This is a genomic window from Microbacterium sp. Au-Mic1, assembly GCF_021341785.1.
Taxonomy (GTDB): Bacteria; Actinomycetota; Actinomycetes; order Actinomycetales; family Microbacteriaceae; genus Microbacterium.
Genome location: NZ_JAJTTF010000017.1, coordinates 1 through 55,845 on the forward strand (window position 1 = coordinate 1; position 55,845 = coordinate 55,845).

56 protein-coding genes, 1 tRNA gene, 1 pseudogene and 1 riboswitch (1 of these 59 only partly in view) are annotated in these 55,845 nt (G+C 70.7%); of the genes and pseudogenes, 47 read left to right on the forward strand and 11 right to left on the reverse strand.

Annotated features, from left to right (window positions below):
* Positions 1-250 precede the first annotated feature (250 nt).
* From LXM50_RS17785 to LXM50_RS17795, 3 genes are all read left to right on the forward strand, one after another.
* Positions 251-1,405, forward strand: coding sequence for an ABC transporter ATP-binding protein (locus LXM50_RS17785; RefSeq protein WP_233312870.1), 1,155 nt, complete (start codon positions 251-253; stop codon positions 1,403-1,405).
* The gene (locus LXM50_RS17790; RefSeq protein ID WP_233312818.1) at positions 1,381-2,949 is read left to right on the forward strand and encodes a hypothetical protein; all 1,569 of its coding nucleotides are present in this window, start codon (positions 1,381-1,383) and stop codon (positions 2,947-2,949) included. Before LXM50_RS17785 ends, LXM50_RS17790 begins: the two co-directional genes overlap by 25 nt.
* Before the next feature lie 80 nt (positions 2,950-3,029).
* Positions 3,030-3,296 carry a DUF3039 domain-containing protein gene (locus tag LXM50_RS17795; RefSeq protein WP_045272272.1) on the forward strand — a complete coding sequence of 89 codons (267 nt, stop codon included), beginning with the start codon at positions 3,030-3,032 and terminating at the stop codon, positions 3,294-3,296.
* A gap of 19 nt (positions 3,297-3,315) precedes the next feature.
* Here the strand turns inward: LXM50_RS17795 and LXM50_RS17800 are convergent, their stop codons facing one another.
* Positions 3,316-4,638 (reverse strand): nicotinate phosphoribosyltransferase, encoded by a 1,323-nt coding sequence (locus LXM50_RS17800; RefSeq protein ID WP_233312819.1) that lies wholly within the window; start codon positions 4,636-4,638, stop codon positions 3,316-3,318.
* 65 nt (positions 4,639-4,703) lie between these two features.
* Between LXM50_RS17800 and murI the strand changes: the two genes are divergently transcribed.
* The 4 genes from murI to LXM50_RS17820 all read left to right on the forward strand — a co-directional run bounded on the left by murI (position 4,704) and on the right by LXM50_RS17820 (position 7,912).
* Positions 4,704-5,537 (forward strand): glutamate racemase, encoded by an 834-nt coding sequence (murI, locus tag LXM50_RS17805; RefSeq protein ID WP_233312820.1) that lies wholly within the window; start codon positions 4,704-4,706, stop codon positions 5,535-5,537.
* A complete protein-coding gene (gene rph / locus LXM50_RS17810) occupies positions 5,534-6,280 on the forward strand; it encodes a ribonuclease PH (RefSeq protein ID WP_233312821.1) in 747 nt (248 codons plus the stop codon). The genes murI and rph overlap by 4 nt, the downstream gene beginning before the upstream one ends.
* Positions 6,277-6,867, forward strand: a complete 591-nt coding sequence (rdgB, locus tag LXM50_RS17815) for an RdgB/HAM1 family non-canonical purine NTP pyrophosphatase (protein ID WP_233312822.1) — start codon at positions 6,277-6,279, stop codon at positions 6,865-6,867. The genes rph and rdgB overlap by 4 nt, the downstream gene beginning before the upstream one ends.
* A gap of 112 nt (positions 6,868-6,979) precedes the next feature.
* Positions 6,980-7,912 carry a cation diffusion facilitator family transporter gene (locus LXM50_RS17820; protein WP_233312823.1) on the forward strand — a complete coding sequence of 311 codons (933 nt, stop codon included), beginning with the start codon at positions 6,980-6,982 and terminating at the stop codon, positions 7,910-7,912.
* A gap of 19 nt (positions 7,913-7,931) precedes the next feature.
* On the opposite strand, the gene ligD is transcribed toward LXM50_RS17820, so the two are convergent.
* Positions 7,932-9,980 carry a non-homologous end-joining DNA ligase gene (gene ligD, locus LXM50_RS17825; RefSeq protein WP_233312824.1) on the reverse strand — a complete coding sequence of 683 codons (2,049 nt, stop codon included), beginning with the start codon at positions 9,978-9,980 and terminating at the stop codon, positions 7,932-7,934.
* A 46-nt stretch (positions 9,981-10,026) separates the two neighbouring features.
* Between ligD and LXM50_RS17830 the strand changes: the two genes are divergently transcribed.
* Positions 10,027-10,863, forward strand: coding sequence for a Ku protein (locus tag LXM50_RS17830; RefSeq protein WP_233312825.1), 837 nt, complete (start codon positions 10,027-10,029; stop codon positions 10,861-10,863).
* Positions 10,864-10,870: 7 nt separating this feature from the next.
* On the opposite strand, the gene LXM50_RS17835 is transcribed toward LXM50_RS17830, so the two are convergent.
* From LXM50_RS17835 to LXM50_RS17850, 4 genes are all read right to left on the reverse strand, one after another.
* A complete protein-coding gene (locus tag LXM50_RS17835) occupies positions 10,871-11,557 on the reverse strand; it encodes a DedA family protein (RefSeq protein ID WP_233312826.1) in 687 nt (228 codons plus the stop codon).
* 313 nt (positions 11,558-11,870) lie between these two features.
* Positions 11,871-11,952: transfer RNA gene (locus LXM50_RS17840), tRNA-Leu, on the reverse strand.
* Positions 11,953-12,000: 48 nt separating this feature from the next.
* Positions 12,001-12,843: an aldo/keto reductase gene (locus LXM50_RS17845; RefSeq protein WP_233312827.1), complete on the reverse strand. Its 843-nt coding sequence runs from the start codon at positions 12,841-12,843 to the stop codon at positions 12,001-12,003.
* A gap of 56 nt (positions 12,844-12,899) precedes the next feature.
* Positions 12,900-14,111, reverse strand: a complete 1,212-nt coding sequence (locus LXM50_RS17850; RefSeq protein WP_233312828.1) for an MFS transporter — start codon at positions 14,109-14,111, stop codon at positions 12,900-12,902.
* Positions 14,112-14,222: 111 nt separating this feature from the next.
* On the opposite strand from LXM50_RS17850, the gene LXM50_RS17855 reads away from it, so the two are divergent.
* From LXM50_RS17855 to LXM50_RS17890, 8 genes are all read left to right on the forward strand, one after another.
* Complete coding sequence (locus LXM50_RS17855; RefSeq protein WP_233312829.1) at positions 14,223-14,672, forward strand: MarR family winged helix-turn-helix transcriptional regulator; 450 nt, start codon at positions 14,223-14,225, stop codon at positions 14,670-14,672.
* Positions 14,673-14,750: 78 nt separating this feature from the next.
* Positions 14,751-15,926 (forward strand): CpaF family protein, encoded by a 1,176-nt coding sequence (locus LXM50_RS17860; protein WP_233312830.1) that lies wholly within the window; start codon positions 14,751-14,753, stop codon positions 15,924-15,926.
* Positions 15,923-16,777: a type II secretion system F family protein gene (locus tag LXM50_RS17865; protein ID WP_233312831.1), complete on the forward strand. Its 855-nt coding sequence runs from the start codon at positions 15,923-15,925 to the stop codon at positions 16,775-16,777. Before LXM50_RS17860 ends, LXM50_RS17865 begins: the two co-directional genes overlap by 4 nt.
* Positions 16,774-17,700: a type II secretion system F family protein gene (locus LXM50_RS17870; protein WP_233312832.1), complete on the forward strand. Its 927-nt coding sequence runs from the start codon at positions 16,774-16,776 to the stop codon at positions 17,698-17,700. The genes LXM50_RS17865 and LXM50_RS17870 overlap by 4 nt, the downstream gene beginning before the upstream one ends.
* A 26-nt stretch (positions 17,701-17,726) precedes the next feature.
* Positions 17,727-17,924 carry a hypothetical protein gene (locus LXM50_RS17875; protein ID WP_233312833.1) on the forward strand — a complete coding sequence of 66 codons (198 nt, stop codon included), beginning with the start codon at positions 17,727-17,729 and terminating at the stop codon, positions 17,922-17,924.
* A 7-nt stretch (positions 17,925-17,931) separates the two neighbouring features.
* Positions 17,932-18,348, forward strand: coding sequence for a TadE family protein (locus tag LXM50_RS17880; RefSeq protein WP_233312834.1), 417 nt, complete (start codon positions 17,932-17,934; stop codon positions 18,346-18,348).
* Positions 18,314-18,814, forward strand: a complete 501-nt coding sequence (locus tag LXM50_RS17885) for a TadE family protein (protein ID WP_233312835.1) — start codon at positions 18,314-18,316, stop codon at positions 18,812-18,814. Before LXM50_RS17880 ends, LXM50_RS17885 begins: the two co-directional genes overlap by 35 nt.
* Positions 18,811-19,311: a pilus assembly protein TadG-related protein gene (locus LXM50_RS17890; protein WP_233312836.1), complete on the forward strand. Its 501-nt coding sequence runs from the start codon at positions 18,811-18,813 to the stop codon at positions 19,309-19,311. Before LXM50_RS17885 ends, LXM50_RS17890 begins: the two co-directional genes overlap by 4 nt.
* Before the next feature lie 35 nt (positions 19,312-19,346).
* Here LXM50_RS17890 and LXM50_RS17895 read toward each other — a convergent pair whose 3' ends face one another.
* Positions 19,347-20,570: an MFS transporter gene (locus LXM50_RS17895; protein WP_233312871.1), complete on the reverse strand. Its 1,224-nt coding sequence runs from the start codon at positions 20,568-20,570 to the stop codon at positions 19,347-19,349.
* A 152-nt stretch (positions 20,571-20,722) separates the two neighbouring features.
* Here LXM50_RS17895 and prfB point away from each other — a divergent pair, with 152 nt between their 5' ends.
* The 5 genes from prfB (at position 20,723) to smpB (ending at position 25,294) form a co-directional block, all read left to right on the forward strand.
* On the forward strand, positions 20,723-21,835 hold the full coding sequence (gene prfB / locus LXM50_RS17900; RefSeq protein WP_233312837.1) for a peptide chain release factor 2: 1,113 nt from the start codon (positions 20,723-20,725) through the stop codon (positions 21,833-21,835).
* A gap of 94 nt (positions 21,836-21,929) precedes the next feature.
* Positions 21,930-22,562, forward strand: coding sequence for a C40 family peptidase (locus LXM50_RS17905; RefSeq protein ID WP_233312838.1), 633 nt, complete (start codon positions 21,930-21,932; stop codon positions 22,560-22,562).
* Positions 22,563-22,838: 276 nt separating this feature from the next.
* A complete protein-coding gene (gene ftsE / locus LXM50_RS17910; protein ID WP_233312839.1) occupies positions 22,839-23,834 on the forward strand; it encodes a cell division ATP-binding protein FtsE in 996 nt (331 codons plus the stop codon).
* Positions 23,831-24,745 (forward strand): permease-like cell division protein FtsX, encoded by a 915-nt coding sequence (gene ftsX / locus LXM50_RS17915; RefSeq protein WP_233312840.1) that lies wholly within the window; start codon positions 23,831-23,833, stop codon positions 24,743-24,745. The genes ftsE and ftsX overlap by 4 nt, the downstream gene beginning before the upstream one ends.
* 72 nt (positions 24,746-24,817) lie before the next feature.
* Positions 24,818-25,294 (forward strand): SsrA-binding protein SmpB, encoded by a 477-nt coding sequence (smpB, locus tag LXM50_RS17920; RefSeq protein ID WP_105689301.1) that lies wholly within the window; start codon positions 24,818-24,820, stop codon positions 25,292-25,294.
* A gap of 28 nt (positions 25,295-25,322) precedes the next feature.
* On the opposite strand, the gene LXM50_RS17925 is transcribed toward smpB, so the two are convergent.
* Complete coding sequence (locus LXM50_RS17925) at positions 25,323-27,224, reverse strand: prolyl oligopeptidase family serine peptidase (RefSeq protein ID WP_233312841.1); 1,902 nt, start codon at positions 27,222-27,224, stop codon at positions 25,323-25,325.
* A gap of 103 nt (positions 27,225-27,327) precedes the next feature.
* Between LXM50_RS17925 and LXM50_RS17930 the strand changes: the two are divergent.
* Together LXM50_RS17930 and metE are read left to right on the forward strand one after the other, a co-directional pair.
* Positions 27,328-28,254, forward strand: a pseudogene (locus LXM50_RS17930) (methylenetetrahydrofolate reductase); the annotation flags it as partial.
* A 117-nt stretch (positions 28,255-28,371) separates the two neighbouring features.
* On the forward strand, positions 28,372-30,693 hold the full coding sequence (gene metE / locus LXM50_RS17935; RefSeq protein ID WP_233312872.1) for a 5-methyltetrahydropteroyltriglutamate--homocysteine S-methyltransferase: 2,322 nt from the start codon (positions 28,372-28,374) through the stop codon (positions 30,691-30,693).
* An 81-nt stretch (positions 30,694-30,774) separates the two neighbouring features.
* On the opposite strand, the gene lexA is transcribed toward metE, so the two are convergent.
* Positions 30,775-31,461 (reverse strand): transcriptional repressor LexA, encoded by a 687-nt coding sequence (gene lexA, locus LXM50_RS17940; protein ID WP_233312842.1) that lies wholly within the window; start codon positions 31,459-31,461, stop codon positions 30,775-30,777.
* A complete protein-coding gene (locus LXM50_RS17945; RefSeq protein WP_233312843.1) occupies positions 31,458-31,727 on the reverse strand; it encodes a hypothetical protein in 270 nt (89 codons plus the stop codon). The genes lexA and LXM50_RS17945 overlap by 4 nt, the downstream gene beginning before the upstream one ends.
* Before the next feature lie 56 nt (positions 31,728-31,783).
* On the opposite strand from LXM50_RS17945, the gene LXM50_RS17950 reads away from it, so the two are divergent.
* The 7 genes from LXM50_RS17950 to LXM50_RS17980 all read left to right on the forward strand — a co-directional run bounded on the left by LXM50_RS17950 (position 31,784) and on the right by LXM50_RS17980 (position 37,352).
* Positions 31,784-32,140, forward strand: coding sequence for a LysM peptidoglycan-binding domain-containing protein (locus LXM50_RS17950; RefSeq protein WP_233312844.1), 357 nt, complete (start codon positions 31,784-31,786; stop codon positions 32,138-32,140).
* A 128-nt stretch (positions 32,141-32,268) separates the two neighbouring features.
* Positions 32,269-33,354, forward strand: a complete 1,086-nt coding sequence (locus tag LXM50_RS17955; protein ID WP_233312845.1) for a histidinol-phosphate transaminase — start codon at positions 32,269-32,271, stop codon at positions 33,352-33,354.
* Positions 33,351-33,971 (forward strand): imidazoleglycerol-phosphate dehydratase HisB, encoded by a 621-nt coding sequence (gene hisB / locus LXM50_RS17960; protein ID WP_233312846.1) that lies wholly within the window; start codon positions 33,351-33,353, stop codon positions 33,969-33,971. The genes LXM50_RS17955 and hisB overlap by 4 nt, the downstream gene beginning before the upstream one ends.
* Positions 33,968-34,618 carry an imidazole glycerol phosphate synthase subunit HisH gene (gene hisH, locus LXM50_RS17965; protein WP_233312847.1) on the forward strand — a complete coding sequence of 217 codons (651 nt, stop codon included), beginning with the start codon at positions 33,968-33,970 and terminating at the stop codon, positions 34,616-34,618. Before hisB ends, hisH begins: the two co-directional genes overlap by 4 nt.
* A 109-nt stretch (positions 34,619-34,727) precedes the next feature.
* On the forward strand, positions 34,728-35,474 hold the full coding sequence (gene priA / locus LXM50_RS17970; RefSeq protein ID WP_233312848.1) for a bifunctional 1-(5-phosphoribosyl)-5-((5-phosphoribosylamino)methylideneamino)imidazole-4-carboxamide isomerase/phosphoribosylanthranilate isomerase PriA: 747 nt from the start codon (positions 34,728-34,730) through the stop codon (positions 35,472-35,474).
* Entirely contained in the window at positions 35,458-36,285 is an 828-nt protein-coding gene (locus tag LXM50_RS17975) for an SseB family protein (RefSeq protein WP_233312849.1), read from the forward strand. Before priA ends, LXM50_RS17975 begins: the two co-directional genes overlap by 17 nt.
* Before the next feature lie 44 nt (positions 36,286-36,329).
* Entirely contained in the window at positions 36,330-37,352 is a 1,023-nt protein-coding gene (locus LXM50_RS17980; RefSeq protein ID WP_233312850.1) for a trans-aconitate 2-methyltransferase, read from the forward strand.
* On the opposite strand, the gene LXM50_RS17985 is transcribed toward LXM50_RS17980, so the two are convergent.
* Entirely contained in the window at positions 37,345-37,680 is a 336-nt protein-coding gene (locus tag LXM50_RS17985; protein WP_233312873.1) for a DUF1844 domain-containing protein, read from the reverse strand. The genes LXM50_RS17980 and LXM50_RS17985 overlap by 8 nt on opposite strands.
* Positions 37,681-38,040: 360 nt before the next feature.
* Between LXM50_RS17985 and infC the strand changes: the two genes are divergently transcribed.
* The 17 genes from infC to argC form a co-directional block, all read left to right on the forward strand.
* Positions 38,041-38,643: a translation initiation factor IF-3 gene (gene infC / locus LXM50_RS17990; protein WP_374107848.1), complete on the forward strand. Its 603-nt coding sequence runs from the start codon at positions 38,041-38,043 to the stop codon at positions 38,641-38,643.
* Between the two features lie 89 nt (positions 38,644-38,732).
* Complete coding sequence (gene rpmI / locus LXM50_RS17995; RefSeq protein ID WP_182253581.1) at positions 38,733-38,927, forward strand: 50S ribosomal protein L35; 195 nt, start codon at positions 38,733-38,735, stop codon at positions 38,925-38,927.
* A 29-nt stretch (positions 38,928-38,956) separates the two neighbouring features.
* Positions 38,957-39,343, forward strand: a complete 387-nt coding sequence (rplT, locus tag LXM50_RS18000) for a 50S ribosomal protein L20 (RefSeq protein WP_045249837.1) — start codon at positions 38,957-38,959, stop codon at positions 39,341-39,343.
* 67 nt (positions 39,344-39,410) lie between these two features.
* Positions 39,411-40,211 carry an RNA methyltransferase gene (locus tag LXM50_RS18005; RefSeq protein ID WP_233312851.1) on the forward strand — a complete coding sequence of 267 codons (801 nt, stop codon included), beginning with the start codon at positions 39,411-39,413 and terminating at the stop codon, positions 40,209-40,211.
* Between the two features lie 2 nt (positions 40,212-40,213).
* On the forward strand, positions 40,214-40,882 hold the full coding sequence (locus LXM50_RS18010; protein WP_233312852.1) for a response regulator transcription factor: 669 nt from the start codon (positions 40,214-40,216) through the stop codon (positions 40,880-40,882).
* 3 nt (positions 40,883-40,885) lie between these two features.
* Positions 40,886-42,265 (forward strand): HAMP domain-containing sensor histidine kinase, encoded by a 1,380-nt coding sequence (locus tag LXM50_RS18015; RefSeq protein WP_233312853.1) that lies wholly within the window; start codon positions 40,886-40,888, stop codon positions 42,263-42,265.
* A complete protein-coding gene (locus LXM50_RS18020) occupies positions 42,262-43,290 on the forward strand; it encodes a TAXI family TRAP transporter solute-binding subunit (protein WP_233312854.1) in 1,029 nt (342 codons plus the stop codon). Before LXM50_RS18015 ends, LXM50_RS18020 begins: the two co-directional genes overlap by 4 nt.
* 173 nt (positions 43,291-43,463) lie before the next feature.
* Entirely contained in the window at positions 43,464-44,255 is a 792-nt protein-coding gene (locus tag LXM50_RS18025) for an amino acid ABC transporter ATP-binding protein (RefSeq protein WP_233312855.1), read from the forward strand.
* A 42-nt stretch (positions 44,256-44,297) separates the two neighbouring features.
* Positions 44,298-45,206, forward strand: a complete 909-nt coding sequence (locus LXM50_RS18030; protein WP_233312856.1) for a glutamate ABC transporter substrate-binding protein — start codon at positions 44,298-44,300, stop codon at positions 45,204-45,206.
* A gap of 116 nt (positions 45,207-45,322) precedes the next feature.
* Positions 45,323-45,979: an amino acid ABC transporter permease gene (locus LXM50_RS18035; RefSeq protein WP_233312857.1), complete on the forward strand. Its 657-nt coding sequence runs from the start codon at positions 45,323-45,325 to the stop codon at positions 45,977-45,979.
* A complete protein-coding gene (locus LXM50_RS18040; protein WP_233312858.1) occupies positions 45,976-46,920 on the forward strand; it encodes an amino acid ABC transporter permease in 945 nt (314 codons plus the stop codon). Before LXM50_RS18035 ends, LXM50_RS18040 begins: the two co-directional genes overlap by 4 nt.
* A 104-nt stretch (positions 46,921-47,024) precedes the next feature.
* Positions 47,025-47,663, forward strand: coding sequence for a hypothetical protein (locus LXM50_RS18045; RefSeq protein ID WP_233312859.1), 639 nt, complete (start codon positions 47,025-47,027; stop codon positions 47,661-47,663).
* A 52-nt stretch (positions 47,664-47,715) separates the two neighbouring features.
* Positions 47,716-48,768 carry a phenylalanine--tRNA ligase subunit alpha gene (gene pheS, locus LXM50_RS18050; RefSeq protein ID WP_233312860.1) on the forward strand — a complete coding sequence of 351 codons (1,053 nt, stop codon included), beginning with the start codon at positions 47,716-47,718 and terminating at the stop codon, positions 48,766-48,768.
* Positions 48,768-51,272 carry a phenylalanine--tRNA ligase subunit beta gene (gene pheT, locus LXM50_RS18055; protein ID WP_233312861.1) on the forward strand — a complete coding sequence of 835 codons (2,505 nt, stop codon included), beginning with the start codon at positions 48,768-48,770 and terminating at the stop codon, positions 51,270-51,272. The genes pheS and pheT overlap by 1 nt, the downstream gene beginning before the upstream one ends.
* A 142-nt stretch (positions 51,273-51,414) precedes the next feature.
* Positions 51,415-51,508, forward strand: a riboswitch (TPP riboswitch).
* Entirely contained in the window at positions 51,499-52,365 is an 867-nt protein-coding gene (gene thiM / locus LXM50_RS18060; protein ID WP_233312862.1) for a hydroxyethylthiazole kinase, read from the forward strand. It overlaps the preceding riboswitch by 10 nt.
* On the forward strand, positions 52,362-54,575 hold the full coding sequence (locus LXM50_RS18065; RefSeq protein ID WP_233312863.1) for a bifunctional hydroxymethylpyrimidine kinase/phosphomethylpyrimidine kinase: 2,214 nt from the start codon (positions 52,362-52,364) through the stop codon (positions 54,573-54,575). The genes thiM and LXM50_RS18065 overlap by 4 nt, the downstream gene beginning before the upstream one ends.
* Positions 54,576-54,873: 298 nt before the next feature.
* On the forward strand, positions 54,874-55,845 hold the 5' portion of the coding sequence (gene argC / locus LXM50_RS18070; protein WP_233312864.1) for an N-acetyl-gamma-glutamyl-phosphate reductase. 96 nt of this gene lie beyond the right edge of the window; 972 of the gene's 1,068 nt are visible here — the first part of the coding sequence; it begins with the start codon at positions 54,874-54,876; the stop codon falls past the right edge of the window.

Sequence of the window (55,845 nt, forward strand, 5' to 3'; positions counted from 1 at the left end):
GGCCCAGCGCACCACGGCCAAGCGCACGGCCGCGGCGAAGACGACGGCGGCGAAGAGCACGGCGGCCAAGACGACGGCGGCGAGGAGTACGGCTGCGAAGAGCGCCGCGGCGAAGACGAGCGCGACGAAGACGACGGCGGCCACGACGACCGCGGCGAAGCGCGCCCCGCGTGCGAAGGCGGCGGGCGGCGCTCGTTCGACCGCGCCCGCTGCTATCGCCGCTCAGGCCGCGGCCGCGGTTGCGGAGGTCGTGAATCCGCCCGCTGCAGCGGACTCCGCGTTCGAAACCGAGCCGGACCTGCGCACGCCCTCCCCACAGGAGGCCGCGACGGGGCATGATGCTCCTGTGGACACCGACTCGGGGGCGGCCGCGACGACCGCGGCTTCGGTGCAGGGTGCGCCGGAGTCCGACGCGTCGGCGGCGACTGACGCCGCGACGGCGGAGACCGTCGACTCCGGATCCGTGCCGACGGATTCGACGACGGACGAACCCGTCGAGTCCGCATCCGCGGGAACTCCGGTCGAGCCCGCGCAGGCAGGGTCGATCGAGGAACCCTCGACGGCGCCCGAGGCCGACGCGCCCGTGCCGCAGGACGTCGTGGAGGACGCCGCCGCAGTGTCCCAGAGCCCTGTCGAGGACGCCGACGGACAGGCGCTCGTCGTACGCGGGCTCGTCAAGCGCTTCGGCGACTCGATCGCGGTGGGCGGAATCGATCTGACGGTCCCCGCCGGATCCTTCTACGGCATCGTCGGCCCGAACGGCGCCGGCAAGACCACCACCCTGTCGATCATCGCCGGGCTGCTGCGCCCCGACGAGGGAACGGTGCGGATCAGCGGGATCGACCAGACCGCCGACCCGGCTGCCGCGAAGCGGGCGCTCGGCGTGCTGCCCGACCGACTGCGGACCTTCGACCGGCTCACCGGGCGCCAGCTGCTGCACTACTACGGCCTGCTGCGGGGACTCCCCTCAGACGTCGTGGAGAAGCGCGTCGCGGACCTGGCCCGGGCGTTCGATCTCACCGGCGCGCTCAGTCGCGTCGTCTCGGACTACTCCGCCGGCATGACGAAGAAGATCATGCTCGCCGGCGCGATGATCCACTCGCCGCGCGTGCTGGTGCTGGACGAGCCGTTCGAGTCGGTGGATCCGGTGTCGTCGGGTGTGATCCTGGACATCCTGCGGGCCTATGTCGCCCACGGCGGCACGGTCATCCTCTCCAGCCACGGCATGGATCTGGTCGAGCAGGTGTGCGCCCGGATCGCGATCATCGTCGGCGGCGACGTGCTCGCCGAGGGCACGGTCGACGAGGTGCGCGCGGGGCAGACCCTCGAGCAGCGCTTCGTGGAGCTCTCCGGTGCGGCCTCCGAGGTGGAGGGGCTGGAGTGGTTGCACACGTTCTCCGACTGAGGCTGATGCTGGCGCTCGGCGCGCTGCGAGGCGACCGCAGCCGGGTGGTCCGCACCGTCGTGGCGCTGCTGCTCACCGCCGCGGCGACAACGGTGTCGGTCATCGCGATCCGCAGTCTCGCACACACCTCCGAGGCGGCTGCGCACACGGTGATCGTGCTGGGCAGCTCTGCGGTGGTGCTGGGGTTCTTCGTCGCGCCGATCCTGGCGGGGTCCGTGGACCAGCTGGATCCGCGACGGTTCGCGGTCTTCGGCGTGGACGAGCGTCGCCTTCCACCGGTGCTCGCCCTCGCCGCCTTCGTGAGCGTGCCGAGCCTGGCGCTGCTCGTGATCCAGGTGGCCGTGGTGATCGTCGCGATCTCGTTCGGAGCACCGTGGCTCATCGCCGTGCTCTCGGCGCTGCTGACCCTCGTCACGGCGGTGCTCGCGGCGCGGGTCGGGATGGCGCTGAGCGCGCGGCTGCTTCCGGAGCGGCGCTCCCGCGAGCTCACCGCGCTGTTCGCGCTCGCGGTGATCGTGATCGCCGTGCCGGTGTGCGTGTTCGTGGCCTCGCTCGGCTGGGCCGGGGCCGTCCCCCCGGTCCTGCACGGCGTCGCCGACGTGCTCGGTATGACGCCGCTCGGCGCCTCTGCGGCGCTCCCCATCCTCGTGGCCTCCGAGCGGACGGGCGCCGCCTGGGTCGCGGCCGTCGTCGCGGTGCTGACGGCCGCGGTCGTCGCCGCGGGCTGGCTGATGCTCGCACGGCGGGCCCTGAGCACCACCGAGCGACCGACGACGGTGCGAGAGCGGCCGGGACTCGGCTGGTTCGGACTGCTGCCGTCGAATGCGTTCGGCGCCGTGGCCGCGCGCAGCCTGGTCTACTGGCTGCGGGATCGCCGCTACATCATGAACTTCGTGATCGTGCCGATCGCCGGAGCCCTCACCGTCATCCCGCTGCTGGTCGCCGGCGTGCCGCTCGAGATCGCCGCAGCACTGCCGGTCGCCGTGATGGCGTTGTTCTTCGGCTGGCTCCCGCACAACGACGTCGCCTATGACTCGACCGCGTTCTGGATCCATGTCGCCAGCGGCGTGAAGGGCGTGCCCGACCGGCTGGGCCGGCTCGTGCCGGTCCTGCTGATCGCGATCCCGACCCTGGCAGTGGCGATCTCCGTCACACTCGCCGTGATCGGGCGCTGGTCCCTGCTGCCGATGTTCGTGGGCGTGGTCGCGAGCCTCCTGCTGACCGGTCTCGGTCTGTCGAGCATCCTGTCGGCGGTCGCACCGTACGCCGTCTCGCGTCCGGGCGACAGCCCGTTCCAGCAGCCGCAGCGCGCGCGCGGCGGCGCGCTGGGGCAAGCCGGCACTCTGATCGGCGCCGTCGTGCTCAGCCTCCCCGCCCTGCTTCTGGCGTGGCCGGCGCTGGTCTCGGATGAGGTCTCCGCGGCCCCGGCCCTGTGGACCGGGGTGCTGATGGGCGCCGCCGTGCTGTTCTTGGGCGTGCAGACCGGCGGGCGCGCGTTCGATCGTCGTGGCGCTCAGCTGATGGAGTTCGTCGAGACCGTGTGATCGGATGACGCCGGTGGTGACGCGATCGGATGCGAGCGATCGCGGCGCCGACCCGGCCTCGCGCGATTAGACTCGCGGTCATGAGTACCCCGCTGGATGCCCCGGATCAGGGCGGCGTCGCCACCCTCGATCGCGAACTCGAGCAGCTCCTCAACGAGGAGCTCCAGGAGCCGGGAGACCACGAGCGGTTCTCCCACTATGTGAAGAAGGAGAAGATCCTCGAGTCCGCTCTGACCGGCAAGCCCGTGCGGGCGCTGTGCGGGAAGAAGTGGACCCCGGGTCGGGATCCGGAGAAGTTCCCGGTGTGCCCGACGTGCAAGGAGATCTACGAGTCGATGGTCGGCTGAGCCTTCGACAGGCTCGGTTCTAGCGGACGTCTTCGAAGACGGTCGGGATCGCCGGGTCCGACTTGCTGAGCGCAAGGGCGCGCACCGGCAGCTCCTCGCGGACCCGGAGGTGGTGCTCGCGTGCTGCGACGGTGCCCGCAGGGCCCTCGAACGCGGTGTCGATCTCGCCGCCCTCGACCAGGGTGACCTGCAGCGGACGCCCGTCGGGGTGATCCTGCGCGCCGAGCTCCTCGAAGCCGTCCGCGACGAGCACGGTCTCGGACTGCGCCACCCCGTCGGCCAGCACCCGGAACGCGGCCTTGCGCCCGCCTTTGGACGCCTTGTCCGCCGACGCCTTCGCCACGGCGACCCAGCCTCCGTCCGAGCCCTGGCGGGCGACGAGCTTGTAGACCATGCTCGCGGTGGGGTAGCCGGATCCGGTGACGACCGAGGTGCCGACGCCGTAGGAGTCCACGGGGGAGGCTGCAAGAGCGGCGATCGCGTACTCGTCGAGGTCGCTGGTCACGGTGATCCTCGTGCCGGTCGCACCGAGCTCGTCGAGCTGCGCGCGCACCTCGGCGGCCATGATCGGCAGGTCTCCGGAATCGATGCGCACGCCGCCCAACCCGGTGCCGGCCACGCGGATGGCGGTCTCCACGCCCCGTCGGATGTCGTAGGTGTCCACGAGCAGGGTGGTGCCGGTGCCGAGCGCGTCGATCTGTGCGCGGAAGGCGTCCTCCTCGCTGTCGTGCAGCAGCGTCCAGGAGTGCGCGGCGGTGCCCATGGTGGGGATGCCCCAGGTGCGCCCCGCCTCGAGGTTGCTCGTCGCGCCGAACCCGGCGATGAACGCGGCGCGGGCGGCGGCGACCGCGGAGTCCTCCGCGGCGCGGCGCGACCCCATCTCGGCGAGCGGGCGCTCGCCTGCGGCGATGCTCATCCGGCTGGCGGCGGTGGCGACGGCGGAGTCGTGGTTCAGCACGCTGAGCGCCAGGGTCTCCAGGATCACGGCGTCGGCGAAGGTTCCCTCGACGGTGAGGATCGGGGAACCCGGGAAGTACAGCTCGCCCTCGCGGTAGCCGCGGATCGTGCCGGAGAAGCGGTAGCCCTCGAGATAGCGGAGCGCGTCGGCGTCGACGACCTTCGCGTCGCGCAGGTAGCGCAGCTCGTCATCGCCGAAGCGGAAGTCGCGCAGCAGCGAGAGCAGGCGCCCGGTACCCGCGACCACGCCGAACCGGCGTCCGCCGGACAGGCGCCGGGAGAACAGCTCGAACACGCTCTGCCGCGCCGCGGTGCCGTCCCGCAGAGCGGCCTCCAGCATCGTGAGCTCGTAGCGGTCGGTCTTGAGGGCGCTGGACGCGGTCATGATCGACAGCATAGGACGCACGCCGGGTGGGGACCGCGCGGATCCGGCGACTAGGCTGGAGCATCATGAACGACGCGCCGATCGGGATCTTCGACTCCGGGGTCGGCGGGCTCACCGTCGCGCGGGCCATCAGGGCGCAGCTGCCCCGGGAATCCTTCGTCTACATCGGCGACACCGCGCATTCGCCCTATGGGCCGAAGCCCATCGCCGATGTGCGCCGCTATGCGCTCGAGGTGCTCGACACGCTCGTCGACCAGGGCGTGAAGATGCTCGTCATCGCGTGCAACACCGCGTCCTCGGCGATGCTGCGCGATGCGCGCGAGCGCTACGACGTGCCCGTCGTCGAGGTGATCGGCCCGGCGGTCCGCCGGGCGATCTCGACCACCCGCAACCGCCGGATCGGCGTGATCGGCACGGTCGGCACGATCGGATCCCGGGCCTATCAGGACATGCTCGAGGTGAACGAGAACCTCGAGGTGTTCACCGCCGCCTGCCCGCGATTCGTGGAGTTCGTGGAGGCCGGCATCACGGACACCCCGGAGGTGCTCCGGGTCGCCGAGGAGTACCTGGCGCCGCTGCGCGAAGCGGACGTCGACACCCTCGTGCTCGGCTGCACCCACTACCCGTTCCTGCGGGGTGCGATCGGCTACGTCATGGGCGAGGGTGTGTCCCTCGTCTCCAGCGATGACGAGACCGCCGGAGACGTGTACCGCCAGCTCGTGCGGGGCGACCTGCTCGCACCGGCCGACTCCCGCCCCCGCTATGTGTACGAGGCGACCGGCGCCTCCGCCGACGACTTCACCGCCCTCGCCAACCGCCTGATGGGCCAGGAGGTGCGGGGCGTCCGGCTCGTGCAGACCGGCGTCATCGACCTTCCCCACCTCAAGGAGATCCCATGACCGAGTCCACCATCCGCACCGATGGCCGCACCGTCGACCAGCTCCGCCCGATCACGATCGAACGGGGCTGGAGCGCCCAGGCCGAGGGATCCGCCCTGATCAGCTTCGGGAACACGAAGGTGCTGTGCACGGCGTCGTTCACGAACGGCGTGCCGCGCTGGCTCACCGGCAAGGGCAAGGGCTGGGTCACCGCGGAGTACGCGATGCTGCCGCGGGCCACGAACGAGCGCAACGACCGTGAGAGCGTGAAGGGTCGGATCGGCGGCCGTACCCACGAGATCTCGCGTCTGATCGGTCGCGCCCTCCGCGCGGTCGTCGACACCAAGGCGCTCGGCGAGAACACGATCGTGATCGACTGCGACGTGCTGCAGGCCGACGGCGGCACCCGCACAGCGGCGATCACCGGGGCCTATGTCGCGCTGGCGGATGCGATCGAGTGGGGGCGCAAGAAGAAGTTCATCGGGCAGAAGGCCCAGGTGCTGCACGACTCCGTCGCCGCGGTCTCGGTCGGCATCATCGACGGCGAGCCCATGCTCGACCTGGCCTACGTCGAGGACGTGCGCGCCGAGACCGACATGAACGTCGTCGTGACCGGCCGCGGGCTCTTCGTCGAGGTGCAGGGCACGGCCGAGGGCGCGCCGTTCGACAAGCGCGAGCTCGACGCGCTGCTCGAGCTCGGTGTGAACGGCTGCGCAGACCTCCGCGACCGGCAGGCGGCCGCGCTCGTCGAGGAGCAGGCGTGAGGATCGTCCTCGCCACGCACAATCCGCACAAGGTCGCCGAGTTCGGCGGGATCGTCGCGGCGACCCGCCCCGATCTCGACGTGGTCGGGTACGACGGCCCCGAGCCGGTCGAAGACGGCGTCACCTTCGAGCAGAATGCACTCATCAAGGCGCGTGCGGCGGCTGCGCACACCGGGTTGCCCGCGCTCGCCGATGACTCCGGCATCGCCGTGGACGTGCTGGGCGGATCGCCCGGCGTGTTCTCCGCGTACTGGGCCGGGCAGCGGAAGGACGCGATCGCGAACCGCGACCTCCTGCTGGACCAGCTGCGCGACATCGCGGATCCGCACCGCGCCGCGCAGTTCGTCAGCGTCATCGCCCTGGTGCTTCCGGACGGACGCGAGTGGACGGTCCGAGGCGAGTGGCCGGGCCGCCTCGCGCACGCGGCTGTCGGCGACGGAGGCTTCGGGTACGACCCGGTGTTCGTCCCCGACGGGCAGAGCGGCGCCGAGCGCACGGTCGGCGAGTTCAGCGCCGAGGAGAAGCAGGCTGAGTCGCACCGCGCCCGCGCGTTCGTCGCGCTGGTGCCGCTGCTCGCCGGGCTCTGACCCCGGCGGCCGCGGGCGGCCCCCGGAGCGTCGATCGCTAGTGAGAATCATCCCCATTCCCGACTAGGCGAAAACGCCTCCGACCGGGGGATCCCGGCTCTACCCTGGAGGCATGCACGATCATGCCCCCGCCGCCGGGATCCGCTCCGCAGGCCACCGTCGCCTGCTGGCGATCTCCCTCACACTGACCAGCACGATCATGCTGGTGCAGGTGGTCGGCGCGATCCTCAGCGGGTCGCTGGCCCTGCTCGCCGATGCGGCGCACATGTTCACCGATGCGTCCGCCCTGGTCATCGCGCTCATCGCGAGCGCGGTCGCGGCCCGTCCCGCCGATGACCGACGCACGTTCGGCTACCAGCGTGCCGAGGTGTTCGGAGCGCTCATCAACGCGATCATCCTGATCCTGCTCTCGGCCTGGGTGGCGTTCGAGGGGGTCTCCCGGCTGCTGCATCCGACCGAGGTCGAGGTCGCCGGAACGCTCATGCTCGTCGTGGCCGCCGTCGGTCTCGTGGCGAACGCGATCTCGATGTGGCTGCTCAGCGCAGCGCAGCGGGAGAGCATCAACGTGCGCGGCGCGTACCTGGAGGTGATGGGGGATCTGATCGGATCCGCGATGGTGATCGTCGCCGCGATCGTCATCATCACGACGGGCTGGATGCCGGCCGATGCGATCGCCTCGCTCGTGATCGCCGCCATGATCATCCCGCGCGCGGTCTCGCTGCTGCGCGAGGTGTTCTCGGTGCTCGCCGAATCGGCGCCGAAGGGAACCGCGGTGAGCGAGATCCGCCAGCACCTGCTCGACTACCCGGGCGTCACCGGCGTGCACGACGTGCACGTCTGGCAGCTCACCCGCGGTGCGCCCGTCTTCACGGCGCACGTGTCGGTGCAGCCCGCGCTGCTCGCCGACGGGGGAGCAGCGGCGCTCCTCGTCCAGATGCAGGCCTGCCTCGCAGAGCATTTCGACGTGGAGCACTCCACCTTCCAGATCGAGCCCGACGCCTCGGGATTCGGCAACGCCGGCGACTGCGAGGCCGTGCACGCCTGACGGGCCGGCTCCGGGCGGATCAGGACTCGACGACGACCTCTGCCGGGGACTTGTCCGGGCGCAGCCCGCGCCACCGGGAGTGGCGCAGCACGCCGTCATCGGTCCAGTTCGCGAACTCGACCTCTCCGACGAGCTCCGGCCGCACCCACAGCGCGTCGGATGCATCGGCGACGGGGACGCCGTCGACTGCGGGATTCGACGCGCGCAACGCCTCCAGCCGCGCGCCCAGGTCCTGCAGCATGCGATCGGTGAACCCGGTGCCCACTCGCCCCACATAGCGCAGCCCTGAGGGCGCCGCGGGTTCCGGGATCGCGAGCAGCAGCGACCCGATGCGCCCGGCGCGGTCGCCCTTGCCCGGGCGGATGCCGACGATCACGACCTCCTGCGCACGCGTGAGCTTGATCTTCAGCCAGCGCGGCGATCGCGCGCCCGGCGCGTAGGCGGACGCCGGGTCTTTCACGACGACGCCCTCCAGGTCGAGCGCCGCACTCGTCGCCAGCGCCGCATCGACGTCGTCGAACACCGGCGGCACGAGCACGGGCGCGGGCAGATCCGCCGCGATCCGCTCCAGGAGCTCACGACGGTCGCGCAGGGGGAGGCCGGTGAGGTCGTGGCCCTCCAGATGCAGCAGGTCGAACAGGTGATAGCGCACGGGCGTGCGGACCACCTCGCGCTCGATCTCGCGCGCCCGGGTGAGATGCATCCGATCCTGAAGGCGGTGGAAGCTGGGCCGGCCCGCGGAGTCGAGCGCGACGATCTCGCCGTCCACCACCGCATCGCCGACGGGGAATCGGGGGGCACCGTCCGCGGTGAGCTCGGGGTAACGGTCGGTGATGTCGGTGCCGCTGCGCGCGCGCAACCGGAACCGGCCGTCCTTCCATGTGCCGATCGCACGGATCCCGTCCCACTTGATCTCAGCCCAGCCCAGTCCACGGGCGGTGCCGGGGGTGCCGTGGTCCGCGAGCATGGGGGAGTACGCGGGGAGATCCGTTCCTGGCTCCGCTTCGTGGGCCACTCCGCGCTCGGACCCTCGACCGCGCAGTCCCCCGACGGTGATCCGCTCGCGAGCTCGCGAGTCACCGTCTCCCGCCAGACCCGATGCCTGCGCGGCCGAGGGACCGATCGCTGCGCTCCGGTCTGCTCGGCCGCCCGTGCCGGTGAGGGACGTGGCGTCGGGATCCGCGCGGGAGATCGTCGCGAACGGATCCATGCCGCTCTGCGCCCGCTCGAGAACCTCGTCGAACCGCAGTTGCCGGAGGTCCGGAGCGTGCAGCTCCTCCCACGTGCGAGGGGCGGCGACCCATGGCTCTGGGCGGCCGCGCAGGGAGTAGGGCGCGATCGTCGTCTTCTTGCCGTTGTTCTGGCTCCAGTCGAGGAAGACCTTCCCGGCACGCAGGGTCTTCGTCATCACGCTCGTCACGAGATCCGGGCGATCCGCCTCGATCGCCCGGGCGAGGGCATGCGCGAAGGCCGAGATCTCCTCGCTGGTCCGATCGCCGGGCAGGTGGGCATAGAGGTGGATCCCCTTGCTGCCGCTCGTGACCGGGACCGGATCCATGCCCATGCCGTCGAGGATGCCTCGCGCCATGAACGCCACCTCGGCGCACTGCGCGAGCGTGACGCCCGGTCCCGGATCGAGGTCGAGGACGAGGCGATCCGGGTTGCCGCGGCCGCCGTCGGGGGCGAAGCGCCATTGCGGGATGTGCAGCTCGATCGCGGCGACCTGCGCCATCCAGACGAGGGTCGCGACTTCGTCGACGAGGGGATAGTCCTTCGCCCCTCCGGAGTGGGGGATCTCCTGCCGCGGGATCCACCCCGGCGCCCCCGGTTCGAGCTGCTTGGCGAAGAAGGAGCCCTGCGGATCCTCCGCGGTGCCGACGCCCTCCACCCATCGCTTGCGCGTGACCGGACGTCCGGCGAGGACAGGCAGCAGCTGCGGGGCGATCCGCGCGTAGTAGTCGATCACCTCGCCCTTGGTGGTGCCGGTGGCCGGGTACACCACCTTGTCGAGGTTCGTCACGCGCAGACGCCGCTCGCCGATGCGCGCGAACTGCGGGCCGTCTGCCATGCCGTCAGGCTATCCCGCGCCCGTGGTAGTGGTGTGTACTGGTGCCATGAGGACGATCTGGAAGGGCTCGCTCACCTTCGGCCTGGTCAATGTGCCGGTCAAGGTGTACTCGGCGACGGAGGACCACGACGTCGCGCTGCATCAGGTGCACGACGCGGACGGCGGGCGGATCCGCTACAAGAGGGTGTGCGAGATCTGCGGCGAGACCGTCGCCTACTCCGAGATCGACCGGGCCTATCAGGACGAGTCGCAGACCGTGGTACTGACCAAGGAGGACCTGGAGTCCCTGCCGGCCGAGCGCAGCCGCGAGATCGACGTCGTGGAGTTCGTGCCGTCGGACCAGGTGGATCTGCTGACGCTGGACAAGGCGTACTACCTCGAGCCGGATTCGAAGTCACCCAAGGCCTACGTGCTGCTGCGCAAGACCCTCGAGGCGACCGACCGCACCGCGATCGTGCGGTTCACCCTCAGGCAGAAGACGAGGCTCGCGGCCCTGCGGGTGCGCGGCGATGTCCTCGTGCTGCAGACGCTGCTGTGGGCCGACGAGGTGCGCGAAGCCGACTTCCCCATCCTGCAGGAGGAGGTCACGGTCTCCGACAAGGAGCTCGAGCTGTCGGCGTCGCTGGTCGACGGATTCTCCGCCGACTTCGACCCGAGCGCCTTCGTCGACGAATACCAGGTCGAGCTGCGCACGCTCATCGACGCCAAGATCGAGAAGGGCGAGGCGTTCGAGACCGAGGAGACGTTCGCGCCTGCCGAGAAGGGCGGCGAGGTCATCGATCTCATGGAGGCGCTGCGGGCGAGCGTCGAGAAGTCGAAGGCCGCGCGCGCCGCAGCCGCGGAGGGCGGTTCCGGCGAGGCGGACAGCCGCGACGTCGGCTGAACCCCGCTCAGATCTCCGGCTCGACGGCCGGGATCCCGGCGGCGGACTCCTTCTTCGCCTTGCGGCGCTCGTTCAAGTAGTGCCAGACGGTGACGGCGAGGGTGAGCGCGACGACGCCCAGCAGGATCACGTCGATGTACTTGGTCACGAGATCGGCGATCCAGGGGATGTACGCGATCAGGTAGCCGACGTAGGTGAGCCCGAAGCCCCAGATCAGGGCTCCGATGAGGTTGTACAGGCTGTACTTGCGCCACGGCATGTGCCCGACGCCGGCGGCGACGGGGGCGAAGGTGCGCACCACCGGCACGAAACGCGCCAGGATCACCGTGAGACCGCCGAAGCGCTCGAAGAAGTGGTTCGTGCGCTCGACGTTCTTCCTGCTGAACAGGCCGGACTCCTTGCGCTCGAAGACCGCAGGACCGCCCTTGTGCCCGATCAGATAGCCGACCTCGCCGCCGAGGAACGCCGCCAGCGCGATCAGCAGGCCGACCGCCCAGATCTCCACTCCGAACACGTGGTTGGTGTGCGTGAGCAGACCCGAGATGATCAGCAGCGTGTCGCCCGGGAGCAGGAACCCGATGAGCAGGCCGGTCTCGGCGAAGATGATGAACAGCACCACGGCGAGCGCCCAGGGGCCGGCGCCGTTGATGATGACATTCGGGTCGAGCCAGGGGATGAGGGCGGCGTGGTGCACAGGTGATTCCCGTCCGTGGAGTCGTCGCTGGAGTGGTCGCCGAGATGCGGCTTCTGTGAAGTCTAGAGCGGACAGGTCTCGCCCGGCTGGGAGAGCGGCGCGCAGAACGACAGAGCGCTGACGGGACGACCTTCGGCCGCCCCGTCAGCGCTTTCGTGCGGAAGGTGGGACTTGATTCCCTCCGGGCCTTCTCCACACGTCGCATCCGCGACGCGCGGAGCCTCTGGCCGGCGGGGCCCTGGGGGTCAAGGAGGCCCCTCTTCGAACGAAAAGCGCTGACGGGACGACCTCCGGCCGCCCCGTCAGCGCTTCGTGCGGAAGGTGGGACTTGAACCCACACGCCCGGAGGCACAGGAACCTAAATCCTGCGTGTCTGCCAATTTCACCACTCCCGCGGGTGGATCCAGTCTACTGAGACCGGATCCACCCGCTTCGTCGGGCGATCAGCCGTGGAACTCGTGCGGGTGCGGGCCTGTGCGCCCGTCGCGGTCGAGGCCGTCGATCGCGGCGAGCTCGGTGGGATCGAGGTCGAAGTCAAACACGTCGAAGTTCTCCGCGATGCGGTTCGGGGTCACCGACTTCGGGATCACCACCCGGCCCTGCTGCAGGTGCCAGCGCAGCACCACCTGGGCGGGGGTGCGGCCGTGCCGGGCTGCGATGGCGGTGATGGCGGGATCCTGCAGCACGGCGCCCTGGGCGAGCGGGCTCCATGCTTCGGTCACCACGCCGGCGGCAGCGTCCGCGGCGATCACCGCACGGTTCTGGAATGCGGGGTGCAGCTCCACCTGGTTGACCGCGGGGACGACGGATCCGCTCTCGAGGATCCGGGCGAGGTGCACGGGCTCGAAGTTCGAGACGCCGATCGCGCGCACCCGGCCCTCGGCGTAGAGCGCCTCGAGCCCGCGCCAGGTGCCGGCGTAGTCGCCGTCGCCGAGCTCGGGCCAATGGATCAGGTAGAGGTCGAGGGCATCCAGGCCCAGGTTCTCAAGACTCGCGTCGTACGCGCGGAGGGTCGCGTCGTAGCCCTGCTCGGCGTTCCACGCCTTCGAGGTGATGAAGAGCTCGTCGCGCGCGATGCCCGATTCGGCGATCGCGCGGCCGACCCCGCGCTCGTTGCCGTAGATCGCGGCGGTGTCGATGCTGCGGTATCCGGTCTGCAGGGCGCGCGCGACGGCGGCGGTGGTCTCGTCGTCGGGTACCTGGAAGACCCCGAAGCCGAGCTGGGGCATGGTCACGCCGTTGTTCAGCGTGACGGTGCTGTTCAGCGTGATGGTGGGAACGGTCATGTCGTTCGTCCTTCTGTGTGTGGTGCGGAGACAGGTGTGTCGGAGGGCGCGTGGGGTCAGCGCACAGCGCCGGCCGGGACCGGCGTCGCGGTGGTGGCCGCGTTCGCGGCGCCCGGATGTGCGACGGTCCGACGCGCGGTGAGCGCCGCGACGACCATCACGACGAGGGCCAGCGCGGTGATGCCGGCGCCGATCCAGATGGGGGAGGTGTAACCGAGGCCCGCGGCGATGCCGACACCGCCGGCCCAGGCGCCCAGGGCGTTGCCGACGTTGAAGGCGCCGATGTTCGCACCGGACGCGAGCGTCGGGGCCGATGCGGCGTAGCCCATGATCCGGGACTGCAGCCCGGGGACCGTGCCGAACCCGAAGCCGCCCATGAGGAAGAGCGCCACGACGGTGGCCGGGCCGTTCGACGCGACGAGCGCGAAGCCCGCGAGCACGACGACGAGGGCCGCGATGAAGACGATGAGGGTCCCGTCGATCGACCGGTCCGCGGCCTTGCCGCCGGCCCAGTTGCCGAGGAACAGGCCGAGGCCGAACAGCACCAGCAGCCACGGCACCATGGTCGAGGCGAACCCGCTGACCTCGGTGAGCGTGTAGGCGATGTAGGTGAACGCGCCGAACATGCCTCCGTATGCGAGCACGGTCACGGTGAGCGACAGCCACACCTGGCCGGAGCGGAAGGCGCCGAGCTCGTCGCCTAGGCGGGTCGGGGCGGTGTCGTGCGTCGCGGGCACGAGCAGGGCGATCCCGACCAAGGCGACGACGCCGATGATCGCGATCGCCCAGAACGTGGCCCGCCAGCCCAGCTGCTGGCCGAGGAAGGTGCCGAAGGGCACACCGAGCACGTTCGCCGCGGTGAGGCCGGTGAACATGATCGCGATCGCGCCCGCCTTCTTCGCGGCGGGGACGAGCGAGGCGGCCAGAACCGAGCCGATGCCGAAGAACGCGCCGTGCGTGAGGGCGGCGATGATGCGGCCGACCATCGCGAGGCCATACCCGGGTGCGAGCGCGGTGAGCGCGTTGCCGATGATGAACAGCACGATGAGGCCGAGCAGCACGGGCTTGCGGGGCAGGCGCGTGGTGGCGGCGGTGAGGAACAGCGCTCCGACGACGACGCTCAGGGCGTAGCCGGAGATGAGCCAGCCGGCGGCGGCCTCGGTGACGCCGAAGCCGGCGGCCACCTCGGGCAGCAGGCCCATGATGACGAACTCGGTGAGGCCGATTCCGAAGGCGCCGAGGGCGAGGGCGATCAGGCCGAGAGGCATGGGGGAACTCCTGGTACAGTGAGGTAGTTGCAGACGCGGGTTTTTGCGTCGGTGATCACAATACTTGCACGCGCAAATAGAAAGCGCAAGCAACGACCTTTTGGAGGATCCATGGGCATCGCCGATGACGCCGTCGAGATCCGCGCCCGCGGATGGCGCACGATGGCCGCTCTGCACGCCATGATCGAGGCGGAGCTGGAGCGCACTCTGTCGACCGAGGCAGGACTGTCGGTGGTCGAGTACACCGTGCTGGAGGCGCTGGACCGGCAGGACGGCTGGCACATGCGCATGCAGCAGCTCGCCCGGGCCGCGGCGCTCAGCCCGAGCGCGACCACGCGACTCGTGAACCGTCTCGAGGACAGGGGACTGCTCACCCGGATCCTGTGCGTCGACGACCGTCGCGGAATCTACACCGAGCTGACGGCGAGCGGGCAGGAGCTGTACGAGCGTGCCCGCCCGGTGCACGACGAGACCCTGGAGCGCGTGCTCGCCGATGCCGCGGAGCAGCCCGAGCTGCTGCCCATGGTGGACGCACTGCACGACGTCGCGCGCGCCGGCTGACGCACCTCCCGCGCCGCTGGAGCGCGGGTCTGTGGATAACTTCCGAGGCGGATCCGCGGATCCTGCGACGATGCGGGGGTGAGCCTGTCGACCGCCGCCGTCACCGAGAGGGTGCGCGCCCGGCTGCGCGCCGAGCGCACGGATCCGTCGGTGCATCCGGACGAGGCGCGGCGAATCGCGCAGTTCGAGGTGCGCCGTCACAACGATCAGGCACTGGCACGCGGCACCGCCACGATCGACGACGAGGCGGCGTGCGTGCGGGACATCCTCGCGGGGGTCGCCGGATACGGTCCGCTGCAGCCGCTGCTCGAGGACGACACGATCGAGGAGATCTGGCTGAACGGTCCTTCCCGCGTGTTCATCGCGCGGGAAGGACGCAGCGAGCGCGTGCCGATCACGCTGACCGAGGCGCAGCTGCGGGACGTCGTCGAGCGCATGCTGCACTCCACGGGACGGCGGGTGGATATCGGCCAGCCGTTCGTGGACGCGTCCCTTCCGGACGGATCCCGTCTGCACGTCGCGATCGCCGACGTCGTCCGCGGCTCCTGGGCGGTGAACATCAGGAAGTTCGTCCCGCGATACCGGAGCCTGGAGTCGCTCGTCGCTCAGGGGATGGTGCCCGTCCCGGTCGCGGAGATGCTCTCCGACGCCATGCGCGCGGGGCGCAGCGTCGTCGTGTCGGGCCCGACGCATGCCGGTAAGACCACCCTGCTGGCAGCGCTGGTCGCCGAATGCGTGGACCAGCGCGTGATCACAGTGGAGGAGACCTTCGAACTGGGCGTGCAGGCGCCGGATCTCGTGGCCTTGCAGGGGCGTCAGGCGAGCCTCGAAGGCACGGGCGAGATCACGCTGCGCCGCCTCGTCAAGGAGGCGCTGCGCATGCGGCCGGACCGGCTCGTGGTCGGCGAGGTGCGCGATGCCGAAGCGCTCGACCTGGTGCTCGCGTTGAACACGGGCATCCCCGGCGCGGCGACGGTGCACGCGAACTCGGCCGCGGAGGCGCTCGACAAGCTGACCATGCTGCCGCTGCTCGCCGGCCGCAACATCGATCGCGCGTTCATCGCGCCGGCGCTCGCCGCCTCCGTCGACCTGGTCGTGCACTGCCGTCGGGAGGCGGACGGCGGGCGTCGCGTCGCAGAGGTGATCGCGCCGCTCGGAGTGGATGCGGAGGGGCGCATCAACCATCGGGTGCTGTTCCCGGTTTCGGCGTCGTATGCCGCTCCGGGCATGCCCGTGGAGGAGGGCATCGCATGACGGTGCTTCTCGGTGCGCTGCTCGCTGCGGGCGTCGTTCTGGCGGCGTCGCCCTGGTTGTGGCCTGCCGGACGACGCGCGGCGCGCGCTCCCCGCACGGGTGCGGCGACCAGGCTGCTGCGCGAGGCCGGATTCCGGTCGGATGCGCGGGTGCTCGGGGTGAGCGTCGTCGCGGGCGGCCTCGTCGCGGGGTCGGTGGCGTGGCTGACCACGGGGACTGCGGCATTCGCCCTCGTGATCGCCGTGGCGGGAGCTGCGACGCCCGTGGTGTTCCTGCGGTCGCGGCGGCAGCGGCTGCTGCGGCTGCGACGCGGGCTCTGGCCCGATGTGTGCGATCTGCTGATCGCGTCGATCAGGGTCGGCATGCCGTTGCCCGACGCAGTCGCCGGCCTCGAGGAGGCCGCACCGGCTCCGCTCCGCCCCGCGTTCGCCGCCTTCGCGCGCGATCTGCACGCGACGGGGCGCTTCGATGCGGCCGCGGTGAAGCTCAAGGAGGCTCTCGCGGATCCGGTCGGGGACCGGATCGTCGAGACGCTGCGCATGGCGCGGGAGGTCGGCGGCACCGAGCTCAGCACCGTGCTGCGGGCGCTGTCCGGTTCCGTGCGGGCGGAGGCCGCGCTGCGTGCCGAGGTGGAGGCGCGGCAGTCCTGGATCCGCGGCGCCGCTGTGCTCGGGGCGATCGCGCCGTGGGTGATCCTCGTGCTGCTCCTGCTGCGTCCGGAGGGTGTCGAGGCGTACACCAGCCCCGAGGGCGTCGCGCTCATCCTCGGCGGGGCCGCGGTGTCGTTCGTGGCATTCCGGGTGATGCTGCGCATCGGCCGACTGCCGGAGCCTCGGAGGTGGTTCCGGTGAGCGCGCTGTCGGACGCCGCCATCGCCGTGCTGCTCGGTGGCTTGCTGGCGGCGGGCCTGCTGCTCGTGCTGGCCGCCTTCCCGCGGTGGCGCTGGGCGAACCTCAGCACGCGGATCGCACCGCACGTCCGCGACGTCGCCGACCTCACGGATCCCGTCGAGCGCCTGCCGTGGCGGATGCCTGCCGGCAGATCCTGGGCAGCGCGCGTCAAGGGCGTGTTCGGACTGTTCGGCGGTGGTGACGCCGGGGTCGCCCTGCGGATGACGCAGGCTGGTTCGCCAGGAGGGCCCGGGGCCTTCCGCAGCCGTCAGCTGGTCTGGGTGCTCGTCGGGTTGGGCGTCGGTGCCGTCGCCACCGTCGCGCTCGTGCTCGCCGGACGCATGTCCGCGCCCGTCGTGCTGCTGCCGGTCCTGACGGCGATCACGGCGGGTGTCGCCTGCGACGTGCTGCTCGGTGCCAGGGCGAAGGCCCGCGTCGCGCGGCTCACCGAGGAGCTGCCGACGGTCCTGGAGTTCCTCGCCCTGTGCCTGTCCGCAGGAGAAGGACTCCCGGATGCGCTGCGCCGGGTGGGGCAGGCCGGGTCCGGTGAGCTCAGCGGGGAGCTGCGCAACGTGATCCTCGCGGTGAACACCGGGTCTTCCCTCGCCGACGCACTCGGCGACGGCGCGCAGAGACTGCAGATCCCTCCGCTTACCCGTGCGGTCGATCAGATCGTCGCGGCGCTCGAGCGCGGAGCGCCGCTGGCATCGGTGCTGCAGGCGCAGGCATCGGATGCGCGCGAGGAGACCAAGCGCGGCCTGATCGAACAGGCCGGGCGCAAGGAGATCCTCATGCTGCTTCCGCTGGTGTTCCTGATCCTGCCGCTGTCGGTCCTGTTCGCCGTTTTCCCCGGCGTCTTCATCCTGCGGCTCGGCATCGGCTGACCGCGCTTTCTCGAAAGGAACCCCACATGTTCATCGATCGCATCTCGGCCCGGCTCGATCCGCCGCGCTTCGACGACCTCGACGATCCGGAGCGCGGCGACGTGCCTGGCTGGGTCCTCATCACGCTCATGACGGCCGGCCTCGTGGTGCTGATCTGGGCCGTCGCCGGCCCCGCGCTCACGAACCTGTTCGAGCAGGCAATCGCGCGCGTGAGCGGACTCTGATCCGACCATGCGCGGCGTGCGGCGGCTGAGCGACGTACTCGACGACGACCGGGGATCCAGCCCGGTCGAGTTCGTGCTCGTCGGTGCGCTGCTGACCGCGCTCACGCTCGGAGTGCTGCAGTTCGCACTCGCGGTCTACGTGCGCAACGTCGTGCACGATGCCGCCGTCGAGGGGGCGCACGTCGCGGCGCTCGCCGACACCGAGCCGGGCGAGGGCGTGCAGCGCGCCATGCTCGTGATCGGGCGCGCCGTCGGCGCCGACTACGCGCAGGACGTCAGCGTGCACGAGACGACCGCGCTGGGCGTGCCGACCATGGAGATCACCGTGCGAACCACGCTGCCGCTCATCGGCCTGCTCGGGGTGCCGTCGGGGTTGGAGGTGACCGGTCGTGCTCCTGTGGAGTCGTTCAGCGAGAACGGATGACCTGTTCGACCGGTCCCGGCCCGACGGCGAGACGTCGGCGGAGACGGGATCCGCAGCGCTCGAGTTCATCGGGCTCGGCGTGATCCTGCTCGTGCCGCTGGTCTATCTCGTGCTCGCCCTCGGTGCGATCCAGTCTCAGATGCTCGGCGTCGAGTCCGCGGCGCGGCACACGGCTCGCACGATGAGCGCGGCGACCGACGCCGACGACGCGTCCGCTCGCGCCGATGCCGCCGTGCAATCGGCGATCGAGGAGTATGGGATGGATCCGGCCACCGTGGTCGTCGACATCCAGTGCGCACCGCTCGGCGCAGAATGCCCGTCCGCCGGGGCGACCGTCGTGGTCACCGTCACGGCGAAGGTCGCGCTTCCGTTCGTCCCGCCGGTGTTCGGGCTCGATCGCGTCGGGAGCGTGCCGGTGCAGGCGTCTTCGGCGTACAAGGTCTCACGCACCTGGACCGGCCGATGAGCACGATGCGGAGCAGGGGCCGAGCCGGCGAACCTGGCGGACTCCGAGGCATCGGTGGACCGGACGAGCCCTGCGGACGGCGCACTCCGCTGCTCGACGACGAACACGGCAGCACGATGCCGCTCGTCCTCGGATACCTGGTGCTCGCGATCGCGCTGATCTACGTGTGCGTGTGCGCGACGGATCTGTACATCTCCCAGAAGCGGCTCGACTCCGTGGCCGACGCCGCCGCGCTCGCCGGAGCCGACGGGTTCCGTGTGCAGATCGACGGCGAGGCGATCCGCGCGGAGCTCGACGACGCGGAGATCGCCGATCAGGCGAGCGCGGTGATCGGGATCATCGACGACGGCGCCGAGCTGGTCTCCGCGAGCAGCCCCGATGGGCTCTCCGCCCGCGTCACGGTGCGCGCGTCCTGGACGCCGCCGCTGCTCAGCGACTTCGTGCCGACGATGCTCACGATCCAGTCCACCGGTACGAGTCGCACCGCGCTGGAGTGACGCGCAGACAGCGCTGGCGGAGCCGATCGCCGGGGTCAGGAGTCCGTGCGGCGAGGCACGAACCTCGGGATCCAGCGCAGGAATCCCACGGCGCCCAGCACTCCGATCGCGCCCATTGCGGCGGCGCCGATCGCGAGCGAGCTGATCGCCGCGATGCCGGAGAACAGCAGAGGGGCGATCGCGCCGCCGGCGTCGGTGAGCGTGCGCCAGGAGCCGAGGAACGCCGCCGGTTCCGACTGCGGAGCCACGTCTGCTCCGAGCGTGAGCAGGATGCCGCTGGACAGCCCGTTGCCGACGCCCAGCACCGCCGCGATCATCCCGAACCAGAGCACGTTCGTGCTCCCGTCGTGCGTGAGCGAGAGCACGAGGAAGCCCGCGCCCATCAGCACCATCGCGGGCAACGCGGCCCAGAGACGGCCGAAGCGGTCCATGACCTGCCCGCTCGCGTAGAACAGGGCGAAGTCGATCGCGCCGGAGACGCCGACCACGAGCGCGATCGACGAGGCGTCCAGCCCGATCGAGACGCCCCACAGCGGCAACACCACCTGGCGGGCGGAGCGCACGGCCGAGAGGCTCGCCGCGGCGAGACCCAGGCGACCCAGCACGCCGCGGTTGCGCCACATCGTGCGGAAGACGCCCGCGCGCTCGATCGTCGGGATCGAGCCGCTCACGGCCTCGCCGGTGTCCTCGATGGGGCTCCCGTTCTCCGCCGCGGCCGACTGCGCCTGCGCCTCCGGATCCGGTCCGAACAGCACGAGCAGGATCAGCGCGACGAGCAGCACCGCGAAGAACCACAGGGCGGCGTTCTCGGTGTGGAACACCGCGAGCAGCGCGGCCGCGAGGAACGGGCCCACGAACATGCCGGCGCGGAAGGATCCGCCGAGCAGGGAGAGCGCCCTGGCGCGGAACTCCCGCGGCACCCTCGTCGTCATGAACGCGTGCCGGGCGAGCCCGAAGGCCGCCGCGGACATGCCGACCACGAACACGGCGATCGTGAACACGACGAGGCTCGGCGCCAGGGCTCCCGCGATCACACCGATCAGCGAAAGAGATCCAGCGATCACCATCGTGAACCGCTCGCCGACCTTCGCGACCAGCCATCCGGCAGGGATGTTGCCGCACAGCTGGCCGACCACGAGCGCCGACGCGATGAGGCCGGCGGAGGCGAGCGTCGCCCCGCGGCTCGCGGCGATCACCGGGATGAGCGGCACCACCGCGCCCTCGCCGAGCGAGAACAGCAGCGTGGGCAGGTACACCATCGGGCCGAACTTCCACAGCACTGAGATCGCCCGTTCCGCCACGACTCCACGGTAGACCCGTGCGCGGATGCCGTGCCGCACACCCGGGGGGCGAGGATGATCTGGCCCGAGGGTTCGTCAGGGCGTCGCCGCGCGCGATACTCTGAGGTGCCATGCTCGAACTTGATCTCTCCGCCGAAATCGCGGCCCTCCGTCAGACCTTCGGCGACATCCGCGAGGTCGCCGACGTCGAGGGACTCCGCGCCGACATCGAACGCCTCAGCGAGGAAGCGGGCGCGCCCGACCTCTGGGACGATCCCGAGAAGGCGCAGAAGGTGACGAGCGCGCTCAGCCACCGCCAGTCCGAGCTCAAGCGCGTCACCGAGGTCGAGCAGCGCCTCGACGACCTCGAGGTGCTCGTCGAACTCGCCAATGAGATGGAGGACGAGGACTCGGCGGCCGAGGCGCGCACCGAGCTCGCCTCCCTCACCGAGACCGTGAACCAGCTCGAGGTGCAGACCCTGCTGGACGGCGAGTACGACGAGCGCGCCGCGATCATCACGATCCGCTCGGGCGCCGGCGGCGACGACGCCACCGACTTCGCCGAGATGCTGCTGCGCATGTATCTGCGCTACGCCGAGCGCCACAAGTTCCCGGTCAAGGTCATGGACACGTCCTACGCCGAGGGCGCGGGAATCAAGTCCACGACGTTCGAGGTCGACGCGCCCTACGCGTTCGGCACACTCTCGGTCGAGGCCGGCACCCACCGCCTCGCCCGGATCAGCCCGTTCGGCTCCGCCGACAAGCGCCAGACGTCCTTCGCCGCGGTCGAGGTCATCCCGCTGATGGAGGAGGCGACCGAGGTCGACATCCCCGAGGGCGACATCCGAGTCGACGTGTTCCGTTCGTCGGGACCCGGCGGGCAGTCCGTCAACACCACCGACTCGGCCGTGCGCATCACTCACCTGCCGACCGGCATCGTCGTGTCGATGCAGAACGAGAAGTCGCAGATCCAGAACCGCGCCGCCGCCATGCGCGTGCTGCAGACCCGACTGCTGCTCCTGCAGAAGGAGGAGGAGGCCGCCAAGAAGAAGGAGCTCGCGGGGAACATCACCGCGAGCTGGGGCGACCAGATGCGCTCCTACTTCCTCTACGGCCAGCAGCTGGTGAAGGACCTGCGCACCGGTCACGAATCCGGCAACCCCGCGACCGTGTTCGACGGCGACCTGGACGGCTTCATCTCCGCAGGGATCCGCTGGCGCAAGCGCAAGGACGACGACGACTGATCGTCCGGATCCGACGGCTCAGGGACTTTCCAGGGTGCCGCGGCCGCGATTGTCGTAGTGTGGTGAACCGATGGCTGTGACACGGAAGTTCCCGATGACTGTGACACGGAAGACGGCGGCAGGCTGCGCGATCGCGGCGCTGATCGTCCCGGTGGCGGCGACGGCGGCGTACGCCTTCTCGCCGGGAGCGCCGACCTCCTCCGTGCACACGGTGTCGCTCGTCGTCGCCCCGCAGACCTACACGGTCGCCTCCTCCGCGCAGGAGGTCAGCACGACCCGCGCCGCCTTCGACGTGCTGTACACGCCGCCGGCGCCGGTCGTCGCCGCTGACCCGGCTCCCGCCGCCTCGGCTGCAACGTCGGCTGCTGCGGCTCCGCAGAACTACTCCGGCGACGCGGTCGTCGCATATGCCCAGACCTTCGTGGGTGTCGTCCCCTACGGCTGGGGCGCCGATCCGAGCGACTCCTTCGGCTGCGACGGCCTCGTGCAGTACGTGTTCGGGCACTTCGGCATCAGCCTGCCCCGCGGTGCGGACAATCAGGCCGCGCTCGGCACCGTGATCTCGGCCGACGAGGCGCGCGCGGGCGATCTGGTGTGGTGGCCGGGCCGGCACATCGGCATCTGGGATGGTGCGGGCGGCATCATCGACTCGCCGGACTGGGGTCGTTACGTCGAGCACCATGCCCCGTGGGCGAGCTCCGGCCCGCCGATCTTCATCCGGCTCTGACGCGGAGTTCCTGGTGGCCGCCGCGTCGACCGCGGTAGAATCGAAGGCTATCCAGGGCGTCACAGGAGGTGCGCGGATGAGCACGACCAGGGCATGGCGCGCGGTCGGCGCGACGGCGGCGGGATTGGCGCTGCTCGGCGTGATCGTGACGTTCCTCGCGTTCGTGATCGGTAACGAGCCGTCCTGACGATCCCAGCCACCTCATAACCGGGAACGGGCAGCGTCTGGGGTGTCGCTCGCGGACTGGGCGCGCCGCCCGCTTAGGCTCGATGAGCCATGATCCGATTCGAGAACGTCACCAAGCGCTATCGCGGCACCAAGCGTCCCGCGCTCTCCGGGGTCGATTTCGAGGTGCAGCGAGGCGAGTTCGTCTTCCTCGTCGGCGCGTCGGGATCCGGAAAGAGCTCCTGCCTGCAGTTGATCCTCCGTGAGGAGTCGCCCACGTCCGGCCGCGTCGCCGTGCTCGGACGCGACTTGAAGTCCATCGCGAACCGCAAGGTCCCCTACTTCCGGCGCAGCATCGGATCCGTCTTCCAGGACTTCCGGCTGCTGCCCTCAAAGACCGTCTACCAGAACGTCGCGTTCACCCTCCAGGTGACCGGCGCCTCCCGCGGCTTCATCCAGCAGGCGGTGCCGGAGGCGCTCGCCCTCGTCGGCCTGAGCGGCAAGGAGAAGCGCCTGCCGCACGAGCTCTCCGGCGGCGAGCAGCAGCGTGTCGCGATCGCCCGCGCGATCGTCAACCGCCCCCAGATCGTGCTCGCCGACGAGCCGACCGGAAACCTCGACCCCGGCACCTCGGTCGACATCATGCAGCTGCTCGCGCGGATCAACGCCGGCGGCACCACGGTGGTCATGGCCACGCACGAGGCCGCCTTCGTCGACCAGATGCAGCGCCGCGTGATCGAGCTGCGCGACGGCGAGATGGTGCGCGACGAGGTCGGCGGCGGCTACGGCGACACCTCCAACGTCCCGCGACTGGAGCCCGAGGCGGTCCGCGGAGCCGCGGCAACGGCGGCGCTGCAGACCGTGCGGGAGGTGCACCGCGAGACCGAGGCGGCGATCGCGGATCCGATTCCCGCCCCTGCCGAGGCCCATCAGGCGGCGGCCGCACCGGCCTCCGCACCCGCGCAGCCGACGGTCAAGCCGTCCGACGACGCGCGCCCTGCGACGCATCCGATCACCGTCCCGGCCGTCGACCTCGCCGAACTGGGCGTGGCGGATCGGCTCGGACTCGATACCGGCGACGACGAGGAAGTGGGTCCGACGTCATGAGGTTCGGACTCATCCTCGGCGAGGCGCTCACAGGCCTGCGCCGCAACGCCTCCATGGTGATCTCGGTCGTGCTGGTCACTTTCGTCTCGCTCACCTTCGTAGGCGCGGCGATCCTGATGCAAGCGCAGATCGGCACCATGCGCGCGTACTGGCAGGATCGCGCCCAGGTCGCGATCTACATGTGCTCGTCGGTGTCGACGTCGCCGGGCTGCATCGGCGGCACCGCGACCGAGGACCAGATCAAGGCCGTGCAGGCCGAGCTCGACGGCGACACCCTCAAGCCGCTCATCGCGAAGAGCAGCTTCCAGACCGCGGACCAGGCCTACCAGGAGACCCTGAAGCTCGTCGGCAAGGACTACGCCGGCGTGCTCACCGCGGACCAGGTCAACGCGGTGTTCAAGGTGAACCTCAAGGACCAGACCCAGTCCGCCGTGATCGCAGAGGCCTTCAGCGGCATCAAGGGCGTGGACGAGGTGAAGGATCAGCTGGAGTACCTGGATCCGCTCTTTAACGCGCTCACCGTCGCGACCTACATCGCGGTCGGGATCGCCGTGCTGATGCTGATCGCGGCGGTGCTGCTCATCGGCACCACGATCCGATTGTCGGCGTACGCGCGGCGGCGGGAGATCGGGATCATGCGGCTGGTCGGCGCCTCGAACCGGTTCATCCAGACGCCGTTCGTGCTGGAGGGCGTGTTCGCCGCGGTCATCGGATCGGTGCTCGCGAGTGTCGCGGTGCTGCTGGGCGTGCACTTCGGCGTGCAGGAGTACCTCACGAAGCGGGTGGCGTTCATCACCACCTGGGTCGGCTGGCAGGACGCGGTGCTCGTGGTTCCGGTGCTCATCGGCATCGGCGTGATCCTCGCGGCGCTCAGCGCCGGCTTCGCGATCCGTCGCTGGCTCCGCGCCTGATAGTCTGACAGGCTGCCGTGCGCCCGCGCGGCACGGATTCAGGCGATGTCAGTACAGGATCAGGAGTGTGCCATGCCCAGGGAACGCGGGGAGAAGGTCATCGCGACCAATCGTCGCGCACGTCACGACTACAACCTCGAGAAGTCGTACGAGGCGGGACTCGTGCTCACCGGCACCGAGGTGAAGTCGCTGCGCCAGGGGCGTGCGAACCTCACGGACGGCTATGCCTTCATCAAGGGCAATGAGGCGTTCCTCGATGCCGTGCACATCCCGGAGTACTCGCAGGGGCACTGGACGAACCATTCGGCCAAGCGGATCCGCAAGCTCCTGCTGCACAAGGAGGAGATCGCGAAGCTCTCGCACGCGGTCTCCGCGGGTGGCTACACGCTGATCCCGCTGCGGCTGTACTTCTCGGACGGGCGCGCCAAGGTCGAGATCGCCCTCGCCAAGGGCAAGCGCGAGTACGACAAGCGGCAGGCCCTGCGCGAGCGCCAGGATTCCCGCGAAGCCGAGCGCGCCATGCGCTCGCGCAACCGCCTGGGGGAGTAGCCCTCACGGGCCTCCCCAGGCTCGGCGTCTACGGCGCGGGGTCGAACCCGAACACGCGGCCGAGGAATCGCAGCTCGGCTTCGGCGGCGGCGGCGATCGTTCCTGCCTGCCGGAATCCGTGCCCCTCGCCCTCGAACAGACGGTACTCGTGCGGCACGCCGCGGTCGGCGAGCGCGTCGCGGATCGCCTCGGACTGCGAGGGCGGCACGACCGCATCGTCCGCGCCCTGCAGGATCAGCACCGGCACGTCGATGCGGTCGGTATGGGTGAGCGGGGAACGGTCGATGTAGGTCTGCTCCGCCTCGGGCAGCGGGCCGACGAGGCCGTCGAGGTAGGAGCGTTCGAAGTCGTGCGTCTCCTCGGCCAGCAGGCGCAGATCCACGACCCCGTACCGGTCGAGACCGGCCGCGAACACCCCGCCGCGCACCAGGGCCGACAGCACCGTCCATCCGCCGGCGGAGCCCCCGCGGATCGCGATGCGGACGGGGTCCGCGATGCGGGCTTCGGCGAGTCCCCGCGCGGCAGCCAGCACGTCGTCCACGTCGACGATGCCCCACTGGCCGTCCAGCCGCTCGCGGTACGCGCGCCCATACCCGGTCGAACCGCCGTAGTTCACCTCGAGCACGCCGATGCCGCGGCTCGTGAAGTAGGTGATCCAGCCCGCCTGCGCGCCCGACGCGTGGGCGGTCGGCCCGCCGTGCACCTGCACGATGTACGGCGGCAGAGCGTCCGGATCCGCGTCGGCGTCCGGGTTCGCGGGGGCGTGGTCGAAGGCGTGCACCGGGCCGTGCGGCCCGTCGAAGGTCACGGCGCGAGCGCCGGGGACCCAGGACGGATCCACGGGATTCCCGCCGCGGACCGCGCGCACGGTGCCGGCATCGACGTCGAGCTCCCAGAGGCCGGGGGTGACCCGTCGTCCCTGCGCCGTGATCAGCACGCGGGATCCGCGCGCGTCCTCGAGGCTCAGGTCCCCGTCGAAGGGCACGTCGAGTTCGCGCAGGAGCACGCCGTCGACGTCGAGCAGGACGAGCGCATCGGACCCGTTCGTGCGGACGGCGAGGATCCTGCCGTCCTCGAGGATTCGGAACCAGCGCTGCCCGAGCACCCACAGTCCGCCGCCGGTGTCGGCGTCGGCGAGGGCGAACGACGCCGTCTCGGCGGGGGGCGTCGGTATCGGCGGCACGGGCTGCTCGCCGATCCGGGCACGGTGCAGGTTCCACCGGCCGGTCGGGTCGTCGGCGAACAGCAGTTCGTCGTCGGTGATCCATTCGGGCTGCAGCGGGGCGCGTGCCGGAACGGGTGTGTGCGCTCCCGTGATCAGGTTCGCGACCAAGCAGAAAGCGTGCTCCCAGGGCATGTGCCGCTCGTCCCACGCCACGAAGGCGAGGCGCGTGCCATCGGGGGAGAGCGCAGGATGCGCGAAGAAGCCGTCGCCGCTGAGGACCGTGACGATCGCATCGTCGTCCTCCGCGGCGGAGCCGTCGACCGGGATCTCGACGATCGCCCGCTTGTGCGGGTCGGCGCGCAGGTCTTCCCGCACCGCGAACAGGCGCCCCTGCTGCAGACGGAGGCCGCCGTACTGCGCCCCTGCGACGGTCAGCGGCACCGGCGCATCGGCGCCGGGATCCAGGCGGTGCACGCGCTGGTCCTCGCCGTCGACGAAGAACAGCGTCCCGTCCTCTGCCACCGTCCATGCACCGCCGCCGTACTCGTGCACGCGCGAGCGAGCGTTCCACGGTGCGGGCAGCACCTCCCGCGCCGCGCCCTCGCCGTCGCGGCGCATCACGCGCATGCGTCCGCGCTCCTGCGGTACCGACTCGCTCCACCAGATGCCGCCCAGGGCGTACCGGGCGCCGTCGATCTTCGTGCCGGCGACGGCGAGGTCGGCGGCGGACAGCGGGGAGGGCCAGGATCCGTGCGGAGAGCTCATCACCCGAGCCTAGAAGAGCGCGCGCCGACACATGGTGAAACACAGCATGCGGCGCATCGCGGCGCCGCCTAGCGTGGGGTGACCGCCCCGACCCTGGAGAGAGATGTCTTTCGACGCGCCGCCGTTCGCCCCCGCCGGGGCGGTGCTGCCGCGCGTGCCCATCTCCTTCGAGCTCTACCCGCCGCGCACCACGGCGCCCATCGAGGCGCTGCATGAGACGATCCAGCAGCTCGCTTCCGCCGCGCCCCGGTTCATCTCCGTGACCTACGGCGCGGGCGGATCCGTCGGCGGTCGCTCGCTCGACGTGCTGCGCTACATCCGAGAGCACACCTCGGTCGAGCCGCTCGCGCACCTCACCTGCGTCGGCAACACCTACGCCGGAGCCTCGCGGTTGATCCGGGAGTTCCTCGATGCCGGGATCCTCAGCTTCCTCGCCCTGCGCGGCGATCCGCCGCTCGACGAGAGCCAGCCGTTCCTGGGAGACCTGGAGAGCTCGGCCCAGCTCGTGCAGCTGATCGACCGGGCGCAGGCGGAGCGTGCGCCCTATCAGGAGCGGCCGATCCCGGGTGTTCCCGGAGCAGTGCAGGTGACGCCGCGCCGCAAGGTGAACATCGCCGTCGCGGCCTACCCCAACGGGCATCCGCGCTCGACCTACCGGAACCAGGACATCGACGCGCTGCTGGCCAAGCAGGCCGCGGGCGCGACTCTCGCGATCACCCAGCTGTTCTTCCACCCCGACGACTACTTCGCCTTCGTCGAACGGGCCCGTCGCGCCGGCGTCACCATCCCGATCCTGCCCGGCATCATGCCGATCACATCGCCCGCGCGCCTGCGCCGGGTGCTGGAGCTCAGCGGCGAGGAGATTCCCGCCGAGCTGTCCATCGAGCTCGAGGTCGAGCCGACCGCCGAGGGTCGAACCGAGATCGGCGTCGCCCATGCGGCGGAGCTCGTGCGCGAGCTCGTGGATGGTGGCGCACCGGGCGTCCACCTGTACGCGTTCAACCAGCACCGCACCGTGCTGGACGTGCTCGAGGCGTCAGGGGTGCTTCCCGAGAGCAGCGCTTCCCCGCGCGACGTCCCGCAGTTCACAGAGTCCCGCGGCGCGCACGCGCCCGCTTCCTTCCCCCTTCCGTCAGAGAGGACCGTCATGACCGCATTCCCCGAGGGCACCATCCTGGGCTACCCGCGCATCGGCCGTCGCCGTGAGCTCAAGAAGGCCGTCGAGGCGTTCTGGGCCGGACGGATCGACGAGGCCGAGCTTGAGCGCACCGCTGCGGAGCTGCGCGCGACGACGCGCGAGCGTCTCGCCGTGCAGGGCCTGGGCCGTGCCGACTCCGCGATCCCCGAGTCGTTCTCGTTCTACGACCAGGTGCTCGACGCCGCCGTCACCGTGGGCGCGATCCCGGCGCGCTTCGAGGACCTGCGCTCCGCCGACGGAACCATCGGGCTGCCGGCGTACTTCACCATCGCCCGCGGCGAGGGCGAGCGCGCGCCGCTCGAGATGACCAAGTGGTTCGACACGAACTACCACTACCTCGTGCCCGAGATCGGCCCTGACACCGTCTTCTCGCTCTCCAGCGACCGCATCGTGCGCCAGGTGCAGGAGGCGGCCGAGGCCGGCTTCCGCACCCGCCCCGTGATCGTCGGCCCCGTCACCTTCCTCGCGCTCGCCAAGGCGGCGGACGAGGCGCCCGAGGGCTTCGACCCGCTGTCCCGGCTCGATGACCTCATCCCGGTCTACGCCGAGCTGCTCGGCGCGCTCACGGCCGCCGGGGCGGAGTGGGTCCAGCTCGACGAGCCCGCGCTCGTGAGCGAGTCGCTGCCGTCGTCCGTGGCCGAGCTCGGCGCCGCCGCCGAGCGCGCCTACGCCGTCCTGGGCGGTCTGACCGAGCGCCCCGCCGTCTTCGTCGCCGCACCCTACGCCGCGCTCGATGCGAACCTCGCGGTGCTCGCAGCCGCCCCGGTCGAGGCCATCGGTCTCGACCTCGTGCGGGGCACCGTTCCCGCTGCCGTTCCGGGTCTCGCCGACAAGGTCCTCGTCGGCGGTGTGATCGACGGGCACAACATCTGGCGCGGCGACCTCGCGGCCGCCTTCGACACGCTCGAGGCACTCCGTGGCCTCGGCGCCGCCGGCGTCTCCGCGGCGACCTCCACGTCGCTGCAGCACGTGCCCCACGACGTCGAGGACGAGTCGAAGCTCGACGCCCGCCTCGTGAGCTGGCTCGCCTTCGCCGACCAGAAGGTCGCGCAGGTCACGACCCTCGCGAAGGGCCTCGGCGAGGGGCGGGCCGCGATCGCCGGCGAGCTCGATGCAGCCTCCGCCGCCCTGGCGGACCGGCTCGGCGCCCCCGGCGTGCGCGTGGACGCCGTTCGCGCCCGCGCTGCCGCGCTCACCGAAGCCGACTTCGACCGCGGCGACTACGACGCGCGCGTGGCAGCGCAGTCCATCGCACTGGACCTGCCCGCGCTCCCGCTCACCACGATCGGGTCCTTCCCGCAGACCGGCGAGATCCGCCGCGCCCGCGCGCAGTTCACCAAGGGCGAGATCACGGCGGGCGAGTACGACGGGTTCCTCCGCGAGGAGATCGGTCGCGTCGTCGCGCTGCAGGAGGACCTGGGCCTGGACGTGCTCGTGCACGGCGAGCCCGAGCGCAACGACATGGTGCAGTACTTCGCCGAGAACCTCGACGGCTTCGACGTGACCGAGAACGGCTGGGTGCAGTCCTACGGATCCCGCGCCACCCGCCCGTCGATCCTCTGGGGTGACGTCTCGCGTCCGGCGCCGATCACCGTCGCCTGGTCGCAGTTTGCGCAGTCCCTCACCGCGAAGCCGATGAAGGGCATGCTGACGGGTCCGGTCACGATCCTCGCCTGGTCGTTCGTGCGCGACGACCAGCCGCTCGCCGAGACCGCCAATCAGGTGGCCCTCGCGCTGCGCGACGAGATCGCGGACCTGGAGGCCGCAGGCATCGGCGTCATCCAGGTGGACGAGCCGGCGCTGCGCGAGCTGCTGCCGCTGAAGAAGGCCGACCAGCCGGCGTACCTGGACTGGTCCGTCGCCTCCTTCCGCCTCTCCACCGCGGGCGCCGAGACCGCCACGCAGGTGCACACGCACCTCTGCTACTCGGAGTTCGGCGTGGTCATCGACGCGATCCGGGCCCTCGACGCGGACGTCACCTCGATCGAGGCCGCCCGCAGCCGCATGGAGGTCGTCACCGACATCGCTGCGGCCGGCTTCGACCACGGCATCGGCCCGGGCGTCTACGACATCCACTCGCCGCGCGTCCCCGACGTGTCCGAGGTCGAGACGCTGCTGCGCCGCGCAGTCGAGGAGATCCCGACGCGCCAGCTCTGGGTCAACCCGGACTGCGGCCTGAAGACCCGCGGCTACGAGGAGACCAACGCCTCGCTGCGCAACATCGTCGAGGCCACCCGCCGCGTCCGCGAGGACGTGTCGGTCGCCGTCTGACCGGTCTGAGCCCGTCGACGGGCTGTGAACGACGATGCCCTCCCGGATCCGTCCGGGAGGGCATCGTCGTCGTGCAGGGGATCAGACGGCGCGCAGCACCGCCACGACCTTGCCGAGCACCGTGGCGTCGTCGCCGAGGATCGGCTCGAACGCGCTGTTGCGGGGGAGCAGCCACACGTGGCCGTCTCGGCGGCGGAACGTCTTCACCGTGGCCTCGCCGTCGAGCATCGCGGCGACGATCTCACCGTTCTCCGCCGTGCCCTGAGAGCGCACCACCACCCAGTCGCCGTCGCAGATGGCGGCGTCGATCATCGACTCCCCTGAGACCTTCAGCATGAACAGGTCGCCCTTGCCGACCAGCTGGCGGGGGAGCGGGAAGATCTCCTCGACCTGCTGCTCCGCCGTGATCGGCACGCCGGCCGCGATCCGGCCCACGAGCGGCACGAGCGCCGCGTCGCCGACCGACGGAGCCGTGTCCGCGGGATTCTCCGTGGACGTGCCGGGAAGATCGATCAGGACCTCCATGGCGCGGGTCTTGCCGGCATCGCGGCGCAGATAGCCGCTGAGCTCGAGCTGGCCGAGCTGATGCGTCACGCTGCTCAGGGACTTGAGGCCCACGGCGTCGCCGATCTCGCGCATGCTCGGCGGATAGCCGTGCCGGGCGATCGAGGTCTGGATGACCTCGAGGATCGCCATCTGCTTCGCACTGAGGCTCTTGCGGCGCCGCGTCCGCGGGGCCTCGGAGCCGGGGGTCGCACCGTCGCTCATGCCATCTCCTTCGTGTGCGTCGTGCCCTCGCGGATCGGTGGGATCGGCATGGATTCGCGGGCGGCGATTCGAATGTCGGTGGTCCGTGATGGGGTCTTGTTATCGAAACCGTATCCGAGATCGGGGCGGAATCGATAGATCTGTTCGAGCGTGTCGGCAAGTCTTCGGAACTGATATTCGAAGAAGGCTTGACAGATGTTCGAACTCGAAAGTAGTTTCGGAACGTAGGTTCGCCTCTCCAGAGGCCCGGATTCGAAGATCCTCATCGGGGGATTCGGATCCGGGGAGGGGCGGACCGACACAGACACTGAGGAGAAGCACCATGAGCAGCATCACCTTCGCCGGTCAGGTTCCCGCCACGCGACTGCGGATCACCGCACGCGGTCGGCGCGTGCTCGCGGCGCTGGTCGCGCTCCCGGTGGCCGGTGCGATCGCGTTCGCGGCGCTGAGCAGCGGATCCGCGCTCGCCTCCGGTGAGCAGACGACGGGCAACACCTTCGCGACCGTCACCGTGCAGCCGGGCGACACCCTGTGGTCGATCGCGGGCGAGATTGCGCCGCACGCCGATCCGCGTGATGTCGTCGCCGAGATCTCCAAGCTGAACCTCGTCGACGGCGGTGTGATCGAGGTCGGACAGCACCTGGCGATCCCGGCGCAGTACGGCTCGGCCGGGCGCTGACAGCAGCCCGGCTTCGGCGTCGCTCAGCAGTCGCGCTTTGGCGTCGCTCAGCAACCGTACTTCGGCGTCGCTCAGCAACCGCGGTCATCTGTGTCCTGGCACACGGCGCAGCCGCCTAGCATGGCAGGGTGACTGTCTCGCTCGACGACTTACCCCTTCGTGACGATCTCCGCGGGTTGCGCCCGTACGGTGCCCCGCAGGCACCGCTGCCTGTGGCGCTGAACGTGAACGAGAACACGCATCCGGTGCCGGAGCAGGTGGCGAGCGACATCCTCGATGACATCGCGGTGGCGCTGCGTGACGTCAACCGCTACCCGGATCGGGAGTTCACCGCGCTCCGCGAGGGGTTCGCAGGTTACCTCGGTCATGATCTCACCGCCGCGAACATCTGGGCCGGCAACGGATCGAACGAGGTCCTGCAGCACATCCTGCAGGCCTTCGCCGGTCCGGGGCGCACCGTGTTCGGGTTCGCACCGACCTATTCGATGTATCCGCTGCTCACCCAGGGCACCGGAGCGGCATGGATCGCCGGCACCCGGCACCCGGACTACGAGCTCACCGTCGACGAAGCGGTGGCGCAGGTCGTGGAGCACGATCCGGACGTGATCCTGCTGTGCGCGCCGAACAACCCGACGGGCACGCCGCTCCCGCTCGACGTGATCGAAGCGGTCTACGAGGCGGCGCGCGGCATCGTGATCGTGGATGAGGCGTACCAGGAGTTCGCCCCGAAGGATTCGCCGTCCGCGTTGACGTTGCTGCAGGGGCGACCGCGGCTCGCCGTCTCTCGCACGATGAGCAAGGCGTTCGCCTTCGCGGGGGCGCGGGTCGGCTACCTCGCCGCCGATCCGGCCTTCATCGATGCGCTGCGCCTGGTGCGCCTGCCGTACCACCTGAGCGCCCTCACCCAGGCGGCGGCGATCGCGGCGCTGCGCAACGCGCCCATCATGCTCGCCATGGTCGACGAGATCGTCGCGCAGCGGGATCGGATCTCCGCCACGCTCGAGGCCCTCGGCTACACGCCGCACCCGTCATGGTCGAACTTCGTGCTGTTCGGGGGTGTCGCCGATCCGGCGGCGACCTGGCGCGCCCTGTACGACCAGGGTGTGCTGATCCGCGACGTCGGCATCCCGAATCACCTGCGCGTCACGGCCGGCACGGAGGCCGAGACCACCGCGTTCCTGGACGCCCTCGCCTCGATAGGATCGGCCTCATGACCGCTGAGACCCCCGCTGCGGCCCGGACCACGCGCCGTACCCGCTCCACGTCCGAGTCGACGATCGAGCTCGAGATCGACCTCGACGGCACCGGTCAGAGCCGCATCGACACCTCGGTCCCGTTCTTCGACCACCTGCTGACCGCGTTCGCGAAGCACTCGCTGACGGATCTGACGGTCCGGGCTTCCGGCGACACCCACATCGATGCGCATCACACCGTGGAAGACGTGGCGATCGTGCTCGGCCAGGCGATTCGCGAGGCTCTGGGGGACAAGAGCGGCATCTCCCGCTATGGTGACGCGCTCGTCCCGCTGGACGAGGCCCTCGTGCAGGCGGTCGTCGACATCTCGGGTCGCCCCTACCTCGTGCACGAGGGCGAGCCGGCCGGCTACGAGCACCACCTCATCGGCGGCCACTTCACCGGATCCCTGGTGCGCCACGTTTTCGAGGCGATCGCGTACAACGCCGCCCTGACGGTGCATGTGCGCGTGATCAGCGGACGCGATCCGCACCACATCGCCGAGGCCGAGTTCAAGGCCTTCGCGCGCGCTTTCCGTCAGGCCAAGGCGCTGGACCCCCTGGTGGTCGGCGTGCCCTCCACCAAGGGCGCACTGTGAGCGAGCGCGCGGAGGGCCGCCGTCCGACCGTCGCGGTCTTCGACTACGGATCCGGCAACGTGCACTCGGCCGTGAAAGCGCTGATCCGCGCTGGCGCGGACGCGGAGCTGACCGGTGACCGGACCGCGGCGCTCGAGGCCGACGGACTCGTCGTCCCGGGCGTGGGCGCGTTCGCGGCCGTTCGCGAGGCGCTTGCCGCGCATGGCGGCGACGAGATCATCGAGCGGCGCCTGGCGGGCGGCCGTCCGGTGCTGGGCATCTGCGTCGGCATGCAGGTGCTGTTCGCCGGCGGAGTCGAGCGCGGCGCCGAGGTCGACGGGCTCGGCGAGTGGCCCGGCATCGTGACGGAGCTCGACGCGCCGGTGCTGCCGCACATGGGGTGGAACACCGTCGAGCCGGATCCGGGCAGCGTGCTGTTCCGCGGGATCGAGCAGGAGCGCTTCTACTTCGTGCACTCCTTCGCCGCGCAGACGTGGGAACTCGAGGTCATGCCGCCGTTCCCGCAGCCGCATCTCACATGGGCCGAGCACGGCTCGCGCTTCCTCGCCGCGGTCGAGAACGGCCCGCTCTCGGCAACCCAGTTCCACCCGGAGAAGTCCGGCGAGGCCGGCATCCAGCTGCTGCGCAACTGGATCTCCACACTCTGATCCGTCCGCGGAGTGTGACAGCCGGGGATTGGTGCCCCGCGTGCACCCGGACTACTCTCTTCTCTTGCCGCGCCCGAAGCGCGCGGCACATCGTGACCCGAAGGACGACATGAACGAGTTCGCACAGTCCCCCTCTCTGACCCTCCTCCCGGCGGTGGACGTCGCCGGCGGGCAGGCCGTGCGCCTGACCCAGGGTGAGGCCGGAAGCGAGACCAGCTACGGCGATCCGCTCGACGCGGCAGCCGAGTGGGTGGACCAGGGGGCGGAGTGGATCCACCTCGTCGACCTCGACGCCGCGTTCGGTCGCGGCAGCAACACGGCGATCCTGCGTCGCGTGATCAAGCAGTTCCGCAGCGTGAACGTCGAGCTGTCCGGCGGGATCCGCGACGACGCGAGCCTCGAGGCCGCGTTGGAGTCGGGTGCCACTCGCATCAACCTCGGCACGGCCGCGCTGGAGAACCCCGAGTGGGCCGCTGATGTCATCGCACGCTACGGCGACGCCGTGGCGGTCGGCCTCGACGTGCGTGGCACGACTCTGGCCGCCCGTGGCTGGACCAAGGAGGGCGGAGACCTCTGGACCGTCCTCGACCGTCTCGAGGACGCCGGATGCAGCCGCTACGTCGTCACCGACGTCACCAAGGACGGCACGCTCAAGGGCCCGAACCTCGAGCTGCTCCGCGAGATCACCGCGCGCACCCCGAAGCCCGTGGTGGCGTCCGGCGGCATCGCGAACCTCGATGACATCGCGGCGCTCCGCGACCTCGTGCCGCTCGGCGTCGAGGGCGCGATCGTCGGCAAGGCGCTGTACGCCGGCGCGTTCACCCTGGCCGAGGCGCTGGATGTCGCCGGATCCTGAGCGCGCCGCGTCCGGCGCGTCCGGATGCGATCATGATCACGACCACGGCTCGCACGCCAACACCGGCGACTCGGCCGGTGTGCCGTGGGCGGGGCGCTCGTTCGAGGAGAACACCCGCGCCGGCGATGACGGCTCAGCCGACCCGGCCCTGTGGGATGCCCTCGCGCGGTTCCGCGCCGGCTCCGGTTCGCAGGCCGAGGTCGTGGCCGCGTTCCGCACCGCGCGCGTGCTCGTGCCGCTCGTCGCTGAGAAGGGTGACGAGGGGGTCGCGCCGTCCGGCCTGACGGTGGACAAGACCCAGGAGCTCTCGCTCGTCACCGTCGCCGCGCCCGACGGGCGCACCGTGCAGCCGGCGTTCACGAGCGTCGACACGATGCGCGCCTGGGATCCGATCGCGCGCCCCATCCCGGTGGAGGCGGCGCGCGTGGCGCTGTCCGCCTCTTCGGGGGATGCCGAGCTCATCGTGCTTGACCCCGGGTCCGAGACCGAGTTCGTGCTGCGCCGCCCTGCGGTGTGGGCGGTCGCGCAGGGGCTGAGCTGGGAGCCGAGCTTCCTCTCACCGGAGGTCTATGCGGGCCTTCTGGAGAGCGTCGGCAGCGAGCTCGCCGTGATCGACGTGGCGGTCTCCGCCGGCGATCCGGATGCGCGCCTGCGCGGACCGGAGCTCGTCGTCACGCTCGAGCTCGTCGAGGGGCTGGACCGGGAGACGCTCGACGCGGTGCTCGCGCGCCTCGCGCAGCGCTGGGCCGCCGACGATCGCATCGCCGTGCTCGTCGACTCGCTGACCGTGAAGCTGCGCGCGAGCGTCTGAACCTGACTCTTCCGCCGGGGCGACGCGCGGTCTAGAGTCGCGGCATGCCGGACTCCGCACCGCTTCTCCTGCAGCACCTCGACGGCATGTACGCGATCCAGGCGCTCGCGGTGGGGGAGCGTTCGGGGGCGTTGGCGGCTCTGCTCGATGGCCCGGGAGACGCCGCCGGGATCGCGGAGCGCGCGGGACTCGACGAGCGCAATGTGGCGCAGTGGCTGCGCTGCATGCACGCGGCGGGCTATGCCCGGCATGACGCCGGGGTGTTCCGGATCGACCCCGAGACCGCGACCACGTTCGGCGACGACTTCGCGATCGACGCGCGCGGCATCCTCGACTTCGTCTATGCGATCTCCGGCGACCTCGTCCGGCGGATCCCCGAGGCGATGCGTGCGGGCGCGGGCGTCGCGCCCACTGCGTTCACAGGGCTCGGCGCCGCGGCCAGCCGCATCAACAGTCGGCTCTACCGGGCCGCCCTCGTCGACGAGTGGATCGCGAGCGATCCCGCGCTGCGGGCGCGGCTGGAGACCGGCGCGGCCGTCGCCGACATCGCCTGCGGTGACGGCGACGCGGCGGCGCAGCTGGCCCGTGCCTTCCCGCGCAGCCGCGTCATCGGCGTCGATCCCGACGCGGCGCCCCGCAGCGATGTGGCGAATCTGGAGCTGTACGCCGAGACGGCGGAGCACCTCGGCGCCCATGGCTCCTTCGCGCTCATCACGTGCCTGGACGCACTGCACCACCTGGGCGACCCGGTCGCCGCCGTGCGGCAGGCCGCCGACGCACTGGACGAGGACGGCGTGCTGCTCATCGCGGAGACCTCGATGACGGGCGACATCGATCGTGATGCGGCCGCCGATCCCTTCGCCCTATTCACCCACACGGCGGGGCTGTTCTACTGCATGCAGGACAGCCTGGCCGGAGGTGGGGACGGGGCCACGCCGTCGCTCGGCCTCGGCTGGGTCGACGATGCGCTCGCGGCGGCCGGGCTCGGCCACGTCGACGTCCTCGAGTCGGAGACGGGATTCCGGGTCTTCCTGGCCCGTCGTCCGCGGGAAGGCGTCGTCAGTTGACGGGGCCGGTCCACTTCTCTCCCGGACCCTGACCGATCGGATCCGCGATGACGGACGCCTCGCGGAAGGCCAGCTGGACCGAGCGCAGACCGTCGCGCAGCGATCGCGCGTGCATGTCGCTGATCTCGGGGGCGGCGGCCGTGATGAGGCCGGCCAGGGCGTTGATGAGCTTGCGCGCCTCGTCCAGGTCCTTCTGCGTCTCGGGGTCGTCGGCCAGGCCCACCTTGACCGCGGCGGCGCTGAGCAGGTGCACGGCGGCGGTGGTGATCACCTCGACGGCGGCGACGTCGGCGATGTCGCGTGCGGCACCGGCAGCGGTGTCGTCGATCGCGGGGGACGAGGGGGAGACGTGCTCGTGGCCGTCGGGCGCGGGAGTGCTCACTGTGCCGGCTTTCCGAAGGTCTTGCCTTCTGATAGACTCTTGCGGGCTCCGGGACTCAGGTCCCGGCACGAAAGAGGATTCACTTCCCACCCGCGCTTGCCGCTCAAGGCTACCGGGTCCAGCACTCCGCCGATTCACATCGGTAGCCGCCGTGCAGCGACAGCTGTGCGGCGGGTCAGGGTGCCGCCGGCGTCTGACTGCCGGCGGGTGGGACGATTCCGATTTCGCCCGTGATCCGTCCGGATCACGGTGGCCGAAACCATCGTCTAAGGAGTCCGCATCAGCGATCCCCGCACCAATGAGCGCATCCGCGTCCCCGAGGTCCGCCTCGTCGGCCCCGCGGGTGAGCAGATCGGCGTCGTCCGTATCGAGGCGGCGCTGCGTCTTGCGCAGGAAGCCGACCTCGATCTCGTCGAGGTCGCCCCGAACTCGAAGCCTCCCGTGGTCAAGATCATGGACTACGGCAAGTTCAAGTACGAGGCCGCGCAGAAGGCGAAGGAAGCTCGCCGCAATCAGGCGAACACGATCCTGAAGGAGGTGCGCTTCCGTCTGAAGATCGAGGCGCACGACTACACGACGAAGCTCAAGCGCGCCGAGGGCTTCCTCAAGGCGGGCGACAAGGTGAAGGCGATGATCCTGTTCCGCGGCCGGGAGCAGTCCCGTCCCGAGCAGGGCGTGCGGCTTCTCCGCAAGTTCGCCGAGGATGTGGCCGAGTTCGGCACGGTGGAGTCCAACCCCACCATCGACGGACGCAACATGGTCATGGTCGTCGCCCCGCTGAAGAACAAGTCCGAGGCGAAGGCCGAGCAGAACGCTGTGCGCGACGCGCAGCGCGCTGCCAACAAGCAGGCCGCCCGCGATGCCAAGGCACCCGGAGCGTCCGCCGCTCCGGCCGCCCCGGCTGAGTGATCCCCGGATCCGACAGCCGCACACAGACCTCCCGCACTGCGCGGGCAGAACCCTGTCGCCCAGCTGGGCGCCATACGAAGGAAGAGAAGATGCCGAAGCAGAAGACCCACTCGGGTGCCAAGAAGCGCTTCAAGATCACCGGCAGCGGAAAGCTGAAGAAGCAGCAGGCCGGGATGCGCCACAACCTCGAGCTGAAGTCGAGCCGTCGCACCCGTCGCCTCAACCAGGACCAGGTGCTGTCGAAGGCAGACGCCAAGGTCGCCAAGAAGCTCCTCGGCCGCTGACGCCGATCGCACGATAGGAATACACGAAAATGGCTAGAGTCAAGCGCGCCGTCAACGCTCAGAAGAAGCGCCGCGTCATCCTCGAGCGCGCCTCGGGTTACCGTGGCCAGCGCTCGCGCCTGTACCGCAAGGCGAAGGAGCAGGTCACCCACTCCCTCGTCTACGCGTACCGCGACCGTCGCAAGCGCAAGGGCGACTTCCGTCGTCTGTGGATCCAGCGCATCAACGCCGCTGCCCGCCAGAACGGCATCACGTACAACCGCTTCATCCAGGGCCTCGGTCTCGCCGGCGTCCAGGTCGACCGCCGCATGCTCGCCGAGCTCGCCGTGAACGAGCCGGCGACGTTCGCCGCGCTGGTCGAGACGGCCCGCAAGGCTCTGCCGGCGGACGTCAACGCGCCCAAGTCGGCTGCGTAAGCACCTGATCAACGAAGGGGCGCCGTCCGTGAGGGCGGCGCCCCTTCGGTGTCCCTAGACTGTGATCGTGCTGGAGAATCCCCGATCCCCGCGCGTGCGCGCCGTGGCCAAGCTCACCAAGCGCAGCGCCCGCACCGAGACGGGCCTGTTCCTGCTGGAGGGCCCGCAGGCGGTGCGCGAGGCGCTGTCCTATCGACCGGAGGCCATCGTCGAGCTCTTCGCGACGCCCTCCGCATGGGACAAGCACGGCGATCTGCGCCAGGCCGCGACCGCCGCGGACGTGCGCTTCGAGTACGTGACGGAGTTCGTGCTCGCGGCGATGGCCGACACCGTCACGCCTCAGGGCGTGGTCGCCGTGGCCCGGCAGACGCCCACGTCGGTGCGCGATATCTTCGCCGCCGCACCGCGCCTCGTGGCGATCTGCGAGGAGGTGCGCGACCCCGGCAACCTCGGCACCATCATCCGCGCCGCCGACGCGACCGGTGCTGATGCGGTCGTGCTGACCGGGCGCACGGTCGATCTGTACAACCCGAAGGTGGTCCGCTCCACCACGGGGTCGCTCTTCCATCTGCCGGTCTCGGTCGGCGGAGAACTCCCGGACGTCATCGAGCGGGCGCACGCCGCGGGCCTGCAGGTCGTCGCGGCGGACGTGAAGGGCGACGACCTGCTCGCGGCCCGCGCGGAGGGCGTGCTCGCCCGGCCCACGGCGTGGTTGTTCGGCAATGAGGCGCATGGGCTGGAGGAGCCCGCGCTGGAACTGGCCGATCGGGCGCTCCGGCTGCCGATCTTCGGCCGGGCCGAGTCGCTGAACCTCGCCACCGCCGCCAGTGTGTGCCTGTACGAGAGTGCGTTCGCCCAGCGCGCCTGAGTATGAAGATCCTCATCGTCGAAGACGACGAACGCGTGGCAGACGCCCTCGCCGGGTTCCTCGGCCGCGCCGGTTACGCGGTCGAGCGTGCGGGAGACGGACGGGGCGCTCTCGAGATGCTCGGCACCGACACGGAAGCCGTGATCCTCGACCTCGGTCTTCCGGACATCGACGGCATCGAGCTCTGCCGCCGGATCCGCGCCGTGAGCGGCGTCCCCATCCTCATCGCCACGGCGCGCAGCCAGGTGCACGAGCGGATCCGCGGGCTGCGCGCCGGGGCCGACGACTTCCTGGTCAAGCCCTACGACGTGCAGGAGCTGCTCGCCCGCATCGAGGCGGTCACCCGCCGCAGTCATGCGATCGCCGGCGAGGTCGGGCCCGTCGGCATCGACATCGACGGGGTGCGGATCGATCTCGTCGCGCGCCGGGTGCTGGTGGACGGCGAGGCGGTGGAGCTGACCCGCAAGGAGTTCGACATCGTCGCGGTGCTGGCCCGGTATCCGGGAGTCGCCGTGCCGCGCGAGAGGCTCATCCGCGAGGTGTGGAACACGGACTGGCAGAGCTTCGCCCGCTCGCTCGAGGTGCACGTCGCCTCGATCCGCCGCAAGCTCGGACGGCCGGCGCTGATCGAGACGGTCCGCGGCGTGGGCTACCGGCTGACGGGGCTGTGACCGGTGCGCAAGCGCCTGTTCGTCGTGTTCCTGGTGCCGCTCGCGGCGGTGCTGGTGCTGCTCGGGGGCGCCTACGGCTGGGCGACCTCGCGCAGCGTGCAGCAGGGCTTCTATACGCAGCAGGTCGGCGACATCGGCACGTTCGTGACGAGCGCGCGCCAGGCGCTGCTGTCCGGCAGCGCCGAGGTGCTGGACGGCGAGCTGCAGCGCTATCACGATCTGTACGGCACGCGCGTGCTGGTGGTCGACCGGTCGGGACGCCCCTGGTCTCCGCAGCAGGGCGATGCCCCGGTGCTGGACGACGCGACCGCGAACAAGGTGCAGCTGGCGCTGTCCGGGCGGCGCAGCGACCTGCCGGAGCCCGTCGTGCTCCCGTGGCAGTTCGCCGAGCAGTCCCTCGTGGAGCCGATCTTCGATCAGGGCGACGTCATCGGAGCCGTGATCATGTCCGCGAGCGTCGAGGCGCCCCGCGCCGAGATCGTGCGGCAGTGGATCCTGCTCGGCATCGTCAGCGCGATCGCGATCGGGGTCGGACTGCTCGTGGTGCTGGGGCTCGCGCGCTGGGTGCTCAAGCCGGTGCACCGCGTGGACGAGGCGATGGAGGCGATCGAGCGCGGTGACATGGAGGCGCGGATCGCCGACGACACCGGCCCCCCGGAGCTGCACCGGATGATCCTGCTCTTCAACCGGATGGCGGAGGAGATCGAGCACGTGGTGTCGCGTCAGCAGGAGTTCGCTCTCAATGCGTCGCACGAGCTGCGCAATCCGCTGAGCGCGCTGCTGCTGCGTGTGGAGTCACTCGCGACGGGCCTGGATCGCGGCTGGGACGGCGAGGTCGAGGCGACACGGGAGGAGGGGCGGCGGATGACCAGGATCCTGGACACGCTGCTCTCCTTCGCGCGCGGATCGGATCCCGCGCCGCTGCAGGATGCGGTCGATCTCGCCGACCTCGCCGCACGCCGGGTGGCGGCCTGGCAGGACGCGGCGGCGCTGAAGGGCGTCGCGCTCGCTCTGCACGCTGACGCGCCAGTGCGCTCCAGCACGGATGAGACCATCGCCGAGAGCGCGCTGGACGCCGTCATCGACAACGCCGTGAAATTCTCGCCGGCGGGCACGGTGGTCGAGGTGACGGTGACGCGCGCGGAGACCGGCTGCGAGCTCTCGGTACGCGATCATGGTCCGGGTCTCCCGGAGGACGAACTCGCGCACGCGACCGACCGGCACTGGCGCAGCGATCGGACGCGCGCGATCCCCGGCACGGGCCTGGGACTCGCGATCGCCACGGACCTGCTGGCCACGGTCGACGCCGGGGTGCGCGTGGAGGCGGCGGACGGCGGCGGACTCCGCGTGGTCCTGGTGCTCCCCGCCGCGGAGGCGCGATGACGGCGCGGATCTGCCCGGAGCGGATCCCGCCGGCGAGGCAGAGCGGACGGAGGGGGAAGTCTCGGCGCGGCATCGCGCGGGTGCTGCTCGCGCTCCTGCTGTGCGTGCTGAGCGTTTCGGGGCTGGCGTCCTGCGCCCCGCAGGACCGGAGCTGGGCGGAGGCGCCGCAGGCGATCGCGGGCGGCGGGGCGACCGGCGTCTACTACGCCTACGGCCAGCAGTTCGCCGAGGCGCTCGCCACCCGCCTCGGCGCCCGGTTCACGGCTCAGCAGACCAACGGATCCGTCGACAACCTCGAGCGGGTAGGTTCCGGTCGGGCGGTGCTGGGCTTCGCGCAGGGCGACGCGGTCGCGGATGCGGTGGCCGGCACGGGAGCGTTCGACGAGGCGATCCCGATCGTCGCCGTCGCTCGACTGTATGACGAGTATGTGCACATCGTGGTCCGGGACGGATCCGACGTGCACGACCTGCGCGATCTCGCGGGGCGCACGGTCTCCCTCGGCGCGCGCGGATCGGGTGTGGAGCTCGTCGCCCGTCGCGTGCTCGCCGCCGCCGATGTGGACGTCGCCGCGATGCGCAATCCGGAGTTGGGCCTGGAGGGGTCGATCGCGGCCCTGCGCAAGGGCGAGATCGACGCGTTCTTCTGGGTGGGCGGCCTGCCGACGCCGGGGATCGCGGCGCTCGCCGCCGACACTCCGATCCGGTTGCTGTCGATTCCGCCGGCCGTCGTCGACGCCGTCAACGCGGCGCACGCCGGAGCCTATCGGCAGGCCGACTTCCCGATCGGCGGCTACGGCATCGACAGTTCGACCGTGACGATGACCGTGCCGAACTACCTGGTCGCCCGCGCCGACGCGCCCGAGGGGCTGATCCACGACGCGACCGCGGTGCTGTTCGATGAGCGGGCGACGATCGCGCGGGGTGCACCGGCGGCGGCGCTGCTCGATCGCCGGCAGGCGATCTTCACCGACCCGATCCCGCTGCACGCCGGCGCGGCACGGTACTACCGGGAGACGCACGGCTGACGGTCGAGCGGTTCCGAAGGCTGCGGAGCCCGTCGAGGTATCTGCACTCGCCTCAAGAAAGGCTCAAGGAATCCCACCGCGCACCACGCGCTCAATAGTGTCTGGGGGTCGGAGCCCTGCGGCTCCGGCGCCAGCCCGAACATCCGGCCATTCGATTCGATGGAGAGTCAGCCATGACCGACGCCACCCCTGCCACTACGCGTCCCGATTCTGCCGCTGCGCTGGTGGGTGCCCCTCTCGTCGTCGTTCAGAACGTGCAGAAGCACTACGGCGACTTCCAGGCACTGACCGACATCGACCTCACCGTGCACAAGGGCGAGGTGGTCGTGATCATCGGCCCATCCGGGTCCGGAAAGTCCACGCTCTGCCGCACGATCAACCGCCTGGAGACGATCACCTCCGGCTCGATCACGATCGACGGCAAGGAGCTGCCGGCGGAGGGCAAGGGCCTGGCGCAGCTGCGCGCGGACGTCGGCATGGTGTTCCAGTCGTTCAACCTGTTCGCGCATCTGACGATCCTCGAGAATGTCACGCTGGGCCCGATCAAGGTGCGCGGTCTCAAGAAGGCCGACGCCGAGAAGGAGGCCATGCAGCTGCTCGAGCGCGTGGGCGTGGCCAAACAGGCCTCCAAGCTTCCCGCCCAGCTCTCCGGAGGACAGCAGCAGCGCGTCGCGATCGCCCGCGCCCTGGCGATGCACCCCAAGGTGATGCTCTTCGATGAGCCCACCAGCGCCCTGGATCCGGAGATGATCACCGAGGTCCTCGACGTGATGATCGAACTCGCCGCGAGCGGCATGACCATGATCGTGGTCACACACGAGATGGGGTTCGCCCGCAAGGCGGCGAACCGCGTCGTGTTCATGGCCGACGGACGGATCCTCGAGGAGGCCGAGCCCGAGCAGTTCTTCACGCATCCGCAGTCCGACCGGGCCAAGGACTTCCTGTCCAAGCTGCTCACCCACTGACCTGATCCCCGCACCACAGCACCTGCACCGAAGGAGAAGCACATGCGAAAGTCACGGATCCTCACCGGCATCGGCATCGCCGCCGTCGCCCTGATCGCCCTCACCGGCTGCAACAGCGGCAGCCCGACCAGTCCCGGATCCACCGGCGAGGGCGTGAGCCCGACGAGCGACAAGCCGCTGTTCGAGGTCGCCAAGGACGTCAAGCTCGAAGGCAGCCCGACGTTCGACCGGATCACCAAGAACGGCAAGATCACCATCGGCGTCAAGGAGGACCAGCCCGGTCTCGGCTACAAGGACGCGACGACGGGCGAGCGCACCGGGTTCGACATCGACATCGCCCGCTGGATCGCGGCCTCGCTCGGCTACGGCGAGGACAAGATCGAGTTCAAGGCCATCCCGTCCGCGAACCGTGAGCAGGCGATCGTGAACGGCGACGTCGACTACTACGTCGGCACCTACTCGATCACCGACAAGCGCAAGGCTGTGATCGACTTCGCCGGCCCCTACTTCGTCACCGGTCAGGGCCTGCTGGTCCGCAAGAGCGAGGACACGATCAAGAGCGAGAAGGATCTGGCCGGCAAGACCGTCTGCTCCGCGACCGGATCCACCCCGCTGCAGAACATCCAGCAGAACTTCCCGGACACCAAGACCGTCGGACTCGACGTCTACTCTGCCTGCGTGGAGCAGCTCATCAACAAGCAGGTCGACGCGGTCACCACTGACCAGGCGATCCTGATCGGCTACGCGGCGCAGGACCCGGAAGAGCTCAAGGTCGTCGGTGAGCCCTTCACGACCGAGAAGTACGGCGTGGGCCTGGCCAAGGGCGACACCGCTTTCCAGACCTTCGTGAACACGATGTTCACCGACGGCGGAGACACCTGGAAGGCGATCTTCGAGAAGAACCTGGGCGCCAGTGGCATGAAGGTCACGCAGCCCGCTGTCGAGAAGTGATTCCGGAGCGGCTGGCGGGCATGCTCCCGCCGGCCGCTTCCTCCGGGTCCTTCTGACGTCTGACGTCTTGACGTCACACCCCCATCCCGAAGTCCTCGAACTCGAAGGAGAGATGCGTGGACGCACTCCTGGGCAACCTCGATCTGTGGGGCCAGGCGACCCTCAACACGGTCCTGCTGTTCCTCGGCGGCGGCGTGCTGGCACTCGTGCTCGGCACCGTCGTCGGCGCGATGCGGGTCTCGCCCGTGCCGATCGCCCGCGGTGTGGGCACCGCGTACGTGAACCTCATCCGCAACACCCCGCTCACGCTGGTCTTCTTCTTCTTCGTGTTCGGATACCCGAAGCTCGACCTCCCGGACATCCCCTCCTTCTGGCTGTGCGTCCTGGCGCTCGGCATCTACACGGCGACCTACGTCGCCGAGGTCCTGCGGGCCGGCATCAACACCGTGCCCGTCGGCCAGGCCGAAGCGGCCCGCGCGATCGGGCTGTCCTTCGGGCAGGTCATGACCCTCGTCATCATGCCGCAGGCCTTCCGCTCGGTCGTGCCGCCCATGATGAGCGTCTTCATCGCCCTCCTGAAGAACACGACGATCGCCGCAGGATTCGCGGTCGCGGAACTCGCCACGCTGCGTGCCACGGTCGCCGACTCCAAAGACCGCCCCGGCACCGTCATGGAGATCCTGCTCTGGGTCGCCGTGGTCTTCATCATCCTGGTGTTCGTGCTGAGCCTGGTGCAGCGGCACTTCGAGAAGAAGTGGAGGATCGTCCGATGAGCGGCGCATCCGTTCTCTACGACGTCCCCGGCCCCAAGGCCGTGCTGCGCAACCGCATCCTCGGTGTCGTGACCGTGCTGGTCGTGCTCGCGGTGATCGGCTTCATCGTGTACCGGTTCGTCGTGACCGGGCAGTTCAGCGCCGCGCGCTGGAACCTGTTCACCTACAGCCTCGTGTGGCAGGGCATGGCGCAGGCGCTCTGGGCGACGGTCAGCGCGTTCCTCGCGGCCGCGGTCGGCAGTCTCATCCTGGGCTTCGTGCTCGCGATCGGCCGCGTCTCGGAGCACGCCTGGGTGCGGGTTCCCGTCACGGTCGTGATCGAGCTGCTCCGCGCCGTGCCGGTGCTGGTCATGATGATGATCTTCTACTACGGCATCAACTCCATCCCGGGCAGCACCTTCCGGATGACGCCGTACGCGGCGGTCGTGATCGGCCTCGTGCTCTACAACGGGTCGGTGCTGGCGGAGGCGCTGCGCGCCGGCATCGAGGCACTGCCGAAGGGACAGAAGGAGGCCGGGTACGCGATCGGGCTCCGCAAGTCCGGCGTGATGGCGTTCATCCTGCTGCCGCAGGCGCTGCGGGCCATGCTCCCGATCATCGTGTCCCAGCTGGTGGTCACCCTGAAGGACACCGCGCTCGGCTTCATCATCACCTACCCCGAACTCATCTACTACGCCAAGTACCTCAGCGGACAGCCGGGCCGGCCGCTGCTGCAGGCGGGGCTCATCGTCGCGGTCATCTACATCTCGATGTGCCTGATCCTCTCCGGGGTCGCGAAGTGGCTCGAGGTGCGCACTCGGCGCTCGCCGAAGGTGAGGGGCTTCACGCCGGACGGCGGCGGCGGCGACCCGCGAATCCACGACGGCAGCACCGTGACCGAGGTCATCGCGTTGCAGCGCGGTGGCGGGAAGTTCGACGGTGGCGCGGGCCCAGGGATCTGATCCCGTGGTGCCGGCGAGCCGTGCTGACTCCGGCGCGCTCAGAGGGAGGGCTGAGCGCGCCGGTTCCTCTCGCGCCGCCCGCGGCGGCCTGTAGCCTCGCGGTCATGGCGCACGTCGAACCGGTCTCCGCGTACCCTCCCGCATCGAGCCGGACGCTCGCGCAGTGGCTCGATCCCGAGCTGGGGGAGCGCTACGCGCCGGACTTCCCCACCCGGCTGCGGGAGATCGCCGACGCGCGGGCTGGGGCCGCCGGAATGTGGGCGGCTCTCCTGAGCACCGGTTTCGCGGCCGTCGTGTTCGGAGGGGTGCTGTTCGCCGTCACCGGCCGGACTCTGCCACTCCTGACGTGGTCGATCATCGGGGCGGTCCTCGCAGCGGTGGCCGGGTGGTTCCTGCGCCGGGTGCGTCACTGGGTACCGCGATCCGGGATCTCGGTCTCCGGTCGGGGCCCGGGGACCCTGCGAGGCGGCATGTGGGCGGCAGGCGGGATCCTGTTCCTGATCAACGTGTTCCTGGTGATCGGCGCACTCACCTCGGGACGCGTGCTCTCCATGGTCCTCGTCGACATCGGACTGGTGTTTCTGCTGGTCTCGGTGCTCGTCGTCCCGCCCGCGATCGTCGGTCGCGGGCGGCGGACTCTGCGTCGGCAGACACAGGCGGATCCTCTCCTCGCGGCGTCCCTGGAGCGCGAGCGCCTGTCGTGGATGCCGACGGGGCGCACGGAGATGTTCGGGCCGCTATGAGTGGCCGGGGGCGCGCGGGGCGGGTGCCGACGCGCCGGTAGACTCGGTTCTCGTGTCCGACAACGCACAGACTTCCCCTGAGATCACCCCCGAGGCGGTGGAGACCGCCGTCGAGGCCGCGCTCGCCGCGATCGGATCCGCGGCCGACACCGCGGAGTTGAAGGCCGCACGCGCGGCGCATGTCGCCGAGGGGTCGCCGCTCGCGGTCCTCAACGCGTCCATGCGCCAGGTGGCGCCCGAGCACAAGGCCGCCTTCGGCAAGCTCATCGGCCAGGGCCGGGGGCGCGTCACGCAGGCGCTCGCCGCGAAGGAGGCGGAGCTGGCCGAGGCCGAGACCGCCGCGCGACTCGAGGCCGAGCGCGTCGACATCACCGCGGTCGCGTCGCGCACGCGCGTCGGCGCCCGGCATCCGCTCACGCTGCTGCAGGAGCAGATCAGCGATGTGTTCGTCGGCATGGGCTGGGAGATCGCCGAAGGCCCCGAGCTGGAGCACGAGTGGTTCAACTTCGACGCCCTCAACTTCGACGTCGACCACCCCGCACGCCAGGAGCAGGACACGTTCTACGTGGACCCGCCCTCCCGCCACCTGGTCATGCGCACGCACACCAGCCCGGTGCAGGTGCGCTCGATGCTCGACCGCGAGGTGCCGATCTACGTGCTGTGCCCCGGGCGGGTCTACCGCACCGACGAGTTCGATGCCACGCACCTGCCGGTGTTCACCCAGTTCGAGGGCCTGGTCGTCGACAAGGGCATCTCGATGGCCCACCTCAAGGGCACGCTCGACCACGTCGCGCGTCAGCTCTTCGGCCCGGAGGCGAAGACCCGCTTCCGCACGAACTTCTTCCCCTTCACGGAGCCGTCTGCCGAGCTCGACCTGTGGCACCCGACCTTCAAGGGCGGCGCACGCTGGATCGAGTGGGGCGGCTGCGGCATGGTCAACCCCAACGTGCTGCGCGCAGCGGGGATCGACCCTGACGTCTACAGCGGTTTCGCGTTCGGCATGGGGGTCGAGCGCGCCCTCATGTTCCGCAGCGACGTGCAGGACATGCGCGACATGGCCGAGGGCGATGTCCGTTTCAGCGAGCAGTTCGGGATGGTGGTGTGATGCGCGTCCCGCTTTCGTGGCTGCGTGAGTACGTGGATGTGGCCGAGACGGCCACACCGGACGACGTCTTCGCGGCGCTCGTCTCCGTCGGGTTCGAGGAGGAGGAGCTGCACGGCTTCGACATCTCCGGCCCCGTCGTCGTCGGGCAGGTGCTCTCCTTCGAGGAGGAACCCCAGTCCAACGGCAAGACGATCCGGTGGTGCCAGGTCGATGTCGGCGAGGCCCAGGGCGGCATCCGCGGCATCGTCTGCGGCGCGAGCAACTTCGCCGTCGGGGACAAGGTCGTCGTGACCCTGCCGGGCGCCGTGCTGCCCGGACCGTTCCCGATCGCCGCGCGCAAGACTTACGGACACGTGTCCGACGGCATGATCGCCTCGGCCCGCGAGCTGGGACTGGGCGATGAGCACAACGGGATCCTGATCCTCTCCGAGCTCGGCATCGACGCCCCCGTCGGCACCGATGCGATCGCGCTGCTGGGCCTGGACGACGTCGCGGTCGACGTGAACGTCACGCCGGACCGCGGCTATGCCTTCTCGCTCCGCGGCATCGCCCGCGAGTACGCGCACGCGACCGGGGCGGCCTTCCGCGACCCCGCCGACCGCGACTTCGCCGAGCTGCAGCCGGGCACCGGCCGCACCGCCGTCGTCGAGGACGCGTCGCCGATCCGCGGCGCGGTCGGCGCGACCGAGTTCGTCACGCGCGTGGTGCGCGACGTGGATCCGTCCCGTCCCACTCCGCCGTGGATGGTCGCCCGCCTCACGCTCGCCGGCATGCGCTCGCTGGGAGTCCTCATCGACATCACGAATTACGTGATGCTGGAGCTCGGCAACCCGGTGCACGGCTACGACCTGGACAAGCTCGACGGGAACATCGTGATCCGCCGCGCTGAGCACGGCGAGAAGATGGTCACGCTCGACGGCCAGGAGCGGACCCTGCACGCCGAGGACCTCCTGATCACGGATGGGTCCGGTCCGATCGGCCTCGCCGGCGTCATGGGCGGCGGCACGACCGAGATGGGCGAGACCACGCGCAATGTGCTGATCGAGGCGGCGACGTTCGATCCGATCACGATCGCGCGCTCGGCCCGCCGGCACAAGCTGCCCAGCGAGGCCTCCAAGCGCTTCGAGCGGGGAGTGGATCCGCTCATCCCGTTCGCCGCCGCACGTCGCGTCGCCGACCTCATGGTCTCGCTCGCCGGCGGCACGCTGACCGAGGAGGGCGGCGCGCTCTTCGCCGAGGTCTTCATCGGGGGCATCGACCTTCCGGCCGGCTTCGTGCAGGGCCTCATCGGCGTCGACTACACCGACGAGGAGGTGACGGGCGCGCTCGAGACCATCGGCGCCGAGGTCACCGCGGACGACTCCGGCTGGAACGTCATCCCGCCGAGCTGGCGTCCCGACCTCACCGACAAGTGGTCGCTGGCCGAGGAGGTGGCGCGCATCCACGGACTGGACCGCATCCCGTCGGTGCTGCCGACACCGCCGTCCGGTCGCGGACTGACCGACCTGCAGCAGGGCCGGCGTCGCGTCGCGAACGCCCTGGCCGCTGCAGGGCTCGTGGAGACTCCGGCGTTCCCGTTCACCACGCAGGAGCAGAACGACCTGCACGGCTCGGCCACCGGGGAGAGCCTTCCCGGGGTGCGCCTCGCGAACCCGCTCGACGGGCAGGCGCCGTTCCTGCGCCGCTCCCTGCTCCCTGGGCTGCTGCAGATCGCGCACCGCAACATCGCACGGGGCCTCGTGGATCTGGCGATCTTCGAGACCGGCGTGGTGTTCCTGCCCGCGCCGGGCGTCGTCTACGGCACCGACGAGGTGCCGCCGCTCGGCGTCAGGTCGTCGGATGAGACGCTCGCGGCCCTCGACGCCTCGATCCCGCCGCAGGCCCGCCTCGTCGCAGCGCTGTTCACCGGCCACGTCACCCCGCGCCAGCCTGGGCGTGCGGCCGAGGAGTACGGTCTCAGCGAGGCGCTCGACGCCGTGCGCGTGATCGCGGATGCGGCCGGCGTCGAGATCGACGTCGTGCAGTCCAGCCGCGCGGCTCTGCATCCGGGGCGCGCCGGCGTGCTGCAGGTGCGCGGCACCGAGGTCGGCTATGTCGGAGAACTGCACCCGCAGGTGTCGGCCGCCGCCGACCTGCCCGGACGTGCGGTGGTGCTCGAGCTCGACCTCGACGGCGTGCTGGCGCTGGCGGGGGAGCGCGTGGTCGCGGCATCGCTGTCGACCTACCCCGCCGCGACGCAGGACGTTTCGCTGGTGCTCGACGCCGGGGTCCCGGCGGCCGAGGTGAGCGCCGCCCTCTCCGAGGGTGCTGGCGCGCTCCTGGAGTCGGTCCGCCTCGTCGACGACTACCGCGGTGAGGGTGTTCCCGCAGGATCCAAGAGCCTGAGCTTCGCGCTGCGGTTCCGGGCCGACGACCGCACCCTGACGGCCGCCGAGGCGACCGAGGCGAAGCTCGCGGGCGTCGCCGTGGCGACCGAGCGGTTCGGAGCCCAGATCCGCGACTGAGACGCGATACGAACGCACGACGAAGAACGCCTGTACGACCGGATCCGCGGATCCGGCGTGCAGGCGTTCCCTCGTCGTGCGGGCATCACGCGACGGGCGTGACCTGCGCGGCGAGGCCGAACGGTTCCTGGCTAGACTGACCGGCAGTGACACGGGGTGCCGCATCCGCGGCTGAGATCACACCCGTCGAACCTGATCTAGGTCGTACTAGCGAAGGGATGTCGCGATGAACGCGCGTCTGGAATTGCCGTCCGAGTCCGTGGTGGAAGCCGCCGCGGGCCTTCTCACGCAGCTGCGGGCGGAGCCCCCGCTCGTGCACTGCATCACGAACGCGGTGGTGACCGGGTTCACTGCCAACGTGCTGCTCGCACTCGGCGCGGCTCCCGCCATGGTGGACATCACGGGCGAGGCCGGCATGTTCGCCGCGATCTCGTCCGGACTGCTGGTGAACCTCGGCACACCCACGCCCGAGCAGCGCTCCGCGAGCCTCGAGGCTGTCGGCGGCGCACGGACGGCGGGGACGCCCTGGGTGCTGGATCCGGTCGCGATCGGAGCACTGCCGGTGCGCACCGCGCTGGCGCAGGACCTCCTGGCGCTGCGACCCACGCTCATCCGCGGCAACGCGTCGGAGGTCCTCGCACTCGCCGGGCGCAGTCAGGGCGGACGGGGTGTGGACGCCCTGGACGGCACCGAGGCCGCGGCGGACGCCGCGCGCGAGCTGGCCCGGAGCACCGGGGGAGCAGTGGCCGTCTCGGGCCCCGTCGATCTCCTCGTCGACGCCGAGCACGAGATCAGGATCGCGAACGGCGATGCCCTGCTCACCCGCGTCACCGGGGGCGGCTGCGCGCTCGGCGCGGCGATGGCCGCCTTCCTCGGGACGGCGCGCAGGACGGGCGACAGCCCCCTGGTCGCCGCCTCCGCCGCCACCCTGGTGTACACGCTCGCCGCCGAGGACGCCGCCTCGCGGTCCGCCGGACCGGGATCCTTCGCCGTCGCCCTGCTCGACGCTCTCGCCGCGATCCGCCCCGAGGCGCTGTCGGCAGGCGCCCGCGTCGAAGCCGCGGTGATCGAGACGGCGGGGGTTGCGGCATGACGCTCGTCGACGTCGCCACCGCCCGGGTCCAGGCCGGAGCGCGGGAGACGACCACCCGGCGGAGGCTGACGGCCGACGATCTCGCGCTCTACCTCGTCACGGACCCGGTGCTGAGCGGAGCGCGCGGAGTGCCCGCCGTGGTCGACGCGGCAGTGGCCGGGGGCGTGCGGATCGTGCAGCTGCGGGACAAGGACGCCGATGACGCCTCGATCGTGGCGCAGCTCGTCGAGCTCTCCGAGGTCATCGCAGGGCGAGCGCTGCTCGTCGTCGACGATCGTCTCGACGCCGTCGTGGAGGCGCGACGCCGCGGAGCGCGCGTGGACGGCATCCACATCGGCCAGTCGGACGTGTCGCCGCTCGTCGCACGTTCGGTGCTGGGTCCCGACGCGATCGTCGGGCTCACGGCGAACCAGCCGGAGCACCTCGACGCCGCGCTGGCGCTGCCGGCCGGCACCGTCGACTACCTCGGCGTGGGCGTGATCCATCCCACGACGACCAAGCGCAACCACCCGCCTCAGCTCGGCGTGGGCGGATTCGCCGCGTTCGCCGCGGCGAGCCCGCTTCCGTGCGTTGCGATCGGCGGCATCAGCCGGGAGGATGTGGCGGACCTGCGTGCCGCGGGTGCCGCCGGCGTCGCGGTCGTGTCGGCGCTGTGCGCCGCGCCGGATCCTCGCATCGCCGCGCGCAAGCTGCTGCGAGCCTGGGGCGCGGGCGGCGTGCCGCGCGTGCTCTCGATCGCCGGCAGCGACCCCTCCGGCGGTGCAGGGATCCAGGCGGACCTCAAGGCGATCGCCGCCAACGGCGGATACGGCATGGCCGCGATCACGGCGCTGACCGCGCAGAACACCCGGGGCGTCCGCGGCGTGCACGTCCCTCCTGCGGCGTTCCTGCGCGCCCAGCTCGACGCGATCGGCGACGACGTGCGCGTCGACGCGGTGAAGATCGGAATGCTCGCCGACTCGGCGGTGATCTCCGAGGTCGGATCCTGGCTCGGGACGCACAGGCCGCCCACGGTCGTGCTGGATCCGGTGATGGTCGCCACCAGCGGGGACCGGCTGCTGGACGCGGAGGCGGAGCAGGCGCTGCGCGCCCTGCTGCCGCTGGCCGATCTGATCACGCCGAACCTGCCGGAGCTGGCCGTTCTCGTGCGCGAGACCGCGGCCACGAGCTGGGCCGGCGCCCTCGCCCAGGCACAGCGACTCTCCGCGGAGACCGGCGCGCTGGTGCTCGTGAAGGGCGGGCATCTCGGCGGTGACGAGGCGCCCGACGCGCTCGTCGGTCCCGCAGGGCCCGTGCGCGAGTATCCCGGGTCCCGGATCCGCACCGCCAGCACGCACGGCACCGGCTGCTCGCTCTCCGCCGGGCTCGCGACCCGCCGGGCGGCCGACCTCGACTGGCGTGATGCGGTGGCCGACGTTCGCGCGTGGCTGCGGGAGTCGATCGCGGCCGGCGCCGGGTTGCAGGTGGGGTCAGGTCACGGTCCGGTCAGCCACTTCGCCGGGCTGTGGCGGCGCGGGGGGCTCGAGGTCGAGCCGAGCTGGGAGGAGGTCTCCGCGGACTGGTGGTCATCGATCGCCCCGATCCGCCGTGCGATCGATGACCTGCCGTTCCTGCGTCGCCTCGCGGACGGCAGCCTTCCGAAGACCGCGTTCCGCGGGTACCTCGCGCAGGACGCGCTCTATCTGCGCGACTACGCGCGCACCCTCGCCGAGGCGGCGCGGCTCGCGCCGCACTCCGCGGAGCAGGCGTTCTGGGCGCACTCCGCCGAACAGTCCGTGATCGGCGAGCTGCAGCTGCATGCGAGCCTGCTTTCTCCGGAGGGGATCGACGAGGCCACGTTCCGCGCCGAGCCGGCTCCTGCCACGGTCGCGTACCTCGATCATCTGCGCGGCGCGGCCTTCGACGGCGACTACCGCGTGCTCATCGCCGCCCTGCTGCCCTGCTTCTGGATCTACGCCGACGTCGGCACGCGGCTGCACGCGCAGGCAGTGGGCGATCGGGTGCGCCCGTTCGCCGCCCACCCCTTCAAGGAGTGGCTGGACGAGTATGCGGATCCGCGCTTCGCCGAGGCTACCCAGGAGGCGATCCGGATCGTCACCGCGCACGCGGCCGCGGCGGACGCGGCCACGCGCGAGCGGATGCGGCTCGCGTTCGTGCGCTCGAGCGAGCACGAGCGCGCTTTCTTCGCTGCCGCGGATCTGGTCGACTGAGCCCAGCCTCGCACCCGCGACGCCGGCTCTATGACGCGGGGCGGCGCACTCGATTTGGTCGAGGGCGCCACCCCGCGATATCGTCGCCGCATGCTTCCGGCTCCGCACACGACCGCCCTGGCGGGCGCTGCCGTGGTGCGTCGACGCCGTTCGGGCGACCGCCGACTCTAGGCGACCCCGCGCTCCCGCGTCGAAGGCGGTGGAGTGCCGGCGTCGCCGCCTCCGGCCCCGCATCGCACTGCTGTCCCGCGCCGTCTTCATGGGCGTCGCGGACAGGCCCGACCGTTAAGGTGGAAGCATGACGTATTCCGTCGCCGTCTCCGGCGCATCCGGTTATGCGGGCGGCGAGATCCTTCGCCTGCTCGCGAACCATCCCGACGTCGAGATCCGCACCGTCACGGCGCACTCGAACGCCGGACAGAAGCTCTCCGAGCATCAGCCGCACCTGAGGTCGCTCGCGCACCTCACCCTGCAGGACACGACGCCCGAGATCCTCGCCGGGCACGACATCGTGTTCCTCGCCCTGCCGCACGGCCAGTCCGGTCAGTACACCGATGCCCTCGGCGGCGTCCCGCTCGTGATCGATGCGGGAGCCGATCACCGGCTCACCTCGGAGGCCGCGTGGGACGAGTTCTACGGCGGCGCCTTCCACGAGCCGTGGGCGTACGGCGTCCCCGAGCTCCTGGTCGCGGCCGGCCCGGACGGCGCCGCGAAGCAGCGCGAACACCTCCGCGGCGCCACCCGGATCGCGGCCCCGGGCTGCAATGCGTCCACCGTGAGCCTGAGCCTGGCCCCCGGTATCGCAGCGGGCGTGATCGACCCGTCCGACATCGTGACCGTGCTCGCCGTAGGCGCGTCCGGCGCCGGCAAGAGCCTCAAACCCCACCTGCTCGGCAGCGAGATCCTCGGATCGGCCAACCCCTACGCGGTCGGCGGCACCCATCGGCACATCCCCGAGATCCGCCAGGCGCTCGCGGCCGCGTCGGGCGTCGCGCCCGACGCGATCCGGATCTCGTTCACCCCGGTGATCGTGCCGATGGCGCGGGGGATCCTCGCGACCTCGACCGCGCGCATCGTCCCGGGGGCCACCGACGCGCAGATCCGCGAGGCCTGGCAGAGTGCCTACGGCGACGAGGTCTTCGTGCAGCTGCTGCCGGAGGGATCCGTCCCGCGCACCGCCGACGTGCTCGGTGCCAATACGGCGCTCATCGGCCTCGCGATCGACCGCGCCGCGGACCGCGTCGTCGTGGTCACCGCCGTCGACAATCTC

Excerpts from the sequence above, each read along its gene's own strand:
- LXM50_RS17795 (WP_045272272.1), top strand. The coding sequence starts at position 3,030 with ATGAGTACCCCGCTGGATGCCCCGGATCAGGGCGGCGTCGCCACCCTC.
- LXM50_RS17800 (WP_233312819.1), bottom strand. The coding sequence starts at position 4,638 with ATGACCGCGTCCAGCGCCCTCAAGACCGACCGCTACGAGCTCACGATG.
- murI (WP_233312820.1), top strand. The coding sequence starts at position 4,704 with ATGAACGACGCGCCGATCGGGATCTTCGACTCCGGGGTCGGCGGGCTC.
- rph (WP_233312821.1), top strand. The coding sequence starts at position 5,534 with ATGACCGAGTCCACCATCCGCACCGATGGCCGCACCGTCGACCAGCTC.
- LXM50_RS17820 (WP_233312823.1), top strand. The coding sequence starts at position 6,980 with ATGCACGATCATGCCCCCGCCGCCGGGATCCGCTCCGCAGGCCACCGT.
- ligD (WP_233312824.1), bottom strand. The coding sequence starts at position 9,980 with ATGGCAGACGGCCCGCAGTTCGCGCGCATCGGCGAGCGGCGTCTGCGC.
- LXM50_RS17830 (WP_233312825.1), top strand. The coding sequence starts at position 10,027 with ATGAGGACGATCTGGAAGGGCTCGCTCACCTTCGGCCTGGTCAATGTG.
- LXM50_RS17845 (WP_233312827.1), bottom strand. The coding sequence starts at position 12,843 with ATGACCGTTCCCACCATCACGCTGAACAGCACCGTCACGCTGAACAAC.
- LXM50_RS17850 (WP_233312828.1), bottom strand. The coding sequence starts at position 14,111 with ATGCCTCTCGGCCTGATCGCCCTCGCCCTCGGCGCCTTCGGAATCGGC.
- LXM50_RS17855 (WP_233312829.1), top strand. The coding sequence starts at position 14,223 with ATGGGCATCGCCGATGACGCCGTCGAGATCCGCGCCCGCGGATGGCGC.
- LXM50_RS17865 (WP_233312831.1), top strand. The coding sequence starts at position 15,923 with ATGACGGTGCTTCTCGGTGCGCTGCTCGCTGCGGGCGTCGTTCTGGCG.
- LXM50_RS17875 (WP_233312833.1), top strand. The coding sequence starts at position 17,727 with ATGTTCATCGATCGCATCTCGGCCCGGCTCGATCCGCCGCGCTTCGAC.
- LXM50_RS17880 (WP_233312834.1), top strand. The coding sequence starts at position 17,932 with ATGCGCGGCGTGCGGCGGCTGAGCGACGTACTCGACGACGACCGGGGA.
- LXM50_RS17890 (WP_233312836.1), top strand. The coding sequence starts at position 18,811 with ATGAGCACGATGCGGAGCAGGGGCCGAGCCGGCGAACCTGGCGGACTC.
- LXM50_RS17895 (WP_233312871.1), bottom strand. The coding sequence starts at position 20,570 with ATGGTGTACCTGCCCACGCTGCTGTTCTCGCTCGGCGAGGGCGCGGTG.
- prfB (WP_233312837.1), top strand. The coding sequence starts at position 20,723 with ATGCTCGAACTTGATCTCTCCGCCGAAATCGCGGCCCTCCGTCAGACC.
- LXM50_RS17905 (WP_233312838.1), top strand. The coding sequence starts at position 21,930 with ATGACTGTGACACGGAAGACGGCGGCAGGCTGCGCGATCGCGGCGCTG.
- ftsE (WP_233312839.1), top strand. The coding sequence starts at position 22,839 with ATGATCCGATTCGAGAACGTCACCAAGCGCTATCGCGGCACCAAGCGT.
- ftsX (WP_233312840.1), top strand. The coding sequence starts at position 23,831 with ATGAGGTTCGGACTCATCCTCGGCGAGGCGCTCACAGGCCTGCGCCGC.
- smpB (WP_105689301.1), top strand. The coding sequence starts at position 24,818 with ATGCCCAGGGAACGCGGGGAGAAGGTCATCGCGACCAATCGTCGCGCA.
- LXM50_RS17925 (WP_233312841.1), bottom strand. The coding sequence starts at position 27,224 with ATGAGCTCTCCGCACGGATCCTGGCCCTCCCCGCTGTCCGCCGCCGAC.
- metE (WP_233312872.1), top strand. The coding sequence starts at position 28,372 with ATGACCGCATTCCCCGAGGGCACCATCCTGGGCTACCCGCGCATCGGC.
- lexA (WP_233312842.1), bottom strand. The coding sequence starts at position 31,461 with ATGAGCGACGGTGCGACCCCCGGCTCCGAGGCCCCGCGGACGCGGCGC.
- LXM50_RS17945 (WP_233312843.1), bottom strand. The coding sequence starts at position 31,727 with ATGAGGATCTTCGAATCCGGGCCTCTGGAGAGGCGAACCTACGTTCCG.
- LXM50_RS17950 (WP_233312844.1), top strand. The coding sequence starts at position 31,784 with ATGAGCAGCATCACCTTCGCCGGTCAGGTTCCCGCCACGCGACTGCGG.
- hisB (WP_233312846.1), top strand. The coding sequence starts at position 33,351 with ATGACCGCTGAGACCCCCGCTGCGGCCCGGACCACGCGCCGTACCCGC.
- priA (WP_233312848.1), top strand. The coding sequence starts at position 34,728 with ATGAACGAGTTCGCACAGTCCCCCTCTCTGACCCTCCTCCCGGCGGTG.
- LXM50_RS17975 (WP_233312849.1), top strand. The coding sequence starts at position 35,458 with ATGTCGCCGGATCCTGAGCGCGCCGCGTCCGGCGCGTCCGGATGCGAT.
- LXM50_RS17980 (WP_233312850.1), top strand. The coding sequence starts at position 36,330 with ATGCCGGACTCCGCACCGCTTCTCCTGCAGCACCTCGACGGCATGTAC.
- rpmI (WP_182253581.1), top strand. The coding sequence starts at position 38,733 with ATGCCGAAGCAGAAGACCCACTCGGGTGCCAAGAAGCGCTTCAAGATC.
- rplT (WP_045249837.1), top strand. The coding sequence starts at position 38,957 with ATGGCTAGAGTCAAGCGCGCCGTCAACGCTCAGAAGAAGCGCCGCGTC.
- LXM50_RS18010 (WP_233312852.1), top strand. The coding sequence starts at position 40,214 with ATGAAGATCCTCATCGTCGAAGACGACGAACGCGTGGCAGACGCCCTC.
- LXM50_RS18020 (WP_233312854.1), top strand. The coding sequence starts at position 42,262 with ATGACGGCGCGGATCTGCCCGGAGCGGATCCCGCCGGCGAGGCAGAGC.
- LXM50_RS18025 (WP_233312855.1), top strand. The coding sequence starts at position 43,464 with ATGACCGACGCCACCCCTGCCACTACGCGTCCCGATTCTGCCGCTGCG.
- LXM50_RS18030 (WP_233312856.1), top strand. The coding sequence starts at position 44,298 with ATGCGAAAGTCACGGATCCTCACCGGCATCGGCATCGCCGCCGTCGCC.
- LXM50_RS18040 (WP_233312858.1), top strand. The coding sequence starts at position 45,976 with ATGAGCGGCGCATCCGTTCTCTACGACGTCCCCGGCCCCAAGGCCGTG.
- LXM50_RS18045 (WP_233312859.1), top strand. The coding sequence starts at position 47,025 with ATGGCGCACGTCGAACCGGTCTCCGCGTACCCTCCCGCATCGAGCCGG.
- pheT (WP_233312861.1), top strand. The coding sequence starts at position 48,768 with ATGCGCGTCCCGCTTTCGTGGCTGCGTGAGTACGTGGATGTGGCCGAG.
- thiM (WP_233312862.1), top strand. The coding sequence starts at position 51,499 with ATGAACGCGCGTCTGGAATTGCCGTCCGAGTCCGTGGTGGAAGCCGCC.
- LXM50_RS18065 (WP_233312863.1), top strand. The coding sequence starts at position 52,362 with ATGACGCTCGTCGACGTCGCCACCGCCCGGGTCCAGGCCGGAGCGCGG.